A 57,671-nucleotide genomic window follows, 5' to 3' on the forward strand; every position below is an offset into this window, starting at 1 on the left:
CATCTTTGCCGAAAATTTCTTCCCCGACAGATCGGTAACTATCCGCAAAAAACAGGTGCAGGATTTGTATGCTAAAGTAGGAACGATACGTAGCGTGGGCGATCTTATACCTGAAAATCAGCTGCGTGGACACTTCCTGCTCGAAGGCGAAAAGGGGAATATCGACGTGTTTTTCACCCTCACACCCGAAAACCCCGCCCGGATTCAGCAACTTGATTTCCGGGAAGTTCCAAAGTGAAGGCCCCGACAGGCTCCGGCTGTCGGTTTTAACTATTTAGCTAGTCGCTATCGCGATGCCGACAACCGGAGCTTGTCGGGGTCTGAAAGTATGATTTTGAATGAACAAATTTCGCCCGCCAGCGAAGCGGATATACCGGCGTTAAACGTATTGGTTAACAGTGCCTATCGGGGAGAAAGCTCGCAACGGGGCTGGACATCTGAAGGAAGTTTGCTCGGCGGAATACGTACCAGCGAACAGAGTCTGCAGGAAATGCTTCAGAATCCGTCTGCTACGTTGCTTAAGTACGTAGCAGACGGCCAACTGCTTGGATGCGTTTATCTAGAAGAGAAAAATTCCGATTTGTACTTGGGCATGCTGACCGTTTCGCCGGATGCGCAGACCAATGGTATTGGTAAAAAGCTGATGACCGTTGCTGAACAGATCGCCCGAGAAAAGCAGTGTCAGGCGATAGCGATTACGGTTATTTCCGTCCGCCACGAACTGATTGCCTGGTATAAGCGACGCGGTTTTCAAGCCACGGGCGAAACGGCTCCTTTTCCGAACGATGAACGTTTTGGATTGCCAAAACAGCCGCTGGAATTTATTGTCATGAAAAAGGGGTTAAATTAAAATATGACACAGAGATATCTGGAAAACTCGTAAAATCTCTGTATCCCATCAAATTAGTACTCATGAATCAACCATCACGCAGACGTTTTATTAAGAAAAGTGTAGTTGCCGGATTGGGCGCAGGCTTACCTGCCAACGTAGCGGCTAAAGGCGAACTGTTTGTTCACCACGTATTATTTTACCTGAAAAATGCGGGTAATGAGGCCGACAAGGCGAAACTTTTAGAAGGATTGAATAAACTGGCGAAGTGCCCCACCATTAAACTGGTCAATATTGGTACGCCCGCTGCTACCAATCGGGAGGTTATCGAACGTACCTATACGTATTCCTGGCTGTGCTTTTTCGATAGTCCCGCCGATGAGGAAGCGTATCAGAAGCACCCCATTCACGACGATTTTCGTAATAACTACGCCCACCTCTGGGAGAAAGTCGTTATTTATGATTCCATCGGGCCGAAGCGGTAGGTCAATGAATAATAGATAGTGAATAGCGTAAGACATTGGTTGTCAAATAGTATTCACTATCCATTGTCCTTTATTCATTAATTTCCTTGCGTTTCCAAAAATTCCCTAAAGGCTCCTTCCAGCGCCTGCAACGCGTCAGCTAATCCGCTGGTATCATTCACTTTCAGTTTGGCTTCAGCCGTCTTGGCAATATCAGCCACGCGAGCTACGCCAATGGTTCCTGCGCTGCCTTTTAAGGTGTGCAGATGGCTTTTGACAGTTGGAATATCGCCTAAGCTGTAGGCGGATACAGCTCCGTTAACAAGCTCGGTGGCTTCCGTAACGAACTCTTCCATGATGCTGTCGACCAGGTCCTGACCACCAATATCCCGCAGTTGACCCACAATGTCGGCATCGATAATAGGAAGCGCTGGTTCAGGCGCTACCACAATCGGTTTTGGTGCTGATGTCGGTGTTTCGCTCTGTTTCGCCCGACTGGCATCAGTGATTTCTTTCACCTTCGCAATCAGGCTCTGGGCACGTATCGGTTTGGCTATATAATCGTCAAGCCCTTGACTAAGAAAGCGTTCGCGATCTTCCTTCATCGAATAAGCTGTCATGGCAACCACCGTTGGAAGGGCTTTGCCGTATTGGTCACGCAGTCGTCGGGTTGTTTCGACGCCATCCATGTCTGGCATCTGAATGTCCATGAAAATGACGTCGAAAGAAGGTATGGCAGACTCGGCTCTCTGCGCAACCTCTGCAATCGCAGCCGGACCACTGTCAGCCGTAGTGACTACGCAGCCGGATTTGCGCAGGATTTCGCTGGCGACTTTGCGGTTCACGGCATTATCATCGACCAGCAGTACGTTCGGATGATACGTTGAGAAGAAGTTAGCCAGCGCAATTTCAGCGACTTCAGTGGTTTGTTGAGTCGGGCTAATCGAGGTTTCTTTCAGCTCAATAATAAACCAGAACGTACTACCCATACCCACCGTCGACTCTACGCCAACTTCGCCTTTCATCAGGTGAGCCAGCTCTTTGGAAATCGCCAGCCCCAGCCCCGTGCCGCCAAACGACTTCCGCGACGACGTATCAACCTGACTGAAAGAATTGAATAACAGGTTGATATTCTGAGGGGCAATGCCAATACCCGAATCTTTTACCGCCACCCGAATGCGGTTGAATTTGCCCCGTTTACTGATAAGTGTCGCTTCAACCCGAATGGCCCCGTGCTCAGTGAATTTAATGGCATTCGACGTCAGGTTCGACAGAATCTGAAGCAGCCGCGTCTGGTCGGCAATCACAAACGTGGGCAGGTCAGGAGCCAGGTGATACGTTAATTCGTTGTCTTTGGAGTTGGCCTGCTGTCCGAAAAGCGCGATTAGTTTTTCGAAAATCTCCTTAAAGGCAATCGGTGCTTCGTGCAGCACCATCTTACCCGCTTCAATTTTCGACAGATCCAGAATATCGTTCAGAATATTGAGCAGTGTTTCCGACGAACGTTTTACGGTTTTGACGTAACCGCGCTGTTCTTCATCGAGTCTGGTATCGTTCAGCAGGTCAATCATGCCGATGATACCGTTCATAGGCGTCCGAATTTCGTGGCTCATATTGGCCAGAAACTGCTCTTTTACCTTTAACGACCGTTCGGCTTCATCTTTCGCTTTCACCAGTTCGGCCGACTGACGTTTCAACTCAGTTATGTCGCGGGCCAGCACGGCTATCACCGAATCGTTTCCTGGCTCTTCGTTGAGCATCAGCATGTTAAACATGAACTGGCGCTCACTGCCGTCTTTCCGGCGCATACTGGCTTCGAAGTTTCGAAGGCTCCGGTTACGCCCTACCTTGAACATGGCCCGGCGAATGGCACTTTGATCAATGAAATACTGGCTAATGTCCTGTCCAAGCACTTCCTCAGGTGTATAGCCCATCCGTTTGAAAACCGACGGACTGATCATCGTGATACGTCCTTTGCGGTCGACGCGGGCGTAGATATCCTGAAGGTTTTCGAAAATACCCCGGAATTTTTCCTCACTCTGGCGGGTCGCAATTTCGGCACGTCGGCGGTTGGTAATGTTACGTGCAATCCCCGACACTTCCTCAATCACACCACCCGCCAGCATAATTGGGTTCAGGTGAAATTCAAAGAAATTTTCACCCGAGGACGTCATAAAGTTGAGTTCAAAATTCTGCGCAAAACCCCGGAACGCCTGTCGATACCGATCTTCGATTTCCTTCCGATTTTCGTCGCCAACAATACGCCAGCCAAGTTCGGGTGTACTATGTTGGTTAGCGGGAAGTTCATTTAGCGAAAACCCGGCCAGACGAGCGTAGTTTTTATTGAACGAAGTCAGTTGCAGTGCTTTATTAACCGACCAGATCAAATACGTGCTGTTATCGAAAATGGCCTGTAAACGAGCGTTTTGCTTATCCAGACGCGCTTCCGATTGCTTGCGGGCAATTGCCAAAGCCACTTGCCCCGAAATAAATTCGAGCAACTCCAGATCGCGCGGGCCGTAGGTCTGCGCATCAGTGTACGATTTTACACCAATGATACCCGTAATCTCGTCGCCGATACGTAGCGGAGCCGTGAGCATCACTTGAGGCTGCTTCTGGCCGTACAAATCAACCTGCTTCTGATCGGCAAGTTGCCGGATGTCTTTTTCGTACAGAAACAGTGGTTTGTTCGCCAGAATCGTGTATTCGATGATACCATTACCGAGCTTACGTTTAGTAAATCGCATGTTGCTGCCGAAGTATTCATCGACGTAATACGGGAACGATAGGTACGTTTTAGTGGAGTCGTAGAGAGCAATGAAAAAGTTGCGGGCATCGATGATGTTGCCCAGCTCTTCATGAATTTTGTGGTACAATTCGCCGAGGTTGGGCGTGTTGATAGTCCAGTTGGCGATGCTATAATACAGTTTCTGCGATTTTTCGGCGCGAATTTTGCCTGTAGTATCGTGCAGAATGCAGCGGAATGCAGTTGGACGACCATTCTCGAAGCGGCAGTTGACACTACCGGATAGAAAAAGCGTCTTGCCCGACTTACTCCGAAAAACAGTTTCAAAATATGGCAGTTTGTCGCCTTCCTGAATGCGTTTCAGCAGACCTAACGTACTGCTGAGATAATCAGGATGAAGTACGTCGCGCAGATTTAGAACCGAGATTTCGTCGGAATTATAACCCAGTATTTCACGCCAGGCGCGGTTTACGAAGATAAATTTGCCGTCGAGAGTGAGGAGCTGGATCAAATCCGACGTATTGTCGACGAGGTCTTGCAACTGCGCATTTGTGTTCGACAGGGCTGACGCAACGCGCCGTTTGTTCGTTACGTCTTCGCCAATGATGGTGAACGAAGGCGACTGGCCGTCGGTACTGTTAACAATAAATGAGTTGAGCTGAACGCTACGTTGGGCGCCACTCCGGGCCAGCAGCACGATTTCGCGCTGTTCGGGAAAAGTGCCTTTCTGCGACGCTTCCTCGAATTCTGATTCGATACGGGCGCGATCGGCGGGTGGTATGAAAATGTCGAAGAAATTCTGGCCAATAATATCGGCTGGTTGCCAAGCCGTTACGCGGTACGTATACGGGTTTGCATAGGTTAACGTACCATCCTGTTCCACCGTTAGACCAACCAGATTAAGCTGGTCGACGGTTTGGCGAACATCGAAGGTATGTTTGGCGTCGGTTCCGTTCAGGTCGTCGCGTTCGTGGTGGAGCCGTTCAATTTCGGCTACTAATTCATCTTTGGTTTTGGCAGACCAGGGCATGGGTACGTGAGTGATAGACAAATAGCCAGCGTTCAGGCAACGTAGTATTTGCTTAAACAGACTGGTTAAATTTATAAAAATTGCTGGTTTTCGGCAATGACGTTCCAGCGTTACGTCGTCTTACGAATGATGCGCATCAGTCAGTTCACGTTCAGGAATGACAGCTATATAACGGATTATAGTGTGATTCCATTCAGTAAAACAGTGCCTGATTATCGATCTAGACGAATCACTGTATCATAAGTATTGCTTATTTTGCTACGTTTCGGTTCCTGCCCATGTTGCAACGATGTTTTTGTATGGTGTTCCTGCTCGCTATGATGGCTTGCGAACCCTTTGATTTAGAGAAGAAAAAATTCCCGACCTGCGTTGCGCCAAAGGCTGCGATTGGCGTTAGTATCGGGCGTCTCGATGTTACGTTTTTTCTGGAAAATCAGGAAGGTGACATTGGCGTGGCCGGCTGGGACCCCGGCGATGGCAAAGGAAAAGGTCGGGTTGGTACGCGCGTTACATATACGTATGATAAGGCGGGCGAATACACGGTTACGCTTGTACTCGCCAATGAGTGTGATGACAAGTTTACTACAACGCGAAAAATCACCGTACAAAACTGATGTCAGCACTACGTCTATTTCTCACTTTATCACTGGGCCTGTTGCTGATCGGAAGCGCTCAGGCGCAGGACCGTGTACGTAACATTCGGGTGCGTACCGTCGATGCAGAACAAATTGAAGTGCTTTACGATTTGATCGTAGTCCGGCCCGGCGATTCTATTTATCTCGAAATTCGAAGTCGTTTGCGGGGAGCACTACGTATCTCGCCCGAATACGTTCGGGGAGATATTGGTACCCGCGTTACGGTCGGCACCGACCGACGTATCGTCTGGAATGCAGTAGCCAATGGGTATCCGCTCAATGAGGAAATTCGAGCTACAATTCAGGTAAAAACAAACGTCTTTCCGACCGTTACGCAAACTACCCCAGCCACACCGCCTGGCAGTACTGCGCCACCCGTCACTACGCCCCGTTCGGAAACGATTACCCCTAATCCAACTCCAGTCGCGCCTAAAGTCGACGTAGCGACTACCGAAGAACCTAAATCGGATCGGAAACGGAGACGAGAAAAGCCCGTGGCGGTGATAGCCGATACGACCAAGCCGGCACGTATTGAGCCGCCCGCGACGCAACAGGCGACCAACCTGGAAGATACCGTTCCTCGGCGACGAATGCGCTACGTTGGGCCAATGTGGGGCGTGGTGTCGGCGATAGCGCCGGGCATTGGGAATATCTTTGTGCAGTTGCCAAAGCCACGAGTCGGTTTTCGACCCTTGCTGACGGTAGCCTGTTATGGACTAGTAGCTTACGGATTATCGGAGCGGCAAAAATCACAGGATGTCTATAAAGTATACCAGGAACAGAAAAACTTGGCGGCTGGCGAACCTTACTATCAAACCGCTAATGACCACTACCACAAGTATTATCTGGCTACACGGGGAGCTATCATTATGGCCGCTGCCGACGTGATTCTGACCGTGCTACGTGGTGTGCGAAACAGCCATATTCAGAAAGAAGCCGCACGTTATCAAAGTTTTACTGTACAGCCTGGCGTACAGGCCGGGCAACCAACAGCCGTGTTACGTTATTCGTTTTAGAACTATTTTTGCCTGACACGTACCGTCGATACGTAGTAATTTCAGTACAAAATTCGTTAACTAACTAGCCAACCTGAAACCCATGCGTTTACTTTTCACGATTAGCTTTATGCTCCTGCTTGTCGGTAGCATCGTTGCCCAGCCAAACGGGCGACGTAGCAAATCAACCGTGTATTCGGCTTCTGGTGAATGGCAGAAAGTAACCCTTCAGCCTGCATCATCGGGCAACAATTGGTCTCCAGCCCCGGTTAATCCGTCCAATAATTCGCCATCCCAGACCAGTAATCCAGCTAGCCAACCCGCTGAATCTGTGGTTCGAACAGAGCCCAGGCCTGCAACTACTACGTCCAGTTCCGGTTACCGCCCGGCCTTTACGGGCGATTTTGTTACCAATCGAAACGGATGGAAAGCTGGTAACAAGGGCGATTACAATTACCAGATTGGCATGGGCCGCTACAGCATTCGTAAGCGTAGAGCGAATACGCGCCAGGTTGCTTTTAGCTACGTATCATTACCCAACGACATCAGTCTGAACCGCGATGAGGCTTATACCATCAAAGTCGACGTAATGGCCGATTCGGGGCGGGTTCCAACAGGGGGTGTGTTGTTCGGTGTAAAAGACTCGCTGAACTTTTGTGCGTTCACCCTCAATGGCAAAGGAGAAGTCTCCGTTATTCGTGTCACAAACGGAGAGGCATATGGCGATTATATGTCTGGCGATTTTTTTGCTCCCGGCGTTCCTGTTGATAAAAACCGCGATCGGCTAACCATCCGACGTAGTAAGGAGGCTCTTTCGTTTTACGTGAATGAACAGGAAGTACGTGGCAGTCCGTATGCGTTCAAAACATTGCCAGGCAACGGCGTTGGCCTGATTACCGATGCTTCGTGGACTACCTTTCAGAAACTAACGGTGACGGTGGGAGGCACTGCATCGGAAGGGCCAACAACGCCGGTATCGTTGCCGATTACGCGTCCAACCACCAGCCGCCCCGCCAGCCCAACGGTAGCAGCCTCTACCAACGTACCAACAGCGCCGGCTAATCCACCCGTCAAAACTGAAGTAGCCAGCACCTCACCGGCTCCAGTTGCTGAGACCCGACCTGAAACCAACGTAACCAGCCCTTCCAAGGTAACATTTAAGACAACTTTTCTTGAATCGTTTGCCGACAATCAGAATAAATGGCTGGTTGGGCAGACGGGCGGGTACGAATTCGAAGTAGCCAAGGACAGCTATTTCATTCGAAAAACGTCTGCGAGTACTTCGCGGGCGGCTTATGGATACATTAACTTACCGTCAACTATTGATCTAAACAAAGCAGAAACATTCACCGTAACTGTCGATATGACCGTTCCGCCTGGTATTCAGCCCAATGCAGGTTTAGTGATTGGCGTGAATGATGAAGATAACCTCTGCGAATTTAGAGTGGCCGACCGTCAGAAAGTCATCGTGAAATTGCTACGTAATGGCATACCATCGCCTACGTATATGCCAGGTAAACCTACGGTTGCCAGAGTTCCGATTAATCAGGAAACCAACACGTTGATGATTCAGAAGCGGAATAAAAAGCTTTATTTCTTCGTCAATAACCGCGAAGTCGTGAACAGTCCATACGATTTTAAACCCTTTGCTGGCAATAAAATCGGCTTCGTTTCGGCTGCTCAGACCGTAAAATTCCAGAATCTGAAAGTGGTGAAGTAGCGTGGGTTGAAACTGAAGTTGGCAGATATATAGTGCAGGTTCCTACCCGCGTCACTTGACTATTTCCCCCGACCGATTGATAACCACCGTCTCCCCGTTCAAAAATACCTTTGCCTGGTTATCCCGGAAAGGTGTAACGGCTTCATAATCTGGGTTGATGACCCATTCATCGTCCTCATTCACAAACCCCCAACGGCCGTTGCTTCGGGCACGACGCCAGCCACGTTCATCAGCACCCAGTTCTATTTTGTCATAAGGCTTATCCGCAAAAACTTCCTGGTATTTCCCTTGCCGGGCCTTATCTGCCGTGACGGGTTTCTCGTCTGCCACGGTGGTAGGGGAGGAATTTCGGGGCGCTTCCTCAACAACCTTTTCGGTTGATTTTTCAATAGCAGCGGTCGGAGGATTTTTTAAGGCTGGGTCAGGTGTGTCCGTTGCTTCGTCGGTAACCTCTGTTTTTTTTTCTTGTTCCTTGGTGGTTTTGTGACGTGATTTCTTTTCCAAAAATGCACCCGACGTTTGTTCAGATTTCTTTCTTGGTTCGATGGGCGGAGTGTTTGATTCGCTGTTTTTTATGAACCAATAGATAATGGCGAGGAGAGCCAGCGCAAACAAAACGCCATAAACACCACTTCGGTCGGGTTGGATTACTTCGACCCGAACCGTACTTAACGGATTATTATTGGCATCAAAAAGTGTGTAATCTGTACTCTTCGATGGTTTTACCCAACCCCGATTTTTGGGCGACAGACCTTCTCCAAGATCGTCGATGGTAACAGCGAGCAAATTATCTACCTCCCACGATAGCGTCACGGCTTGACCTTTACGTACTCTGGCGGGTGTCGCCGTGAACGACCGCACAACAGGCGGAGTGTCGGGCAAACGCTGGGTTGTCTGCTGTTGCTCAATCTTCTGTTGCTCGATGGCCTCAAAAAACGAGTCCGTTGACGTAGTAACCGGAGCAGGGGTAGGCGCTACAGGCGGTGGCGTAACGACTGGAACACTGGTCGTTTTTGTATCGGGTTCATTTTCAAGTAGCTCATCATACGTATTGGACGCAACAGGCGGAGGGTCGACTGCGGCCGGTGGAGACGTAGTGACTGGGTTGACGGGTTCCGCCGGTTTGACGGGCGGTGGCGCGATACGTTGCAAAACGGTTGGTACCCACCTATTTCTGACAAAATCGGGCGAGAGCTTCAACGACGTAGCGGCATTCACAATCTGAGCCAGATCCTGGTTCACCAGATGGCTACGTGACGGTTCAGCGAGTCGCGCAATACGAGCCTGAATATTTTGAAACAGTAAAGAATTATTCGCCACCTCCTGGCTTATTTCATTGGCGCGCTTGAGGGCGTCGGCCAAGGGGATACCCGCCTGCTGGGCGTCCTGAAGATAGCCATTGGTGCGCCAAACGTCGGGGCCGTCGAGCACAATGGCTTCGCGAAGTCGGTCGATCAGTTCGGTTTCCGTCATAGGTTTTTACTGCTGAATGAGGGGCTGTTACGCAAACGTGTTCGACAAGTAAACATCAAATCTCATTTGAACGTCACAAAATTAGAGTGATAATCTACCCAAATGTAAAAAGGAATCAATTTTTGGCGCTGTAAAGCGGGTTTTCATTGGCTTGCTTTGAGTGGTAGCTGGTCGCACAATTGCGCTTTTGATTACTAACGCTGATTACTTATGAAAACTTTTTTTTACCTCCTTTCAATCCCCTTTTTGTTCGTTCTGATCCCGGCTGATCGATTTGTCGGAGTGAATAGCCTATCGAACGTAGTGAAATCTGATACGGGCTGGAAATTAGTTTGGGCCGATGAGTTCAGTAAGGCAGGCGCTCCTGATCCTCAAAACTGGAAATTTGAGCAGGGGTTTGTCCGGAATCACGAAAATCAGTGGTACCAATCTCAAAATGCCCATTGTGAAAACGGTCTGCTTATTATCGAAGCGAAACAAGAACAGCGGCCTAATCCGACATACCAGTCCAATAGCACCGATTGGAAAACGAATCGGCCAACCATTACGTATACATCGTCGAGTCTGAAAACGAGTGGATTACATCATTGGAAATACGGTCGATTCGATATGCGCGGACGTATCGACACGCGCTCCGGCATGTGGCCGGCATTCTGGACCCTGGGTACAACCGGTGAGTGGCCATCCAACGGCGAAATCGACATTATGGAATTCTACCGGAACATGCTTTTGGCCAACGTAGCGTGGGCAACGGGAACCCGATACAAAGCCGAATGGCGAAGTGTGAAAAAGCAAATTACTACGTTCAATGATGCCGACTGGTCGAAGAAATTCCACCTCTGGCGTATGGACTGGAACGAAAATTATATTCGGCTCTACGTTGATGGAAAGTTGCTAAATGAAGTAGCGTTGAGCGAAACCATCAATCAGGACGGCACGAAACGGAATCCATTTCATCAGCCGCATTATCTGTTGCTCAACCTGGCCATCGGGGGCGACAACGGTGGCGACCCTACCCCAACCAAGTTTCCCGCCCGTTTCGAGGTTGACTACGTTCGGGTGTATCAGCGGTGATGTATTACGTAGCAGTAATCATAGAAAAAGCCGAACAGTACGTCCAGCTTTTCGTGACTGTATTTATGGGATACTACGTTAAGGATTTACGACAATAATTTTGCTCACTCGATTCGAACCGCATTGTAGATAAACAACAGCCATACCGCTAAAAGAAGCAAATAAGCTGATACGTCTCTAATCGAAGGTAACGACGTTACGTCGGTAATCGACCGAAATCTTGCCGAACTTGGAGAGAGCGGACTGTCCCAACAGCAACGGGGCTTTGGCACTGCTCACTACGTTAGCGCTTACGTTTTCGAGTACGCGGTCGCCGATACGTACCGATTTGAGTCGGATGATGGCGCCCGGCGAAATGTCTCCATTGGCGTCCTGAAACTTCGATTTACCGATAATATCATCGTCCGTAATGACACCCTGTTTGAACATAAACTCGGCTTCCGTCGCTGAAATAGAAATCAGGCTGGCGCCGGTGTCTAAGATGAATTTTAAGGGTAAGCCATTGATTTCGACCGGGATTTTATAAACGCCGTTCTCTTTTTCCATCGCCACTTCGGTAGGGCCGTTGCCAATTTGAGTTAGCGTTGGCTTTGGGGTAGCGGTGTCTTTCTGGATGGGTTGCGGGGCGGGCGTCTTAGCCGTGGTGCTACGTTTGTTTCGACGCGGCTGATGACTGCCCGAGCGTGAACAGCCTGAACAACCTGCAACGTAGATCATCGTCCAGATTAACAGCAGGAATACGAAGCACCGACCAATAAATGGGTGAGTAAGTCTGGGTTTCATCAGGTTGGATTCGGGAAACTGGATTCTCGACACGATAATCGAGTACTACGTAGTGTCCCTACCTAATAAACGGAAAAGTTGGCTTGTTACGCATGTCTAACGTTATTTGCTATACACATGCCGGCATTTCTGGATATCACTCGTAACGTATTAATGCCTTTGTTTTTACGCGCCAGGTGCCGTTCTCCAGGGTTGCCTCACCGTCACGGCGCATGGCGATACGTGTGTGGGCCGATGAATAGGGATTTTCGCTTTCGCAGGCGGGTTCAATCATATAATTCCGATACGTTAAAAAACGAGCTACGCGCCCAGGATCGGCTTCAAACCGGAACGTAGCGAGCGTCGGATTATCGGCGTTTACGCTGAACCGATAAGCGGACTCAGGCGCGAGTGTCGGTGATTTCTGTGATACGTCGAACTGGCCGTTCTGGTCGGGGGGAGGGCAATAAAAAACTTCAGAACGGGCGAGCGGTGGCAACGGCTCCAGCGGTGTGAGTGGCGTCATTGGCGTCTGCACCTGAATGGGGCCGGGTTCGCCTACCAGCGCTGATTCAATTGTCGGTTCGCCAGAACGAGGTCTTGGTGTTGGTTTAGATGACGTAGTAGCCTGACGCTTTAATTCCTTTATTGCTTCCAGCGGATTTGACGTACCCAGCTCGCTCATAATAGCGTCGTATGCTCTAACTTTCAACGTATTAGGCTCGTTCTGCGGTTGACGAGGCTCATTGGCAGGCTTGGTCCTTCGGTAAAAATCAACATCGCTGCTCAATTTTTGATTATCGCCAGTAAGTCGTTCAATTTCAGCTTTAGCTCTGCGGTAGAGAGCAAAATAAACACCGGCGGCACCAGCTATAAGCCCTATTAATGCACTAAGTATCATCGTCCAGAGTTGATTGTTCTGTTTTTCTTTCTGCTCACGTTCCAACTGATTCAGCCGAAGTGCGTTCGGATCGATCCCTGTTCCTTCTTCAGCAACCGTTGGCGAATCAGCAGGTGATTCCGTTACAGTAGGTGCTGGTTCTGGAGATGGAGCGGGCGGGAGCAACTGATCGATTTGAGCTAGTATTTGAGCCTGAACTGCTGGCGTTAATGGTTTCCCGTAATTATTGTCCGTTTTGTAACGGGCATAAAATTGTGCCAGTTGTTTCCGAATGGCCGTATTGGCTTCCGCGGGCGACATACTGTTAAATTGCGCGGTATTCTTTAACTCGCTTAACTCCTGCATTTTCGCCCCCACCGCATCCCAGCCGCCAACCGTACGAATAATCGTTTGCGGATCGCAACCATCGCCACAATCACGTAGCATGACATAAATCTCCTGTGCTTTCGGCTGCTGAATACGCGCGAAAACAACCGTTGCTACGTCTTTCGTCAACGTATCGACAGCCGCCTGATTCGCATTCTGGGCTAGCGCAGACGTAGTGAGTAGGCTAAGAATGATAAATAGTCGCATAAAGATTTTGTTGAGACCAAGGGCAAGAGGTATAGTGTTGTAAGGTTATAGAGATGGCTGGTGCGTTCATTAACTTCACAACTCTATAACCTTACAACTCCTTTTATGCCAGCGTATTAGCCAGTTTATTGATAGCCCCAATGAGCGGGTAGAAAAACAGCGTTTCGTCAATTGGTGCTTCCAGTGCGTCGGTCATGCCGCTGTATTCAGCCGCAATATCGCTTTCCCGACGCTGTATCCCATCCATGAGCGACGTATCAAGGTGGGTGCGCAACTCCTGCTGGGCCACTACCAGCGACCGCGCCGATACGTTTAGGTTCCGTACGAAACTAAATTGCTGGTTGAGCGCAAAGAAGAAATCAATAAACGCGTTGGTTTCTTTCAGTAGCGAATCAATTACTTCTCGTTTACGTAAATCGGCATAAGTCAACGTTGGGAATTCGTCGTTGAACGTAGCGGGGAAGACGTAATTAATTGCTTCTGTGTCAACCGGGCGGCTGTTGGTCGGCTGCATCAGTGCACCCTTGCAGGTCACTTCTTTCGGCCCTTTTCGTTCGTAGAAAAGCGTTAGTCCGCTGGCGTCGTAGGTTTGATCGTAAACTTTTTCGAAAATAACCCGCGCCAGTTTACCCAGCATCTGATCATCAGAGCTAATGATCGTCAGCACTTTAGAGCCCGTTCCACTAAAGGTAATGGCACCCGGCAAATTAATGCCTTTGTGCTTCATTAGTTTGGCGATGTGATACAGTAACGCCGTGAAAAACAGGACGAACACCACTTTCAGATCTTCATCTTTCGCCAGCATCCCGTTGAACGACAACATGCTTTTGGCTTTTACATCGTTACTTTTCTCAATCGAAAACCAGAACGCCATGATGTCTTCCGACCGATTTGTGTCTAAAATGCGCCGGTTGTTATCGCTCAGATTGCCAAGACTTTGACTATCCAGCAACGTCTGAATTTTATCGGCGTATTTTCGCACAAATCCGTTGTGGCTGGCCGCTCCGTACTCACTGAATGCATCGCCATAGATGGCATTTCCGGCAAATCGGAACGATGTCAACATCTTTGGCTCGTTACGTTCATAAACCACTACGTCCGACGTACCACCGCCAATATCGACGTTGATAACGGGCCGGGCCGACGCGCTCAACGTCGGATTCTGTTTGTAATAATAGAATGGCGCTACCGATTCCGACACCTCGCGCAGTCGCCCTGCCGACCCGCCAATGTAGCGGTCGTACAGTTCCTGCCAGTCGGAGCGGAGTTGGCTCACCCGACCGGGCGTCATACTGGCGGGGTAGAACCAATAAACCGTCGTCTGGGCCAGATTGCCGCCTTCGGTTAGCACTTTATTTTTAATGAGCATCAGCAATTCTTCCAGAAAAGCCTCCACGCGCCGTTCGGTCTGATCGCTGGTTTTGGCCCATTTCAGGTTGGTGGTGATGCGGTTAGAACCTGCCGGCTGCCGCTCTACGTAGAACGGAATGTTGAAATCGGCCAGTGCCTGTGTTTGCTGGTTGAAACTCAGGTTTAATGGCTCCGCAATGGCCGTTCGCGTCGGGAAATTGTCGGGTTTTCCAGGACCGATGGTTGGCGGTACAAATTCCAGATCGTATAATAAAAACAGCTCGAACAGGGCCGGATTGTACTGCGATGGCGCAACCAGCGTAGCAACCTGTGGCGTTAAATCCGCTACGTCGAAAGGACGGGGAGAACCACCATCAACTTTGTATTCGACGTGTGTATTGGTTGTGCCAAAATCGACCGAAAACTCAAATTGCTTACTGCCGCCGTTGTACTGTTGCCAGCGCGGAATTAGAACGCCATGCATTTCTTTACCGTCGCCCCGAATGTTCGCCTGCAAATAATCGAACTCTTCACGCAGGACGTAGTAAACGCTCGAACCGTCAGTATTTTGCTGACGGACAGTACGTTGATGTTTCGATTCAACTTTAACTTCGGTATTTTCTCTCTGCCCGAAATACGTTAGCTCGTACTGATTTTGACTATCAAAACCCGACTCGATAAGCTGCACCCGGTAATCAGCAGGAACGGTTACTGACCCAGATCGCACAAACGGATAAATGTTGACCGTAAACGAGTTTTCGACAATGATACCTTCGTTGGTCGTTTCGTTCGGCGCTACGTTCGTCGTTGAACTATAGAGTCGTTCGAACGTAACGAATTGGTTTCCAGGCTGACTCGGAGCCGTAACCGGAATGTCGAGCGTTACGTTGATACCACCCGCCTGCGGCACCATCTTCAATCGAACGCGGCCAAGAAGCAAATCATCGACATCGAAGAAATCGAAGAAATCTTTTTTGAGAGGTAGCAAAAAACCTTTGTCGGAAGCGGGGGTTTGTAGATTACCATCGAAGAAACGGCCCCGATCAGTAGGGAATGGGAGCCGGATGAGGTAAGGCTCCAGTAAGTCGCTGACGGTCAGCCACGGATAATTGCCCGGTTGGCCCGGAAGTGGTCGTAGATTGTCGCGCCACGACTCGCGGGCGAAGTACGGAACGGAAGTGTTCGAATTCCACTGCGCCTGCGGTACGTAGGTAAACTGCCGGAAAAAGCGATTTTGCAATGCCATCGGACGCGGCAGATTCGGGTAGAGCCGAGCGTATTTATCCGACTTGATAATGAAATCGCTGACCTGCCCGATAGCGCGCGAATCAGACTTTTTCTTACGGAGTGGAAAGCCCAATACTTCCACAATATCGCCCGGTCCGGTGGTCAATTCCTCAAAATCCTGCTCGAATTTCTCCCGTGTCAGCAGCGGTTGCCCGTTCTGCGATTGTATGTGTTCGTAGAAAAGCGCCGAGTTGGTTTGCTGCAACAACGCCAGATTCCGGTTGAGGTAATCGTCTACTTCGCGGAACCGGTCGCGGAAGTTGGGCATGAACTGTTTGATCGAATACCAGAATTTCTGATACTCAATATCGCGCTGATACAATGCACAAACCGAGTTATCAAACAATCGGTCGTTGCCCATCGATACGTCGACCCAGCTCAGATCATTTCCTGAACTAAAAAACAGGGTTTTAGGCGACGTACCGCCCACCACACGACCGCGATAGCTCAGCACAAACAACCGGTTAATGTCACCAAAATTATATTCGGCGGCATCCTGGTCCAGAAACAGCTTTAGCGCGTCACCGAGCCGTTTGTGCCCCTGGTTCATCGATTGCCGCAACCGATCGAGGTCGGTACGGATATCGAATGGCGTGATGACAATGTATGTTTTGAGCTTATCGAAGTTAAAAAACAACTCGCCCACGTCGAGCGCATCCGATACGATACGTTGGTCGTTCATGGTGCCGCTCAGGTCAGGACGTAGCGCCAGATTCAGGAAGGCCGAACGTACCAGATCCATCCGGGCAAACGGGCTTGGAATGGAGGTTGGCTGTTTCACGGTCTGACCGCCCTGTGGATCGCGAATAGCCGCAATCTGATCGGTTCCGAAGGGCTTACTGACGTACCAGTGCAATCCCGGTACGGGGTTATGTAGGCTGAATGTTGTTGGCATCTTTTCTGTTTCGGGCTCCAGTATTCACGCTACGTTATAAGTAAACATGTAACCTGGAACATTGAACAATTAATAGTCTGTCACTTTAGGCAATTTTTCGCGAACGAATTGATCCGTGCTTTCGGAAAAAAGCTGGATTAATTTGTCGGCTTCGCTACTGTAAGCCTTACCATCGGCGGTTTTGTTAAGGATTTGATCGAAATCGTCGATGATGTCGAGTTTTACGTCTGATTCACCTCCGAAAATTCCACGCTTTTTCGGCTCAAAACCACGTACCGTATGACCAAGATTGGCCGCATCGAGCAAAAACGGTTCGAACGAACGTTTGTTCTCCCGCATCTCGGTCAACCATTGGCGGAAAGCTGCATCGAAATTCTTGACGCTATTGAAAAAGCCTGAATTCAGAAACGATGTTGAAATTTGCGGATTTGCTTTCGACCATTGCACCGTACCGGCGGCCTGCCGAATCCGCTGGCTGAGGTACGTACTGAACAGCGCCATTTTCGATAAGGGTAGGCTAATAAGTTGTTTCGTAGCCCCGGCCAGATTACCCAGTTGAAGGCTGATGCCATCCTGCTCGATTCCGAATTCCTTAAAAACCGGGTTATTCGGACGACCATTCGAAACCGCCAGACTAGCGTCGTCGATGTTCATGAAATCGACAATGGACAGCGCCGACGCCATTTCCACAAAATGCGCTTCGTTCTTCTGACCACCCGCTCCGGGGTCGTATGTATACGCTTTGGTCTGATCGTCGCCGATGTAGTATAACGTATTGACCGACGGGTTCACACCTTTCTGGTAATAATTCAGCGCGGCCTTGGTTTTGGCGATGAACGAAGCCGGGTCAATCAGTTTATTGTCGTTGGTGGTGAGGCTGAAATACGGCATCACCGTTACAGCCCCAATTTTGGCGTCACGCAGGAACGCTGGGTTTGGAATCTGACCAATTGCTTGCGCACCCCGGATGTTCTTGAGCAAAATTGGGAAGCCAGCCGCGCCCGTTCCCCCGAAAATCGAACTGATGATAAAAATGCGGTCGTTGGCGCCGAAGTTTTCCGCAAACGCCTGAAACACATCGGAATACCGAAACTGATTAAGTACCGTACTACCGATGTTCGGATTGCCGACAAAGCCAATGTCCATCTTGGTTTCCAGATTCTCTTCCGAAAACAGTAAACTGGCGAAGGCTTTGGCAGGCGCATCCAGCCCTTCATAGTTGATATAATCACGAAATTTCTCCTGCTGAACGCCCTGTAATTCAAAAACATACGTATCAGCAATAGTCGCGTTGCCACCGATTGATCGATTCAGGGTTTTGATTTCGGTACTAAAAAAACCTGATGTCGGCTTGTTTTGCAGATTAGCGCGAATGTTGCCGTACTCACGTAGTAAATCTTTAGTACGTAATAGGTCGTCATTCGTAGCGTGAGGGTCCAGCACAATCGGAATCACCTCATCAGTATTGTTAAGTTTCACACCAGAGGCCAGCAAAAACGTCAGGGCTTTCAGCACCCGTGAGCCAGTTCCGCCAATGGCAAAGACAAATAGTTTAGCCATAATATTGATTATTAGGCTCAAACAGGCTCTGGCTGTTTGAATCAGCTAGTAGCCGAATAAACAAACAGCCAGAGCCTGTTTGAGCCAGTATTATTTAGAAGGCCACAGGATGGGCCGGTGTTTTGCGTTTTTACTGAAATTTTTCAACACCATCGAGATGATGAAAAAAATAACGACGGTCAGCAGCGCCATTGTAAAAGAATAACTCAAAAAGATACTTACCCCCTGATCAAAGAGATTGCCCTGATCGGGGTCGGCTTCGTCGCGAGGAATTTCCTGACCAGCTTTCTGATAGCACGTAACGAGCGTTATGACGAAAAGCACCAGCGCACTCACACCCATCATCAGCAGCCAGCTTCCCATGCCGCTGAAACTCACTCGGTTAAACGGCCAGATGTAAAAAGCAAACGCCACCACAAACGCAATACCGATGGCCGTCCAGGTCAGGGGCGACAGGAGTTCTTCCTGATACAAATCCTCCAGCAGCGCGCCGTTGACAAACAGGTTGTAAAAATTATAAAGTGATTCTTCCATTGTTTAAAGAGCGAAAGAGTGAATGAGCGAAAGAGCGAAAGAAAACTCGCGCTAGCGTTTCGCTGGATCGCCAGCCGCTCTTTCGCTCATTTACTCTTTCGCTCTTTGGGGTTCTTTCACTCATTCTAAATTGATGGTTAGCGTGAAATATTCGGTTTGGTTGTTGGGATTATAGGCTCGTTCGACGCCCTGAAGCAGGTTCTGGAGACCGAACGTTGAATTTTGATCCGGCGACAAATCGTTGGTTGTGGTCGTATTGGCGATCCAGCGGGGCGGAAACTGACGACGTAGTCGAATGGTGGCGTTACGTTCACCACGAGCCGGTTTTTCAGTCGATAAAAGCAGTTTGTGCGTCGTACCGTTCGCACCTGAATACGTTTGCACGGCCGTAACCTGGAAATTGTCTTTGCCCGAAACAACGTACTGACTAGGGTCGGTTAGCAACGTAGCAGGCAAACGTAGCGCCGACAAATCGACCGCTACCGGAATCGTCAGGCTTTTGTCTGTTACGTCGGGTTGTACATCGGTAAGCGCGTGAACGGCTTTCGAGTGACTGCGGACATCTTCAGCCGAACGCTTGAAACGCCCTTTCCGGGCCGGATCGGTAACTAAAATGCTGTAGAATGGTGTAACCGCTTTGGTATCGCGCCCGAAAAACCACGAATCAGCATAGCCCGGCAATTGATCGAAACGGCGGATGGTCTGGTACGTTTGGTCTTGGTAAAGCCGCTGCATGGTTTCGTTACGTCCGATCAGGCAGAGGTAGTACGGACGTTCGCCGTTGTACGGTTTTTTAGCATTGTTCCAACTGTAATACGTACCGTTAAAATCACTTTTGAGCTTGATAACCAGCATCGAATGCGTATTGGCATAGGGGTTGAAAACGGCGGTAAGCAGCGAACTGGCCGCGTCCAGCGTTTTCTGAGCGCTCATGCCCGTCAGCGTAGGGTCGGAGTAAATCAGGTCGGAAACCAGCACGCTCAAATCGTCGCCCGACGTACTACGTAGTATTTCGGTGAAAATGCCTTCAAAATCGGTGCTGGTCGTTTTGCCTTTGGTTTTCGCGACGGTGAAAATGTCTTTCTGCTTGAAAAACTGCGACATCGACAAACCCAAATCGTTTACTTCCGTATTCACTACGTAGAGTTGCCCTTTGCCGGGATTAATGGCGTCGAACTCCGTCAGTACGTCGTTGAGCGTGCGTTTGAAAGCGCCGTTACCGCCGGGTGTATCGTATGGAAACATACTGGCGCTGGCTTCGAGATACAGTTTCAGACGTAGCGGTTTGGTCGACGTAGCGGCACCGGTCAGGGCGATGGTGGGCGCTTCGCCTTCTTTAGCTAGTTTGCGGTAGTCGATGTGGCGCTTGATGTAGGCCGTCAGTGCTACGTCATCAACCTCACCATCAGCGGTATAGAGTTTGGCCGTCTTTTTCTCGTCGGCTAAGTCTTGCTTTTCTTTTACCAGCAATGCTTTAATCGCTTGGGCCTCGGTTGCGTCGATCTGATTGTCGTTGGTAAGCGCATCGCTGATCTGGCTGTCGAGTTCACCAACCGGACTCGTGCAGGAAGCCAGCCAGTTGGACGACATTATGAGCAGAATGAATAAATAAAAACGGTGTTTCAACATGCAGGTTTACGGGTGATTGGACCAACCAGTTCCGGGCAGCAAATGTACCAAATCGGGTATGGCTTACCCGACCATTCGCTAATTGGACTTAAATATTCTTAAAATTCTATAGAACCTAACGAAGCCGACGCCCATTTTATGTCAATCGGCACCACGAAACGATGAACGGACGTTTACCTTTGTAGGTAAATTAAAGAGCGAAAGAGTGAAAGAGCGAAAGAGCGATTGCCATAGAATAAGCCTTTTAGTAGAGGTTCATCCCATAAGTACATTGTTTCGTTATTTCTTTTTTGCCTTTTTTCTTGGTCTGCCTTTTTTGCTGCAAAACTGTGCGCAGGTTGCCCAACCGCCTGGCGGTAAGAAAGATACGTTGGCCCCTAAACTGGTAAGCAGCATGCCAACCGCCCGCCAACTGAATTACGCTGGAAAAACGGTTGAGCTGGAATTTGACGAATACGTGAATGCCGAAAATCTTCAGCAGAAGATCACGATTACACCTCAGGATAGTAATACGTTCATTGTGAAGTCGTTGCCGAAAGGAATTCGCTTGAATTTTGCTAAGCCGTTTTTGCCCAACACTACGTATACTATCGATTTTGCCGATGGAATTAAGGATATAACAGAACGGAACGTAGCAAAGGATACCAAAGTAGTGTTCAGTACCGGCAACATGATTGACTCGCTGTATCTGAGCGGTAACGTTGTTGACGATGAAAGCCGTCAACCGATCCTGAATTTTGTGATCGGTTTATTTGCGCCGACTGATACGTTGCCCATCAACCGAAAACGACCACAGTATTTTGCCCGAACGGATAGTAATGGAAACTACCGTATCGAAAACGTGAAAGCTGATAATTATAAAGTTTACGGTTTCGACGATAAAGATCTTAATCTAGTGAATAACGCGCCGGAGGAACGGGTAGCGTTTCGCGATACGGTGCTAAACCTGAATCGCAATTACACGGACGTGAATCTTGTGGCGTTCCGGGGTTACGGCAAACCGCGTATCAGCCGACGCGAACGTACCGACGAAACCCTGGGACTTGAACTGAGCAGTGGCATCGCCAAATACCGGCTTCGGTTCGGACGGTTTCCGTTGACTTCTACTACGTCAACAACCGCTACGTCTACCACAGTCACTTCGACTTCTGCTACGTCAACATCTACTACGTCTGCCACGGCTGCTCCCGCTTCAACGACTGCTACGTCGGCTTCTGCTACGTCGACAGCGGTAGCTTCCACAACGGGCGCATCCACGTCGGGTGATACGTTGGTTTCGTTTCTGGAAAACCCCAAAACGATTCGACTATATCGACCCGCCAACCGGGCGGCAGGCGATACGTTATACACGACTATTATAGCCGAGGATTCGGTAGGAAACGTAACGGAACTGCGCGAGCGAATTTACTTTTCTCCGTTGAAAACCAGGGCTAAGAACCGGACGCCACTGAATGTTACGGTAACGCCATCGCCCGGCGAGCCGATCGATAATAACCTGGAATTCACGATGGTTTTCAACAAACCCGTGATACGTTATAGTCTTGACGAAATCGTGATCGGTCCCGATAGTACGAAACCGCTCAAGCTGACTCCCGCCGACATCGTCTGGAGCAATAATTTCTCCCGACTGATGATTAAACAGAAAACAAACCGCGTCGGCGGACCGCTGCGTGATACGTTGCTCTTTCGACTACAAAAAGGCGCTTTTATCAGCGTTCAGGGTGATACGTTGGCGCGGTTTTCGGCGAGGTATCTTATTGCCGATGAGGATAGTTATGGGCTGATTGCCGGTCGCGTGAACACGGCTACGCTGGGTCCGCCCGGTACCAAGTTTATTGTAGAATTGCTGGATGAGAAATACAAAGTGATACGTTCGGCGCTTAATACGACGTCGTATAGTTTCGGGCGGCTCAAACCAGGACTTTACCGCGTCCGGCTGATTGTCGATAGCAATGGCAATGGTAAACGCGATATCGGCAACGTTCAGAAAGGCCGACAGCCCGAACGGATCATTTACACGCCCGGCACCGAAGACGATGGTACTATTCGGGTGAAGCAGAATTTCGAGCTGACCGATATTGACTTCTAAAATCCTAGGTACACCCTGTCTATGTGTTGTCAGTTTTAAGAAATTGACAATATAAAAAGCCCACCAGTTTCCTTATGGTTAGCTTTAGAATTTACGTGATGCTACTTTGGGCAAGTGTGAGCCCTTCATTTGCACAACTGGCGAAGTATAAGGTCTTCTATGGCGTAACCAAACGTCAACCTCAGCAAGTTTTGATGCGGCAATGGGAACAGGCTGGTAAACAATATTTTTTATTGCTGAATCCGCAGACACTCAAAACCAAAATAACCACGCTAAATCCAACTGATTTTACGCCGTTGACCTGGAGTAACGTACTTCGGGTGGTGGGCCAGACGCCGTATGGCCGGGCGATGAAAGCGGAGCAGCAACGGTCGGGCTCGCTTCAGGATGCGGGCCTTGAGCGAGCCGATACCACCGAACGCGGATTTAGCCTGACTATCGATTTATGTCCGTCGACAAAACCCCTCACGCGGTCTGTTTTTGAAGATCTTATCCGGGCTTTTGAACCCGACGAAAAGCCGATTCCTGTAACTATAACCGTTTCGGGTTTATGGCTCAATAGTCATCAGGACGACTTGAGTTATTTAAAAAACCTGGTACGTCGGGGTGATCTGGACGTCACCTGGGTGAACCATTCCTATCATCACCGCTTCGATCCACGACGACCGCTGTCCGTTAATTTTTTGCTCGAAGCGGGTACAAATGTGCCGGATGAAGTGCTGCTGAACGAACAGAATATGATTCGGAATGGCTTGCTTCCGTCTGTGTTTTTTCGTTTCCCCGGACTTGTTTCCGATAAGGCGGTTTTCGATCAGGTGCTGGCGTTTGGTCTGTTGCCTATTGGGAGCGATGCATGGCTTGCCAAGAATCAGGCGCCCAAATCGGGCAGTTTTGTGCTTATCCACGCCAATGGCAATGAACCGCTGGGTATTGCTGATTTTATCAAACTGATTCGCAATCACGACGTTTCGATTCGGAAGAAAACCTGGCTACTCTACGAACTACCGACTAGTGTTGCCCACTCCGAAGAAAAGTAATCTCTCGTTGTTCTCCCGAAATAATTAAAAAAAATCTGCGAATCAACTAAGGGATAAACGGGTTTCTGCGGACTTAGTAATAAACACACTTGTCTGTGCCTGCCGATGGCCGAGAATTTACCCCATAAATTTGACCCTGCTAACCCTTTCCGAAAACCGGATTCGGAACCCCTCCTGGTCGATTCCGAATTTCTGATTCGGCAGGCTTTTGCTGAGGATGCCCGGCGTGGGTACGAACTGCTGTTCCGGCGATACTACCGAAACTTATGCAGTCAGGCGGTGCGGTTTGTGCATTCGCGCACCGTTGCCGAAGATCTGGTTAGCGAAGTGTTTTTCAGCTTCTGGAAAAACCATGTCCATCTGCACATTTCCACTACGTATCAGGCTTACCTGTATGCCGCTGTTCGGAAACGTGCGTATACCCATCTGCGGCAGGAATTTCGGCTGGAATCTATCCCCGCCGAAACTGAAACGGAGCAGGACGACGCCGACGTAGCACTCGACCCGGAACAGTTGCTTCAGTACACCGAACTTTCCCAACGTATCGAAGAAACGGTACGTACCCTGCCGCCCCAGTGCCAGCGCGTATTTGTGATGAGTCGTTTTGAAGGCAAAAAGCATCGCGAGATTGCCGAAGAACTTCAGATTTCACCGAAAACCATTGAAGCGCACCTCAGTCGAGCCCTTTCGCAACTTCGTCAGACGCTTCATTTGGGACTCTTCTGCTGGCTAACGATACTGGTATCTGCTCAACCTTCCACTCCGCCGAGCCTTGTGGTTTCGGCGCAACAAATCGTTATGAAATGCAACCGACAAGCATAAAAGATACGCTGTTCGAGCACTTTGCGGGCCGCTCGACAGTACTTCAACGAACGATGATTGCCGACTGGCTTCGGGAACCCGCTAATCGGACCCAGTATGTTGCCTGGCTCGACGAATGGGAGCAGCAGCACCTGCAATATCTGGCCGACGAAGACACTGCTTTTCAGCGTCTTAACAGCCGGATTGATACGTGGGAAGAAGCGCATCATTACGTAGCAGAAAACGAACGATCAACCGTTGTTCGGCCTCTTGTTTCGCATTTTCGATGGCTGGTGGCGGCTGCTATCCTTCTTTGTTTGCTGGGTGGTTTATACGCCAGCCAAACGTACTGGCTGTACCGAACCATCGAAACGGCTTATGGAGAAACCCGGCCAGTAACCTTGTCGGACGGTTCACAGGTAACGCTCAATGCGCATTCGACGCTACGTGTGCCGCGTTTCGGTTTCGGCGAAAAGACCCGTACCGTCTGGCTGACCGGAGAAGCTGCTTTCACGGTTCAGCATACACTCACCAATCAGCGGTTTGTAGTTCATACCAATCGCGGTGTCGACGTAGTGGTTTTGGGTACTGAATTCAACGTATCAGATCGGCCAGGGGGTACCAAAGTGGTGTTGAGCAAGGGCGCTATTCAGCTTAATTATACGGGAAAAACTAAAGCCGTTCGTCAACTCCGACTAAAACCGGGTGATGCCGTTAGTGTGGATTCGGCTGGTCTGTTGCGGCAAAGTCATACGACGCAGCCTGAGATAAGCACCGCCTGGCGCGAACACCGTTTTGTTTTTAATCACACAACGGTCCGGGAAATTGCCGAACTTCTACGCGATACGTATAATCTGCGTGTTGTGCTCAAAAACAAGGACTTAGCCAGTCGAACTGTAACGGGCTCGTTTGAAGCCCGCAACGCCGATGAATTTCTTCAGGTGGTAGCTGAACTGCTGGAAATCAACTACAAGCAGAAAGAGAACACTGTCACTTTTTTCGAATAACCCACTCACTCTCGAACCCTTTCACTCGTTACGTTTATGCGCTCACGCTTACATACCACTACGTTGCCTGTTCTGCTCGCTGGCGCGTTGCTGGGCGGACTTCAACCCGCCAGTAGCCAGACGCTGGCCATGGTTCGGCAGCAGAACCGGACAACTATTCCGGCCATCACCACGCGCCGACTGGTCGACGTATTGAACGATCTCAAATCGCGGTACCAAACCGACATTTTGTTTGAAGACCGAACCATTGCCAATCTGACCGTTCCGGCCGACGTACTGACGGGTAGTACGTCGCTGGAGAATGCGCTGGGTCGGGTGCTGAGGCCATTTAGCCTGCGTTACAAGCAGGTAAAAACGGGCACGTGGGTGGTTCTGAATAAGAAACCAGCGCACACGACCGACGATGCCAAATTGCCCGCCACGCAACCGACTGAGCAGCGTTCGCCTGATAACAACGCGCTCGATTCGGGCTTAGCCGCGCAGTCTACTACGTCGGTAACGCCTATTCCAGTTGATATTTCAGTGACGGGAACGGTGACTGCCTCTGATAATGGAGGAGCCTTACCCGGCGTCAGCGTTGTGGTGAAAGGAACAAATCGGGGCACCACAACCGATGCAAACGGTCGATACCAACTCAGTATTCCTGAACCGGCAGGTGGTACGTCGTCGCTGGTGCTGGTTTTTTCGTACGTTGGGTACGAAGCTCAGGAGGTTCCGGTGAGCAATCGTTCTGAAATCAATGTGCAGTTGAAAGAGAACAATCAGTCGCTGAACGAGGTGGTGGTTGTGGGCTACGGTACTGTTCGCAAAAGCGACCTGACGGGTTCTGTTACGTCGCTCAAAGCGCAGGATTTAACGCGGGGCACGAACGTGAACCTGCAACAGACGTTACAGGGGCGGTCGCCGGGGGTACAGATTTACCAGAAAAGTGGCGAACCAGGCGCGACGATGAGCGTTCAGATTCGGGGTATTACGTCGATAACGGGCAATAACGACCCGCTCTACGTAGTGGATGGATTACCCGTGAACGATGGAACGGCAATTGGGTCAGCCAGCGCAGGCGGAACGACCAGCAATCCGAATAACCGTACGCCATTGAATAGCCTGAACCCGGCTGATATCGAGTCAATTGAGATTCTGAAAGATGCATCAGCCTCGGCCATTTACGGGTCGCGGGGAGCGAACGGCGTGGTTATCATCACCACGAAAAAAGGGAAAGATGGCAAGCTGAAAGTTGAGTACAACGGTACGTACGGCGTTCAGAAAGTGGCTCATACGCAGCGGTTTATGACGGGTGACGAATACACGAAAGCCATCAACGAGATCATCGATCTGGGTAAGCTGACTACACCTAAAGTAACGGGTACCAACGCTAACACCGATTGGCAAGGGCTGTTGCTACGTGATGCGCCGATTCAGTCGCACGATCTGTCGTTCAGTGGGGCAGGGGGCAACACGAAATACTACATGTCGGTTGGCTACTTTAATCAGGACGGTATCATGCTGAAATCCGGCACGCGCCGATACAACGCCCGTGTGAATATAGAGAACGGCGTTGCCTCGAAATACAACGTGGGCATCAGTTTGACAACGGCCTATACAAGAGACTATTACAACGCTACGGGTGTAGGGCTGAATGACAACGCCAGTGCGCTCTACATGGCGCAGAACTACGACCCAACAGCACCGCCGTACAATGCAGATGGTTCGTTTTACCGCTCTCCGTTAATGGCGCCGATGGATAATCCACTAGCGGTAATTAATGGTCAATACGGCATGGGCGATACGTATCGAACGTTCGGCAATGTGTATGCAGAATACTTTTTTGTGCCTTCGTTGTCGGCCAAAGTTCGGGTGGGCGTCGATTTGAATGATAATCAGCGCTATTTCTGGATCGACCCCACTACGTTGACAGGTTTGTCATATAACGGTTACGCCGATGTGCGCGATGGTAAACGTGGTTACTATCTGGCTGAAGGGACGCTGAACTACAATAAAGAGTTTAAAAACCACCGGATTTCGGCGGTGATTGGTTCTACGTATGAGCGATACACCTCAAGCTCGCTGGTTGCGAATTCCCGCTCGTTTGCGCTGCCAGACCTGACGTTCGATGCGTTGGGTACAGGCGACAATACGTTGAACGGTGTCAGCAGCGGACGGCAGGAGAACAAACTGGTTTCGTTTCTGGGGCGGGTCAACTATGCCTTTATGAGCAAATACCTGATTACTGCGTCGATGCGCGCGGATGGCTCGGCTCGGTTTGGGCCAAACAAACGATTTGGTTATTTTCCATCGGCGGCTGTGGCCTGGCGGATTCACGATGAGGATTTTCTGAAGAACAACCGGGCCATCAGTGAATTGAAACTACGGGCTAGCTACGGCGTAACCGGTAACCAGCCAACCGCCAACTATCTCTATTTCTCTACGTACTCCGCCGGACGTAACGCGGTGTTTAATGGCAATAAAGTCAGCTCGTTACAGCCGTCACGTAGCGCCAATCCGGATCTGCAATGGGAGTCGGCGGTTCAGGCGGATATTGGCGTAGATTTCGGCTTCTTCAACGGTCGTCTGACGGGTAGTCTGGACTATTACAACCGCAAAACATCCAACCTGCTCTATGACATTCCACAACCAGCCAGCACGGGTTTTGGGAGCCGTACGGAGAACGTTGGTAGTATGCGAAATACGGGTTTTGAGTTCGCTTTGAAAGGAGTGGTTGTCGATAATAAAGAGTTTCGGGTTGATGCAGGATTCAATATTACTACGTTGAAAAACAGAGTGTTGAGCCTGGGTAATGTTAGCCAGTCGATTGGCAATGGGCCGGGAAGCATTGGACAGGTAAGCATCCTGAAACCGGGCGAATCCATCGGATCATTCTATGGCTATCTGGTCGATGGGGTTTGGCAAACGGGCGATGATTTCGGGCAGGCGCAAAGTGGCGTTCGGCCCGGCGATTTGAAGTATCGCGATCTGGATGGAAACAAAGTCATCAACGCCAGCGACCGGGTTATTTTGGGGAAATCGCTGCCCGATTTCTACTACGGATTTAATACGAGTGCTTCGTATAAAGGACTTATTCTGGACGTGTTTTTCGAAGGGTCGGGTGGGGCTAAAATGCTGAACAGCAGCCTGGTCGATTCGTATTATCCGGTCGATTACCGACGTAACAAACTGGCCGTTCCCTATCTGAATCGTTGGACACCAACCAACCCGACGAACGACTACCCGTCGTTCCTACCGAATGACGTACAGGGCCAACGTCAGGTGACGAACAAAACAGTGGAAGATGCCTCGTATCTGCGGCTCCAGTCCATTCGCCTGTCGTACAAACTTCCGCTGCCTGCAAACCGCTACGTTAGTGGGGCGTCGGTTTTCGTAAACGGGCAGAACCTCGCTACGTTCACGAAGTATACGGGTAGTGATCCGGCTGCCAACGCGCTCGGCGACAATATATTACGTATCGACTACAATACCTACCCACTTACGCGCACGTTTACCGCCGGTTTGAACTTGCAGTTCTAAGATGTTAACGCGAAATCACTATGAATCTGCCATGAGATCCAGAAGAACTAAATCCAGATCAGGGAGATTGGCAAAACCTTTGTCAGCCGTAAGCAGGGCTAGTCCTGAGTAATAGGCTGTTGCCGCAATCAAAGCATCCGGTATTTTGATTTTATGAGTCTACTTCAGTTCAATAGACTTTGCTTTGATTGCTGGATGTAGATCGATAATAAAACAAGTGTCAAGCAATTGCTGAATAACCTGTTTTTTGTTCTCGGATATGCCTTTTCGGCCTAATAACTCAATTTCAGTGATAAAAGAAACCGCAAATGAAAAGTCCGCAAACAAAGCTGCTTCCGAGCGACCTTCGAGGAGACAAATTAGAAAATTAGTGTCGGCCAGAAAATCAGCTCCATTCATTACGAGCTTCGTTTTGATAGGTCATGCCATCCAGACCACGCTTGAGTTTGCCGACAAATGGTCGAAGACTGCGTTTCGATTGGACCTTTTTGAGCATCTCGTGAAGCGCTTCTGGTTTTGTGCCTTTATGAATTTTGATAACCATAACAGCGTCTGTTTTTACAAAAGTAACCAATATACATCATTTTTTCGATGAAACCGAACCTAAGCCATATCCTGCTTCTTGCTGTCACGCTGGCGCTTTCGTCCTGTGAAGAAGCGCTGCAGGTAACCCCAAAATCTGAGTTTTCGCCGGGTAACGTGCTGACCTCCGAAAGCGGTATCAAATCGCTGTTGTTCTCGGCGTATGCGCAGGAGCAAACCCAGTCGAACTCGCGTTACGTGATTAATGATTCCGAGGTTTGTACCGACATGGGATTCAACACTGGCGGGGCCGAAAATGGGCAGCTTATTACGTTGATCAACTTCACATGGGACCCGTCGACTGGTACGTTCAACGACGATATGTGGGGGCCGAACTACCGGTCGATTCGCGACGCCAACGGGGTGATTGAAAACATCGCCAACGTCACTACGTCGGATGCGAATAAAAAGCTCTACAAAGCTGAGGCACGAGTACTTCGGGCACAGGCGTATGCGAATCTGTATAATTTCTTTGGCCCCGTTCCGCTACGTACCTCGACGACGCAGCCCGCCGATCTGGCCCGCGCGACCGACGATGCGATGAAAACGTTCATTGAAACGGAGCTCACGCAGGCTATTCCTGATTTGCCCGATCCCGGTAAAGAAGAAGCCTATGGCCGATTAAACAAGGGCAATGCGAACGGTATTCTGGCCAAATTTTTCCTGAATACCAAGCAGTGGCAGAAAGCCGCCGATGCTGCCAAAGCGGTCATGGATTTCAATTACTACTCGCTGAACCCCAATTTTGTAAGCCTGTTTCGGGTTGAAAATGAGGGAATTAGTAATAAAGAAATGATGCTGGTATTGCAGTGTCGCACAGAAGATCCATTCGGCAACTGGTATCAGGCTGGTGCTTTGCCACCGGCTTATAAAAGTAGTCCGCAATTCCCAAACTACGTCTATAAATCGACCATGTCGAACTTCGCGACCCAGTATCGGCTACGTACTGCGTTCACGAGCTCATATGCGGCCGCTGATAAACGGCTTCAACTAATCTGCACCAGTTATGTGAATAATAGCGATCAGGTTGTCGATTTATCGACCGGTGACAATGCCCGTAGCTTCAAATACTGGGACAACAATACTGTCGGTAACAACAGCGGCACCGACGTCCCCATACTACGTTACGCTGACATGCTCTTAGCCCGCGCCGAAGCCCTGAACGAATTGAATGGGCCTACTACAGAAGCCTTTACATTGATCAATCAGGTACGTACCCGCGCCGGTATCCCCAACCTGACTGCCACGGATACGCCAACTAAGGAAGCATTTCGCACGGCCATTTTCCGGGAGCGGGGCTGGGAATTTGTCGCAGAAGGCAAACGTCGGGAGGACTTGATACGTCAGGGAACATTTATTTCGCTGGCACAGGCACGCGGCATCACCAACGCTAAACCCGAACGGACTTTATTCCCGATTCCGCAGGTCGAAATCGACGCAAACAAGCTTTGTGTTCAGAATCCGGGTTACTAGACGTAGCATGGTCGACTGGCCACACTACGTCTAGGCATGATGAATATTCGGCAATGTTTGCCTTTTTATGGTATTCATCAATTTGGCGAGTTCATTATGAAAAAACTGGTTGTTCTTTTTGGGAGTCTGTTGGTGGGTCTGCTAGGACAGGCGCAGCAAAAGCCGAACGCGGCCCGACCGAACGCGGCCCGACCCAATATCATCCTGATTATGGCCGATGATATGGGCTATTCGGATTTGGGGTGCTATGGCTCAGAAATTCCGACGCCCAATCTCGACAAATTGGCTCGTCAGGGCGTACGATTTACCCAGTTTTATAATACGGCTCGCTGCTGTCCGACCCGCGCCAGTTTGATGACCGGCTTGTTTCAGCATCAGGCCGGTATCGGCCACATGACGAAAGAGCCTGCCAACCGGATAGACTACGATTACGGCGTGTATGGCTACCGGGGCGAAATCAACCGGAACTGCGTTACGTTGGCTGAGGTGCTGAAGTCGACGGGATATCATACCTATATGGCTGGCAAATGGCATCTGGGCCACGCTTCAGCCGACGTTCGACCCCATCAGCGCGGCTTCGATCGATTCTATGGTTTATTGGCCGGGGCCAGCAGTTATTTAGATCCTGTTCAGCCGCGTGGTATCTGGGTTGACGATGCGCCAGTCGAGCGTGTAACACAACCGTTTTATACGACCGACGCCTTCACGGATAACGCTGTTACGTTCCTGAAAGAACAAAAAGACAACGATCCGTTTTTCCTGTATCTAGCCTTCACGTCTCCGCACTGGCCATTGCACGCGCTGGAAAAAGATATCGAACGATTCAAGGGGAAATACCGGCAGGGATGGGACGCGCTACGTGAACAGCGGTTCCGCAGACAGGTAAAAGAAGGGATTGTCTCGGAAAAATGGGGATTATCGGCACGACCGGAAATTTACCCCGCCTGGGCCAGCCAAGACACGGCAAAACAGCGCGACATGGATTACCGAATGGCCGTTTATGCTGCTCAGGTTTCGCGGATGGATCAGAACATCGGCAAACTGGTTGATTATCTGACGAAATCTGGCAAATTCGATAATACGTTGCTGGTCTTTCTATCTGATAACGGAGCTTGTCAGGAAGGCGGAATTCTGGGCGGTGGACAACTAACCGACATCAACGATCCAGCTAAAGGAGGAGCGATTTCGTACGGTGCCGTATGGGCCAATGCGTCCAATACGCCTTTCAAAGGATTCAAGCACGTATCGTATGAAGGTGGAATTGCTACGCCGTTGATCATTCATTATCCGAAAGGGATGACCGGTCAGAAAGGGCGGATTTCAAACGCACCGGGCTACCTGATCGACATCATGCCTACGTTCATCGAAGCCAGTGGTGCTACGTATCCAGCCGAATCAAAGGGACAGAAAATTCATCCGCTGGAAGGCAAAAGTCTGCTGCCGGTATTAGCAAAAGGAACACGCCAGCAGCCTGAATATATGTACTGGGAACACGAAAATATGCGCGCCATTCGAACCGAAAACTGGAAAGCGGTTGGGGTGATTGGCAAACCCTGGGAACTCTACAACCTGGAAACCGACCGTGTCGAACAACACAACGTAGCGAACGAACATGCTGACCTGGTTAACAAACTTGACCAGCAATGGAATACATGGGCCAATTCGCACTACGTCTTCCCGAAAGGCACCATGAAGGCTGACTTCTCAAAAGAATGGAATTTCTTTAAAACGACTGATTAACTTCTGCTTTACAGATTTCTAGTTATGAATAGATTACTCGCAATTGCCCTGTTATTGATTGCCACATCAAGCCTGAAGGCCCAAAGCAAACGTTGGACCACCGAAAAAGCCAATGAATGGTACAAAAAACAGGGATGGGTTCGGGGATGCAATTTTCAGCCAAGTACAGCCATCAACCAGCTGGAAATGTTCCAGGCTGCTACGTTCGACCCGCAAACGATTGATAAAGAACTGGGTTGGGCCGAAAATCTAGGACTAAATGCCATGCGGGTATACCTTCACCACGTAGCGTGGACGTCCGATCAGGCAGGTTTCAAAAAGCGGCTGGATCAGTATCTGCAAATTTCCAATAAGCATGGTATCAAAACGATTCTGGTGTTTTTCGACGACTGCTGGAACGACGAATACCATCCCGGTAAGCAACCCGACCCCAAACCGGGCGTGCATAATAGCGGCTGGGTACGTGATCCCGGCAAGATGATTTTTACGCACGCCGACAGCCTGCCGATGCTGGAACGCTACGTTAAAGACGTGATGACTACGTTCAAAGATGACCAGCGAATTCTCCTTTGGGATCTTTACAACGAGCCGGGTAATAACAAATTATTGAACACAAGTCTTCCGTTGCTGAAGGCCGTTTTTGGCTGGGCGCGTGATGTCAATCCGTCACAACCGATCAGTGCCGGACTATGGAACTGGAATTCAGGCTTCGAGGATCTAAACAAGGTGCAGCTCGAAAACTCGGACGTCATCACGTATCATCACTACAAATACATCGACCAGCATAAGAACACAATCGCCGAATTACGAAAAGAAAATCGCCCGCTGATTTGTACGGAATACATGGCTCGTCGGAATGGAAGTCTGTTTCTGAACATCATGCCGTTGCTGAAACAGGAAAATATTGGGGCTATCAATTGGGGTTTTGTGTCGGGTAAAACCAACACGATTTTCGCCTGGGATACGCCGATTCCGAGTGGTAAAGAACCCGAACTCTGGTTCCACGACATTTTCCGAAAAGATGGTACGCCGTTCAGTGAAATCGAAATAAGGACGATTAAATCGCTGACTGGTAAGAAGTAAAAATACCCCATCCTCTACCCTTGAAATAAGGGGTTGGGATGGGGTAAAACCACTAATTGTTTGTGTTATGAAAAAAGCATTTCTTCTCTCCGGATTGTCCCTTGCTGCCACTTTTGCGGTATTGACGTTCAGCGGATTTGGTAAAAAAGATACAACTGCTTCGTCACCAAAGGCATCCCGAAAACCGAACATCGTTCTTATTATGGCCGACGACATGGGGTACTCGGATTTAGGCTGTTACGGAGGTGAAATTCGCACGCCGAACATTGATTATCTGGCGAATAACGGCATCCGCTACACGCAGTTTTACAACACCTCGCGCTGCTGCCCAACGCGGGCTAGTCTGCTGACGGGCTTGTACAATCATCAGGCGGGCATTGGTAAAATGACCGATCTGGAAGATCAGCCGGGTTATCAGGGGCACATCACTAACAATGCTGTTACGTTGGCCGAAGTGTTAAAAACGGCTGGTTATAATACAGCCATGTCAGGAAAGTGGCACGTATCGAATACAACGGTTCAGAAAGATCCAAAAGAACAACTGACCTGGTTGAATCACCAGAAAGATTACGGCGATTTTGCCCCGCTCGACCAATATCCCACCAATCGCGGTTTCGACAAATACTTCGGAAATATCTGGGGTGTCGTGGATTTCTTCGATCCGTTCAGTCTGGTGAGTGGTACGAAGCCCATCACGAACGTACCGAAAAATTACTACCATACCGATGCCATCAACGACACGGCAGTGGCTTATATTCAATCATTTGCGAAGTCGCCGGCCCCGTTCTTCCTCTACGTAGCGGAAACCGCTCCGCACTGGCCACTGCATGCGTTGCCCGAGGATATTGCCAAATACAAAGACACATACAAAAGCGGCTGGGATGCCATTCGACGGGCGCGTTACCAGAAAATGGTGAAAATGGGACTGATCGACCCAGCTAAAACCAAACTTTCGGAACGCTTCAAATCAGAGCAGAACTGGGAGTCGAATCCGGATAAAGATTGGGATGCGCACGCAATGGCCGTCCATGCCGCCATGATCGACCGAATGGACCAAGGTATTGGACGTATCATCAAAACCCTCCGTGAATCGGGACAACTCGACAATACATTGATTCTCTTTCTGTCGGACAACGGTGCCAGCTCCGAAAATTGTGCTGCTTACGGCCCCGGCTTCGACCGACCCAGCGAAACCCGTGATGGACGTAGCATTAAATATGACGTAAAGAAAGAGGTAATGCCCGGCCCTCAAACGACGTATTCATCCATCGGTCAGCGCTGGGCGAACGTAGCAAACACGCCGTATACGTATTGGAAAGCTGAATCGTATGAAGGCGGTGTACGTACTCCACTGGTCGCTTTCTGGCCGGCTGGTATTAAGGCGAAAAAAGGTAGTTATAGCGCACAGGTGGGCCATGTCATGGATTTCATGCGAACATTCCTCGACGTAACGGGCGCTACGTATCCGACTACGTTCAAAGGACACAGCATTACCCCAACGCCCGGCGTCAGTCTGGTTTCTTCGTTTCAGGGAAAACAGATTACGGGCCACGAAACGCTGTTCAATGAGCATTTTGGCGCTCGTTACGCCCGTTCCGGCGACTGGAAACTGGTGTCGGCCAGCCGCGATACCACGTGGCAATTGTTTAATCTGGCTATCGATAAGTCTGAAACGAAGGACGTAGCGGCCCAAAATCCCGACAAAGTTCGGCAGTTGACCGATCTCTGGAAACAATGGGCCAGCGCGCATAATGTATTCCCAAAGCCAGGCAAGAAAAAGTAGGGTAGGAGGTTTAAGTAATCAGTAAACACGGCTACCTAATCTCTTACTATTTTCTAGTAGAATCGAAAACGACTTATCCATGACGATTACTTTCCGAATACCTTTACTTGCTACGTTGCTACTACCCACGTTTGTAGTCAGCAGTTTAGCGCAGACAACTGCTACGTCTGTAACGGCCACGGCACCACGTACTGCCGCCATTATGAGTCGTTGGGAGAAGCAGGTTACACCCGAAAACGCCTGGCGCGAATACCCGCGTCCACAAATGGTACGTCAGAAATGGCAAAACCTCAACGGCATGTGGGAATACGCCATTACGTCTCGAACGGCTCCCATGCCGACGAGTTTTTCGGGCCAGATTCTGGTGCCTTTTGCCGTTGAATCGACGCTCTCCAAAGTGACGAAATCGCTCATGCCTGACCAGCGGCTGTGGTATCGCCGGAACGTAACGGTTCCCCGCGACTGGAACGGCCAGCGGGTTCTATTACACTTCGGCGCAGTCGATTACGAATGCAGTCTGTGGGTGAATGGCGGATTGGTTGGCTCGCACACGGGCGGCTCTGATGCATTCACGTTCGACGTAACGGATTACCTGAAAGATGGTCAAAATCAACTGGTTCTGGGCGTAACGGACCCGACTTCTACGGGCGAACAACCGCGTGGAAAACAGTTGCTTAGCCCACGAGGCATCTGGTATACACCCGTCTCAGGCATCTGGCAAACGGTCTGGATGGAGCCGGTTCCGAAGCCGCGCTATATCGAAGAAGTACGCATAACCCCGCAGGTCGATTCAGGACGTATTAAAGTGGAAGCCTTACTTGATCAGTCGGTTACAGACCCAACAACGGCTATCCGGATAACGGCGCTGGATGGCAATCAGACCATTTCGACCGCTCTGGTACGTTCGGGACGAGTGGCATATCTGAACGTAGCGACGCCGAAACTATGGACGCCCGACAGCCCATTTTTGTACAACATACGTACCGAACTGGTCACGGTAAAAGACCCCTTTGAAGGCACGCCAAACAACCGTCGCCCCCGACGTAACGATGCGGAGCAAACGGCCTACGCCAGCGCAACCGTAACCGGCAATTCACTCGACGTAGTGACGGGTTATTTTGCCATGCGTAAAATTGCCATTGGACCGGGGCCCGTGGCGAATCAGCCGGTGTTGTTGCTGAACAACAAATTTGTGTTTCAGAATGGGCCGCTTGATCAGGGTTGGTGGCCGGCCGGTTTGCTGACGCCCCCGTCGGAGGAAGCGATGGCGTTCGAGATTGATTTTCTGAAGAAATCGGGTTTCAATATGCTACGTAAGCACATCAAAATCGAGCCCGAACGGTACTATTATCTCTGCGATAAACTCGGAATTATGATCTGGCAGGACATGCCGTCGGGTTTCCTGGAAGGGCAGAACGAAAATCCGGGCGATCAGGCGGAGCCAATACGTCGGTCGAAGGGGAAAGAGCAGTTTGAACTTGAACTGCGCCGGATGATGAATCAACTGCACAATCACCCGAGCATCGTTACGTGGGTCGTGCATAACGAGGGTTGGGGTCAGTATGAAAATAAACGTCTGGCTGACTGGGTTAAGGCGATGGACCCAAGTCGGGTCATCAACGGCGTCAGTGGCTGGAACGACCGCAACTCCGGCGATTTCTACGATATTCATACCTACGAAGAAGAACCGCGTCCTGCCGCTGCCAAGTCAGACCGGGTAATTGTAATCGGAGAATTTGGCGGAATTGGTTGGCCGATTCAGGGGCATCTCTGGAATCCTGAAATGCGAAACTGGGGCTACCAGACGTATCAATCAGCTGACGAAGTGCTGAAAGCATATCAGAAAAAATACGCCAAAATTGTGGAGTATTATCAAAAGAACGCCCTTTCTGCCGCCGTTTATACGCAGACAACCGACGTAGAAGGAGAGGTCAACGGCCTGCTCACCTACGACCGTGAAGTGATCAAAATTCCTATCGAAACGCTGAATAAGATTCACGCGCCACTTTTTAAATAAAGAGCGAAAGAGTGAATGAGTGAAAGAGCGAATACCATTCGGCAGGCGCTCTTTCACTCATTCACTCTTTCGCTCTTTAAACTTTCGTACCTTCGCGCTGCCATCATTGACAAACGTTTATGCAGCAGACCATCCGGCGCGAAGATGCTCTTGATTACCACGCTAAAGGGCGTCCGGGTAAACTTGAAGTTATCCCAAGTAAAGAATACAACACCCAGCGCGACCTCTCGCTGGCCTACTCACCGGGCGTAGCCGAACCCTGTCTGGCTATCGAAGCCAACCCCGACGATGCTTTCAAATACACCACCAAAGGCAATCTGGTAGCGGTTATCAGCAACGGCACCGCCGTGCTTGGTCTGGGCGATATTGGCGCAACGGCGAGCAAGCCGGTCATGGAAGGGAAAGGGCTGCTGTTCAAGATTTACGCCGATATTGATGTATTTGATATTGAACTGAATACCAAGAATATCGACGAGTTCGTCCGTACCGTAAAGATCATGGAGCCGACCTTCGGGGGCGTTAACCTCGAAGATATTAAAGCGCCCGAATGTTTCGAGATTGAGGAACGACTCAAGCACGAAATGAACATTCCGGTCATGCACGACGATCAGCACGGTACCGCTATCGTGAGCGGAGCCGCTTTGTTGAATGCACTTGAACTCGTTGGTAAACAGATTGATACGGTTAAGTTCGTTATTCTGGGTGCCGGGGCCGCGGCCATTTCCTGTGCACGTCAGTACGTAGCGTTAGGCGCGAAACAGGAAAACATGGTAATGTTCGATGTGAACGGACCGCTCACCGTCGACCGTACTGACCTGAGCGACATTACCAAACCCTTTGCAACGACACGTAACATCCGTTCGCTGGCCGATGCCTTTGATGGGGCTGACGTATTTGTGGGTTTGTCGAAGGGAAACATTGTCAGTCAGGCGCTTATCAAATCGATGGCGAAAGATGCCATTGTGTTTGCCATGGCGAACCCGAATCCCGAAATCAGCTACGACGATGCCATGGCCGCCCGCCCCGACATCATCATGGCGACGGGCCGTTCCGACTATCCGAATCAGGTGAACAACGTATTGGGTTTCCCGTACATTTTCCGGGGAGCACTCGACGTTCGGGCCACTGAAATCAACGAAGCCATGAAGCTGGCCGCTACGTATGCGCTGGCTGAACTGGCGAAAAAACCGGTTCCCGATCTGGTTAATCTGGCCTACGGCGAATCGAATATGCTTTTCGGGCGAACCTATATCTTGCCCAAACCTGTCGACCCGCGCCTGTTGTCGACTGTTGCGCCTGCCGTAGCGAAGGCTGCCATTGAATCGGGTATGGCGCGACTGCCGATTACTGACTGGGACGCTTACGAGCAGCAATTGGCCCGCCGACTGGGGCAGGACAACCAGATTTCGCGGGTGATTCTCACTAAAGCGAAGGCTAGTCCCAAGCGGGTTGTTTTTGCCGATGCTGAAAACCTGAAAGTGTTGAAAGCCGCTCAACAGGTTCGGGATGAGGGAATTGCGTATCCTATTTTGCTCGGCGAAACGGCTAAAATTCAGGAGCTTATTCGCGAAAACAGCCTTGATTTAGGTAACGTTCCTATTCTTGATCCGCGTTCACCAGAGCAGGAAGCTTTAGTTCAACGCTTTGGCGACGTTTATTTTGAGAAACGGAAACGTAAAGGCGTCAATCCGGCCGAAGCCCATAAACTCATGAACGTCCGCAACTATTTCGGCGCCATGATGGTCGAAACGGGTGAAGCGGATGCCTTAATTTCAGGTCTGACACGGAGCTACCCGGACACCATTCGGCCCGCGTTGCAGATTATCGGTAAGGAACAGGGCGTGCAGAAAGTGGCGGGTATGTATATTCTGCTCACCAAACGCGGCCCGTTGTTTTTCTCGGATACGACGGTCAATTTCAACCCAAGCGCTGAAGAAATCGTTGAGATCACCGAGCTGACGGCACGTACCGTAGAACGATTCAACATCAAACCGCGTATCGCGCTTGTTACGTATTCAAACTTCGGAAGTGCCCAGGGCGAGGATGCTGGAAAGATGAACCGGGCCGTTGAAATCCTGCACAAGAAACATCCAGACATGATTGTGGATGGCGAAATTCAGGCTCACCTGGCGTTCAACACGGAATTGCTTCAGCAAAATCACCCGTTCAGTAAACTGGTCGATGAGGGCGCTAATACGCTCATCTTTCCCAATCTGTCGGCGGCAAATATTGCCTATAACCTGATGAGTGAAGCGGCTGGTTTCGACGCCATCGGCCCCATTCTACTAGGTATCCGCAAGCCGGTGTACGTCCTCCAGCTCGGTTCCTCCGAACGCGAAATTGTCAATATGGTGGCCATTGCGGTGGTCGAAGCACAGGGGAAATGAGTTATAAAGTTGTAGGGTTATAAAGTTGGCTGAAGCGTCCTGAGCTCTATTACCTTACAACTCTACAACCTTATAACTCTACAACATTACAACTTTACAACTTGAGTACATGTCACGTATTTTAACCGGTATTCAGTCGAGCGGGCGACCGCATTTGGGTAATATTCTGGGGGCGATCAAACCCGCTATTGAATTGTCGAAACAACCTGATAACGAGTCGTTTCTGTTTATAGCTGATCTGCATTCGCTCACCACTATTAAAGACGGTACGTTACGTCGGGAATACACGCGGGCAGTGGCTGCTACGTGGCTGGCGTTTGGGCTGGATACCCAGAAAAATACGTTCTGGCGGCAGTCGCGGGTGGCTGAGCATACCGAACTATGCTGGCATCTGACATGCTTTACCCCCATTCCGATGCTCAATAACGCTACGTCGTACAAGGAAAAAGCGGACCGGGCGGGGGCGAGCGTCAACAGTGGATTATTTGTCTATCCTGTATTACAAGCGGCTGATATTCTGCTGTATGATGCCAATATTATACCTGTTGGAAAAGACCAGCGGCAGCACATCGAAATGACCCGCGACATTGCTAGTACTTTCAACCGGGAATATAATGATGATGTATTTGTGCTTCCTGAGGCACGTATCGACGAACGGCTGATGACCATTCCAGGCATCGACGGAGCCAAAATGAGCAAATCGTATAACAATTACATCGACATTTTCCTGCCTGAAAACGAACTGTGGAAGGTCGTTAAAAAAATCAAATCAGATTCAACACCTCTCGAAGACCCCAAAAATCCTGATACAGATATTACGTTTCAGTTGTATTCGTTGTTGGCGTCGGACGAGCAGGTAGCCGAAATGCGCCGGTTGTATGAAGCCGGAAATTATGGCTATGGCATGGCGAAGAAAGCTTTCTACGAGGTGATCTTGAGTCAGTTTGCTACTGAACGCGAGCGTTTTAACTATTTCATGAATAACAACGATGCGCTGGAAGCTGAACTCCAGGCCGGCGAAGAAAAAGCACGAGCCATTGCCGGACGTACCATTCAGCGAGTTCGTGAAAAACTGGGATTTAACTAGAAATTAGCTGAAACCTACCGTTTAGTCATTTGATTTGGTTGATGTTATTTATGGAACTTACTTGTTGGTTATTAATCGCCGAAACCGGTGACTAATCCACCAACCCGTCCCATGAATACAAAATCCACTACAACCAGCCCCTGTGGCGTTCACCTGAATCAGCGAGAACGTCATTTTATCCAGTTAGCTTGCTCTGAACTGACTTACGTTCAGATTGCAGACAGAATGTGTGTAAGTCCACGTACCGTCGACGGCTACCGGGAAGCACTTTTTGATCGATTAGCCGTTAAGAGCCGCGTTGGTCTGGCTCTTTGGGCCGTGAAATCAGGATTGGTTTCCCTATAAACGTAGTGCTGCCCGAACAAAAGTTTGATTACGTGCTCCCGTGGCCTGGCTGCGGGAGCACGTAGCGTTTTACACGTACTGATACGGTAACGTAGCGTTCAAATCCGCTTTTATTCACATTTGGTATCTTACTATTCCTTATTTCAGTCTTTCCATGAAAAAAACGTTGTTTATAGTCCTTGCTACGTTGTTAATGAGTTCGGTAGTATTTGCACAGAAAGCCGCCGATCGTCAGGAGTGGGTATCGTTGTTCAATGGGAAAGATTTGAGCGGTTGGGATATTAAAATTGCTGGATTACCCTTAAATAATAACTACAAGAATACGTTTCGCGTTGAAGATGGCGTCTTACGTATCGCTTACGATCAGTATAAAACATTTGAAGGTAAATACGGTCACATTTACTACAAAAAGCCGTTTTCGTATTACCGGATTCGGTATACATATCGTTTTCTAGGAAATCAGACACCCGGAGGAGATAGCTGGAACGTCAGAAACAGCGGTATCATGGTGCATTCGCAGTCGGCGGCAAGTTTGTCGTTGGATCAAACGTTTCCGGTTTCGCTGGAAATGCAACTGCTGGGCGGATTGGGTAAAGGCCCACGCGCTACCGGGAATCTTTGTACGCCCGGCACGCAGGTATACATGAACGGTAAACTTCGTCCCGAACACTGCACCGATTCGGATTCAAAAACGTACGACGGCGATCAATGGGTTGAAGCTGAGGCTATTGTGTTAGGCGACTCAATCATTCACCATGTCATCAACGGCGATACGGTACTGACCTATGAAAAACCGCAGGTAGGAGGGGGCTTTGTCAGCCGCGAAAGCGATTGGAACTCTGGCCATTTCAGTACCGAAGCCGCCAATTACTGGATTAGCCGGGCAAACACACCATTGAAGGAAGGATATATTGCGCTACAGGCCGAAAGTCATCCCATTGATTTTAAGCAGATTGAAATTCTGGAGCTGAAAGGATGCACTGATCCGAAAGCATCGAATTATAAATCCTACTACGTTAAATCGGACAACACCACATGTCAGTACAAGAAGAAATAAGCAGTACTACGTCACGCGGGTTTAACAGTCTGAATCGAATCGATACTATTGACATCACGCGCGGTCTGGTCATGATTATCATGGCGTTAGACCACGTTCGTGACCTGCTGCATATATCGGCCTTAACCCAGGATCCCACCAATCTGGCAAACACCACGCCCGCCATTTTCATGACGCGTTGGGTTACGCATTTATGCGCCCCAACGTTTGTCTTTCTGTCGGGGACGTCGGCCTATTTGTCGCTCAGGAAACGTAACGACGAGTCGGCCAGGCGGTTTTTGCGTAAACGTGGCGTTGTGCTGTTAGTGCTTGAGCTGACGATTATCAACTTCGCCTTCTGGTTCGATATTCAGTTCCACTCGCTGATGTTACAGGTTATTTATGCCATTGGGGGCGGATTAATTATACTGTCATTTCTGGCGAAATTGCCCATTAGAACTATTGGTCTGATTGGGTTAATTATCGTATTCGTACACAACCTGTTGCAGTTTATACCGACGTTTTCCAACCCCGCAGCCCGACTAACGTGGGCATTATTTTTCCGAACCGATTTCTTTCCAGTAGGGAATAGATTTGCCTTATTGGTGGGTTATCCGCTGATTCCGTGGTTGGGAATTATGCTGGTTGGATATGCGGTTGGGTCGTTGATGGAGAGGCCATTGGCACTACGTAGACCTTTGTTGCTACGTATTGGGCTGGGATCGCTGGCTTTGTTTCTGGTGCTGCGTTTCCTCAATATATATGGTGATCCGGCTCCCTGGAGCGCTCAGAAAGATGGTTTGTTTACGTTTTTGTCGTTCATTCGGGTAACGAAATACCCACCCTCGCTGCAATACGATTTGGTGATGCTGGGGTTCATGTTTCTGGTTTTGTGGGCAGCCGATGGTGCCAGTAATGCGTTTACGCGCTGGCTGACTGTTTACGGAAAAGTGCCGATGTTTTACTACGTTATTCACTGGTATCTCGTTCATCTGTCGATGATTGGCATGAGCTTGCTCCAGGGTTATTCACTGGCCGATATTCCTAGTGGACCAATGAATTTTGGGCGACCCGATGGCGCGGGTATATTGCTCGGGCTGGTATACGTAGTGTGGGTCGGGCTGGTGCTGGTGTTGTATCCTTTGTGTCGATGGTACGGGCCTTACAAAGCGGCTCATCCAGAGATAAAATGGCTTCGCTACGTCTGAACAGATTAGCAGAAAAGACGTTTCTTAGGAATGAAAGCTATCGTTCTGATAATCATTTTCAGTTTATTAGTTGGCTATATTTCCGTTGCGTTGTACACTAACGATTGGAAAATATATCAATGGAATGGCGACCAATCGGAGGCTGGTAAGTTTATAGGCGGGACTGTGTTGGTGATCTTGTTCATTATTTTTCGTAAACAAGTGGACAAGATCTGGCCCGACAAAAAGGAGTAACAAGCGTTTTTGCTTCTTTTTAGGGAAATATTCTTTTCGCACACCGGGTCAGATCGGCCCGGTTAGAAACCTGAAATTTCTTGAACAGATTAGCCTCGTGACCACCTACAGTACGAGTTGAAAGATGTATCAACTTGGCGATTTCAGTAGTCGTATAACCCCGAGCGATTAGATTCAGGATTGATTTTTCGCGTTCTGTTAGCTCCATTGTCCGTTGAACGTAGTGGTTTATAAACTATGCTTTTCCTGAAACTGACCGGGAATATTAAGGTTTGCGACAAAGAAAAATCATAAACAGTTTTAACGTATATAGAACAAGGAGGCCGGATGAATGAACGAGTCAGCTAATTCGTTCATTCATCCGGCCTCCTTGTTCTATGAAACGGCGGCAATGTAACGGTCTTATCTACCGAATTGAGTCGCCGATGCGTTTAGCCCGTTTGGTTTGCTTCAGAACAAACGGTACACAAATATCGGCTGGACAACCGCAAACCGTCGGCTGAAGTAATACGGTTACATCTGTGTAACAGCCCGCCTGATTAAACACCCTGACTGTATACGCCTGTGCCGATATAGGATTGGCCAGATTACTGACAAGTACGCCATTGGTTGGAATCGGTTGTGGCGCACCCGACAATGAACTGGTGAAACTACTGCCCAGCGAATACTGATACGTGTAGCTGGCCTGAAAATCGCTCAGTACGATTCGACCATTTGGCTGCGTAACGTTGCCTACACACGTAGCAGGAAGGGCTGCCGCCCGATAATGAGGGATGGAGTCCTCTTCAATAATGAACGGACAGCAACTGAAATCCGGACACTGACCATTCTGATTGTTGACGGCCAGCGTATAAGCGCCAGTCGACGTAACGCTCAGTACGTTAGTGGTAGCACCCGGAATGGGTTGCCCATCTTTATACCACTGATAATGACTACGTCCAAGTGGGGCAGTGAGTCGGTATTCGAATACTTCATCGGCGCAGACACGGGCCGGTATTGAGGTGCAAACCGCTGCTGTGTCGCCGGGTATCGAGGACGTATTATGCAGAATTCCCGTACTATCGGCAATGCCCTGCAGGATGAGCGACAAGCTCTGCCCCGCTCCAATGGATGCGATTGTCCAGATACTCACTGGACTGCCCGGAGAGAACGTAGTACTGGCGGGGGCACTGGCGGAATTTGCTACGTATCGAAGCCCAACACTCATCGAATCCTTAACCACTACGTTACTGGCGGCCGTATTGCCTGTGTTCGTCAGTACGACGGTATAAGATAGCAGCTCCCCAACGCGGGCTTTGGATTTGTTGACGAATTTTTCGAGTTCAAGCGTGGCGGTTGTACAGGAAGCCGGTGCCGAATACGTAGCAGTCGTACCACCGCAACCGGGTAAGTTAACCATTACGTTATGACTGGCTCCATCGGCGGGCAGATTCGTCAAAACCGCGGTATAGCTACTCACGCCCGTGGCCAACGTAGTAGTCAGGTTTACGCTTTGTGCCCCCTGCGCAATCGTCAATATGCCAGCTACTGAATTTTGTAAAGTTACTACAGCCGTGGCGGAATACGTATTCGTTGCTGAATTACACGATCCTGACCTAACAATGGCCGACAGACTGCAAATAGGCGCCACAGAACAGGATAATGGCGCAGTATACGTAGCAGAAGCTGTCGTGGAAGCGTACGTAACAGTTACGGTATGCGAGCCGGTTCCGCTCGCCAAACCACTCAGCGAATAGGCGACCGACGTAGCGCCATCACCCACTAACACGGTAGTTGATACGGCACCATCCTGAATAGTAGCCACACCGGCAACGGCGTTGGTCAGACTCAGCGTACCCATAACGGCATAGTTATTCGTAGCCGTTTTACATACTCCTGGGTTGGCTGTTACGGCGGCCCCTATTGTACACGAAGCCGGAGCGCTGTATGTAGCAGATGTCGTTTTAGAAGCGTACGTAACGATAACAGTATGGGAGCCGGTTCCACTCACCAAACCGGTTAGCAAGTACGTAACAGACGTAGCACTGGCGCCTACCGATACGGTCGTAGACAGCGCCCCGTCCTGGATGGTAGCCACTCCCGCAACAGCGTTATTTAGACTGATTGTGCCGGTGAGGGTGTAGCCGTTGGTAGCGCTCTGACAAAGCCCTGGAGTAGCCGTAACAGACACTCCGACTGTACACGAAGCTGGCGCTGAATACGTAGTGCTTACTGTTGAGCAACCTGGTAAACTGGCCAGTACGGTATGGCTGGATCCATCCGAAATCAGATTGTTGAAGACAGCTGTGTAGGTAGCGCTGCTAACCGAGGTAGTCACGAATGTTGCACTCTGTCCGCCGTTAGTGATGGTTAACGTACCGGCGGTCGGGTTGGTCAATTGCACAACCGCCGTGGCGGAATACGTATTGGTAGCTGTAGAACAGTTGCCCGCCATGGCCGCAGCCGATAAGGAACAAATAGGAGCCACTGAGCAGGAGGCCGGCGCCGTGTATGTGGTGCTTACTGTTGAGCACCCGGGCAGACTGGCGATGACCGTATGGGGGCTTCCGTTAGCGACAAGGCTGTTGAACGTAGCGGTGTATGAACCCAGACTAGCGGAAGTAGTTGCAAAGGTGAGGCTTTGCGCACCATCGGTTACGGTCAGTATGCCATTAGAAACGTTTGTCACATTCACAACGACTGTGTTGGAGAACGTATTGGTCGCGGGGTTACATTGACCCGCTATCGCCGATACCGTCAACGAACAGGGCGCTACCGAGCAGGAAGTTGGCGCTGCATACGTAGCACTGGCGGTTTTAGAAGCATACGTAACGGTGACGGTGTGGGAGCCGGTTCCACTCACCAAACCAGTTAGTGAGTACGTAACAGACGTAGCACTGGCCCCTACAGAAACGGTCGTAGATAGCGTCCCATCCTGAATAGTAGCCGTACCAGCAATCGCGTTGGTCAGACTGATCATGCCCGTGAGGGTGTAACCATTAGTGGCCGTTTGGCAAAGCCCTGGGGTAGCCGTAATTCCCACTCCGACAGAGCAGGAAGGCGGGGCTGCGTACGTAGCGCTGGCCGGTGTGGTGGACGTGCCGGAATAGCTGGCTGTAACCGTATGCGTTCCTGTTCCCGAGACCAACCCGCTCAGTGAATACGTAACGGAAGTTGTGCTGGCTGCTACTGCCAACGTAGTACTGACGACACCGTCGGTAAGGGTAACTGTGCCGTCCGGAACATTCGTAAAACTAACTGTCCCCGTCACTGCGTAGCTGTTGGTTGCAGGATCACAGGTGCCTGCTGTGGCTGTTATAGCTAAAGCCGCCGAACTGTATGCGGCATCGAAGGAAAAATTATTTTGACCGCTTTGCCCTAGTGTAAACGTGATCAGACCTGTGCTGTTGGGATCCGAATCGATGTTATCGGCATTGGTTCCGGTGGCCGCATTGGGCTTTGTGCTCAGCGTCAGGGTGCTGTAGCTGGTCGGAAACGATAGCGAATAGGATCCGCCAGCGGTGAGTCCGGTTAAGCTGTACACAAAACCGACGGCGGACGTACCACTGGCATTCGAAAAATAATATTCACCATTAGCGTTGGTCGTTACGCTGACAGGCGTTGTCAGACCAGTGCCGCTCAGAGTAACCCGTACACCGGCCAGTGGCGTCTCGGTGGGGTCCTGTACGCCATTGTTGTTCCTGTCCATCCATACTCGATTGCCGATTTGAATGGGGGCAGGATTACAGACGAGTTCCAGATCACCTAATCCATTTGCTTTTCCGTATCCAAGGGCATTGTCGGTATAGAGCACTATCCCGGCATCCGGATTGGTGGTGGTTCCGGTAGGGTTGCCATCTTTTGCACCTGTAGCGTTAATTAGCCGTTTAATGCCGCCCGTATTGAATATCTCCGTTGGGTCAACGGCGGTCATGGCCACTTTGGCACTACCGCTTAATTGAGCTATACCCGCCTGTGAACTCAGTCCGTGATTGCCGCCGTCTTGTACGCGATCTCCCCAATAGTATTTTCCCGTACCCGGTCCGGCTACGGTCGATTGGGTTGCGGAGGCCGACGTTACCGTGCCGCAAAGCGCTCCGTTACTTTCAATTGTCCATTGCGTGTCGGTCGCGTTGCATTTGCGGGCTCGCAGAATTTCGCCCGGACTAATGGCGCTAATTAAGTCCGTATCCGTAGTAAATGGTTTGTAGTTCTTATACCCGATCTGATCGCCGAACCGGTCGCGCATGCCAATCAGCATATCGCCCGTACCAGACTCAAATTCAATATCGGTGAACCACGCCTGTGGATAGCTAACCACGCCTTCATTTCGATCGACCTGATAGATGGATGTCCAGGGGCGCCAGAATTCGGCGCGTGCCTGTGTGGCTGTAGTAGCCGGGGTTTTATCGGCATTGGTAGCGGCTTTCTGATAAGTCAGCGGAAACGAAAGTACCGTACTGAACGTAGAAGGTGCGGCTGGGTCAACGGCATAAACGGTTGCGCTCAGGCCATTGGTCGGCCCATACGCTGCTACGCTTGTTCCCAAATCTTCCCGTGTGCAAACAACGCCTATGTAGATTTTTCCCCGGTAATATTTGACGGCAAAAGGCCGGTAGCTACCGTTAACTACCGTTCCGCTGGTCACGCAACCCGGATTAGGAATCAATACGCCAGTAGCCGCTTTTGTCGCTACGTCAATCGTATAAAGATTTCGATTTTTCAGGTTAACAACGTAGAGCGTTTTCCCGTCATCCGAAATATCCATGCCCCCCAGACTGGTTTTACCCACTGCATCAAAAGCTGCATTGTCATGACTGGCTAAACCGGGGGAAGTCGTTGGCAGGTCATTGCCGTGGGCTTCCGTGGTAGACGTAACGGCAGTGCCGCCGACAGAGCTAAAGTTAAAAAACAACGTAGTATGGCCACTGGTAGCCGATGAAGGAGACGTAACATAAATGGCGTTTGGTCCACCGGCCGAAAACCCTACATGGCGCTTGGTAAAGGCTGCGGTGAACAGCTGTTTACTATCCTTGTTATAAGCAACGCCCCAAGCCGACCCAATTTCCCCAATTGAGGCATAATAGGTCATTGTTTTGGTATCATCTTCAACCGTATAAGGCGTACCAACCAGGGCCACCTGACTTGTAATGGCCGATGATCCGTTTGCTGCATTACCTGCTATAAAACAGGTAGTTATCATTTGTGGAGATAAGGATTGACAATAATCGGCGGGGTAATTTAGACCAAAGTTTACGTTTGTGCTACCACCATTTACGAATTGAACCGATGTAGCGCTACCACTTCCACGAAATGATTCATAATCTCCGGTTGAGAAGCCCGAAAACTCCACTCGGTAGGCGTTCGAATTTCCTACGGCCAGGCTGTAACTCCCCAGATTCGCGGCAAGGGTACTGCTGACGGTTGATCCTACAGCCACTCCGTTGGCATTGTAAGCCGTAACCGTGATGCCACCAATGCCAGGTTCCCCATAAGAATAAGAAGCTGGATTGGTAATCGCTTCATAAACGCCGTTGCTATTAAAATCGCGAAAGACAGTACCTCGAATCGACTGCCCCAAACCGGCTGTCGCTGTTACCAGACTGACTACAAAGAAAAACAGAAATAAAAGGGAACGTTTGGAAGTGGGTATAAGCATACACTTGAAGGATAACGTATTGGTTTTGGTAATACGCCTTTCCTTTTCAAAAAGAATGCCTTCCTGGAAGAAATGACTAAAAATGAATATAAAAACAATGTATAATTAAGTTTATTAAACTGTAGCTTTAAAAAATATTATATATAGTAACTTATATGTTTACTTGACAATTATTGTACCAAAAATATATACTATAAAATCAATTTTTGATACTTAATAGTATGTCCAAATGAGGATGTATGTATAATCTGAAAATCGTCAGCATGGTAATTTTTGAGCGTATTCTAGTTTAGGGAAATAGAAAATTTACTCTTTGTTAAAAGTATTCTTCGTATAAATATCTGGTTTTCAATATATTGATAGTGGATCTCGTCTTGGCAAAACAGGGGATTTCTGCTGAAAAATCTGAATACGTCCCCATCTGAGAGTCAAAATACGGAAGGAGCCTTGCTACGTCGGTATGACGAAAATCATGTACGCATACCCCATCAGTATGACAAAAATCATGTAGCCCTGATTCTCGTTCATCCAAGGGCCATTCTGATGCTTATAAAGCTAGGTAATAGTGTGTTTTTGACCGGTTTATGGAAACCTTAACCTTTCACTCAATGATTCGCCTAATCTGCTTAAAAACCCTATATCTTTTGACATCATATCCAAACCTACCTTCCTGCTATGAATTACTACGTCGACGGCCTGATCGTGTCTGGCGATCCGACTGCGTTATTGGCCGAAGCTACGCTCGAAACAACAGCCAACCCTGAATCGCTGATGACAGATACGGACTGGGATAAGGCCCACCGTGCCCGACGGCTTCCCAATGTTACGTTTGCTGAACCTGATGCCGATAACGTGTATGTGTTTGACAACCCGGCTTACAACGCCGAGCTACTCAATCTCGAATCCGACGACGCTGAAGGTGAAGTTTGCCGCCAGAACAACGACTACGACAATTTCTGGTCGTTCCCGCAGCAGAACGGATACCCCCACAAACAAATCTGGCACCTCGGCACCGATTATGGCCAGCTGAAAGCCGCCCGCGATAGTATTCCTTACGTACCGGGGCGCGTTGTGCGTATCGCCCATCTGGATACCGGCTACGACCCCGACCACGCTACGTTTCCTGATAGCCTTATTCGCCACGATCTTGAACGGAATTTTATTGACGACGAAGACCCCACGAGTGCTGTCGACATACGCTCCGACGGTTTTGGGCAAATGCCCGGACATGGCACCGGTACGTTAAGTATTCTGGCGGGAAAGCATATCAAAATCGATGATTACGGATTCGATGATTCCATCGGATTGGCGAACCAGATCCAGATTGTACCGATACGTATCGCCAAGAGTGTCGTGCTGTTTCGGTCGCGGAATTTTGTGCAGGCGCTCGACTACGTCATTTCACTTTACGATAACCCCGAGACGCGTTGCCACGTAGTAACCATGAGTATGGGCGGACTGGCTTCCCGCGCCTGGGCCGACGTAGTAAACCGGGCCTACGAAAAAGGTATCTTCTTAGTATCAGCGGCTGGCAACAACTTCGGACGATTGTCGCCCCGAACACTGGTTTACCCAGCCCGTTTTGGGCGGGTGGTGGCTGCCTGTGGTGTTACGTTCGACGGCTCGCCTTACTACCATCCGAATGCCCCACTGAAGGTCATGCAGGGTAATTTTGGTCCGCGCCGGCACATGAATTCGGCCATTGCGGCTTTCACGCCCAACATACCTTGGGCCAAAATCGGCTGCGGCAACGTAGTGAGTTTGGCGGGTGCCGGTACGTCGTCGGCGACGCCACAGGTGGCTGCTGCGGCTGCGCTCTACTGCCTGCGTTACCACGACGAACTGGCCGCCATGCCCCACGGCTGGCAACGCGTAGAAGCCATTCGTCACGCCTTGTTTACGTCGGCCCGACCTGTTATCGCTCCTGGTTTCGACGACGACGTAACGCTTTATTTTGGCACTGGCGTATTGAGAGCTGCTGACGCGCTGGAGGTGATTCCTAACGTAACACACCTGCAACAGACGCCCGCCGATACCGTGTCGTTTCCGTTGCTACGTCTGCTGGTGGGCTACGTAACGCTGGAGGTGATTCCAATGCCTGACGATGAGGAAGAACGGAAGATGTTCGAAACTGAAATTCAGCAGCTTATTCAGCAATCGGCACGCTTGCAGCAACTGCTCGATAACGAAGAAAAACAACCCGATGAACTGAGCCACGACGAGCAGCGAGAATTTCTGAACACTATTTTGGCAATGCCCGAAGTCTCTGAACGGCTGAAGAATTTTATCCGCTCCGTAAATCCGTAACCTGATGACACCTTTCCGCGCCCCTGCCCAATCGTTCAGTGAGGCTTACGAAGCTGCCCGGTTGATTGAAACGCTGGATAATTACGTAGTAGCCGATCGAATTGACAACGTAGCACCAGAGGGGAAATAGCGTTGAACAACCCGATCTTTTACACACCTAAATCTCCCTGCCAATGAACTGGAACAATGATCTCACTACGTTGAATTACCGACTGGCCGAACTGTATCCGACGACAAATAGTGCCACCGCCGTAGCTAAAAAAGCTGATTTTAAAACCATTCAGATTGATTTCGACGGAAACTCGGCCGTGCGCTGGTTCAACATTCTCGATTATGCCACCAAAGCCAACGACTGGAGCCGGGTTATTCGATTGCTGGAAGTTGTTACGTCGCCCGACGAGCTCGGTTCTGACGATGACGTGATAAAGGGTATTCTCGACAATTTTCGAACGGGGCAGTTTTCCATTGCCGCTCCAAAACCCATTGCACCCAATCCCGACAAAGCCGACGAAGAAAAGGGGCTGGAGAAACTGATGGGACCAAAGAGTAATCTGATGCCCATCAGCTTTCTGGAGTTGGGACTGCTACGTGCCCGCGCCGTGGTACGTATCGTAACACCGCGTGGCCTGGGCAGCGGTTTTATGATTCCCAACGGATTGGTGGTCACGAATAACCACGTAATCGGCAGTATGGATGCCGCACGGCAGGCCAAAGTGCAGTTCAATTTCCAGAAAACGCTGGACGGCCTCGACGAACCATTTGAAGAGTTTCCGCTCGACCCCGATACGTTCTTTGTGACCAGCACTGACAAACCTGCTACTACGTCCTTCGACTACACCGTCGTGAAAGTGAAAGGCGACGTATCGAAGTTTGGTACGCTCCCGCTGGGCAGTACGCCCATTGCCAAAAACGATTTTGTCAATATCATACAGCACCCGGCGGGCGGCCCCAAACAGATTGCGCTGTATAACAACGTAGTGACGGGCGTTGACAATTCGGTGGTGCAGTATCTGACCGATACGTTGCCCGGTTCGTCAGGATCGCCGGTATTTAACTCGGTCTGGGAAGTGGTGGCCCTGCACCATGCGGGTGGTAATCTGGTCGATCCGGAGTCGAAAAAGACCGTATTCCGGAACGAAGGTATTCCGATTCAGCGCGTTCGTGAAGCCATTCCGTAGCCTGTTTACGGGTTCATAAAAAAGCCAATGCCATGCCACTGACCCTGCGTGAACGGTTTAGTTTGAAAGTCTCGCTGGCGAATCGCTACGATCAGCCGGGCGATGTAAAACGTATTGCCAAAGCATCGGGTATCGGCAATCTGATCAATATAAGTCTGGACGGTACGGCACTTGACCGCTGGGAGGCCATTATTCAGGCCGCCGAAGTACAGAACCGACTGGTGGGACTGGTGCAGACCGTACTCAACGAGAATGCCGATGATACCGACTGTCGGGCTTGGCTCGATGAATTGACCAACGGAGTGCCTACCCGGGTTCAGAAACTGGCCCGATCCATTGCCGATGGGCAGTGTGTGCTGTTTCTGGGACCGGGAACGCTGCTTTGCAACGTACAAAATCCGTTTACACCCGAAGATGAGTCGCTGAAACTGACCGTTTTTAGTCATGCCTTTGCGCGCTCGCTGGCGAAGGAGTTATACGATAATAACGTCTATTACGACAGTCGGGCGGAGACAAACCTGGCTTACATTGCCCAGCGGTATAACGACCTCCGACTGCCAGGAACAGACAAATTTGTGCGCGATATCATTGGGATTCAGGGTAAACTGGCGCAGTCGTTTTACAAGAGCAGCGAGCCTAACACGCGTCTGCACGAGCTGGTGGCTAAACTGCCATTCAGGGTCGTTATCAATACCAATCCCGACGGCGAACTCGCTGCCGTTCTCAATGAACAGCCTTTACCGGCCCCAAATAATCCCGGCAAAAGTATACCGCGTTGTGTTCATCGCTATTACAACATAACCAATGCCGATGGGATGGCTCGCAGCAATCCGAACCCGCTCGAACCGGGTCAGACCCTGCTGTATAATATCTTTGGCTGGTTTGAGGATCGGCCATCTATGATTCTGACCGAGAGTCAGTTGCTTGATTTTACCAATCGGGTACTAAACAAAGATCCCGCCCTTGACCCGCAGGTGATTAATGAATTCACCGTAACCGATGCCAACCCAAAATCGTACCTGTTTCTGGGGTTTGATTTCGATCAGTGGTACGTGAAAATCATGTTTCAGACGGTACTGAAGCTCATCAAACAGAAAGATCGGGCGTTCTCGATATTTCCGAAGGGGGTTGCCTATAACCAGTTTAACCGGGAATTCTTCGAGGAAGAATTTAAGTGCTATTTCATCGATGAAGACCTGACCAAAACCAATCCCGACGGATTTCTGGAGCAACTGATTATTGCTTATACCGAGCTGGTTCCTGCGCCATGAACAACACCTCCGCACTCCGCGACCGCTATCCGGGTCTGAACTCGTTTCGTGCTGAAGAAGAAACTATTTTCTTCGGGCGTCAGCGCGAAACCTCCGAACTGCTCCAGATGGTGCGGGCCGAGCAGGCGGTGGTGCTGTTTTCGAAGTCGGGACTGGGCAAAAGCTCGCTGCTGAATGCGGGGCTGGTTCCCGCTATGAGGCTGCTGAACTTCCATCCGATCCGGGTGCGGTTTCAGCAGGAAAAAGCAACTACCGGCGATACGTCCGTACCAACTACGCCCGTTGCGGTTATGTTGAACAGTTTAAACGGCGAGTTTCAGGAAGCCTACACCCGACTTGGGCAGACTCCTCCGCAACCCACCATATTGTTCGACGCCAATTTGCCCCGGCTGTGGGAACAGATCAAGGCCCGCCCATTTCCGAATAATCAGGTGCCGGTCTTTCTGTTTGATCAGTTCGAGGAGTTTTTCGCTTACCCGCAGGAGCAGCAGAAAGATTTTGCCTCGCAACTGGCCGAACTGCTGCACGATCAGGCGCCCGCGCGGGTCATCAACTGGCTGCTCGATCTGGACAACCGCACGCCGGAAACCATCGCCTGGAGCCAGCAGCCGCCTATCAAATGCGTATTTGCCATCCGCGCCGACCGGCTGGCCGACATGCACAGTCTGAAACTCTACATCTCGCTCATTCTGCGCAATCGGTACGAACTGTCGCCGTTGCAGCAGGAAGCCGCCCGCGATGCGATGAGTCGGCCCGCTGGTCTGCCGCAGCCCACGGGCCCGTTTGCCACGCCCTCGTTTACGTATCACCCGCCGACGCTGGAGATGATTCTGGACGAACTGAGCAATGAAGATTGCGAAATTGAAGGGGCACAGCTTCAGATTGTGTGTCAGTACGTTGAAGATCGACTCAAAGAAGAATTTCGGGACGTAGTAGATCAACAGGTGGTTTCGGGACGGCGCGAGGTGATGCGTATTCTGGATAAGTTTTACCGGACGCAACTGCACAGTATCGGCGACGTAGCCGACATTGAAGCCGCCAGCAACGTACTGGAGAATGAACTGGTGGAGGGCGGTCGGCGCGTAGGGTTGTCGGAACCAAAGATGATGCGGCTGCTCGGCACTACGTTCACCGACGATCACAAACGTGAGATAATACGTCACTTGCAGGACGCCCGGCTCATTCGTTCCGAAACCACGCACCTCGGCGCTACGTATGAGCTGACGCACGATACGCTTATCGACCCCGTCAGTAAAGCCCGTCGTGTTCGCGAAGCTTGGCAGAAACGACGTACCGACCGCGAAGACGTGCAGCGAAAAGACCGCGCGTTGAAGGAGCAGGCCGAAAAACTTCGGCAGGAAACCGAAGCCAAAGAGCGGGCGTTACGTGCCGAAGCGATTGCGTACAAGGCCAAAGAGGAAGCCGAAAAGCTCGAAAAAGAGAAAGATGCGCAATTGCAGGAAAAATTGAAGTTGCAGGTTGAGCGCGAACAGCTGTTGGACGAAGCACAACGTGGCCAGGATCGGTACAAGCGCCTGACGTACTTATTTTTGCTGATCTCGCTCGGGGTATTGGCTCTGCTGGTGTACGGTCTTCAGCAACGTATTGAGAATCAACGTATCCTGAAAAGCCTGATTAAGCTGAGAGCCGTGCCGGAATATGAGCAGGGCCGTCACGCAATCGCTTACCGATTATGGGAAACCATCGACAACACCGAAGAGTACCGGTTTGCGCCCTACGCGGGAAAAGATGTACAGATCGATACCAATCAGCACTACGTAGCGTCGTTGTCGCCAGATGAAACGCTCTCTGTGTGGAAACGCCGGGTGAACGCTCCCGATTCGCTGGTGTATCAGACCCGAGCTGCGTTGTTTTTGTTGGCCGGATCGTCGCTGGGGGTGTACCGTAGTGATACGTCCCAGCCGGGGTATATGTTCCAGATAATCAACCTTAAAACCGGTAAAAACGCGTTGTTGTATGATCTGCCCGTTCGGAATACGTTGTCGGCAAAGTTTTCGGGCGATGGCCGCTACGTTATCATCACGGATCGTTACAGCCAGCCGCACTTGTTCGCCCTGGCGGGCCAGCCTCAGGATGAGGTATGCGTTTTTAACGAAACGCTCATGGCTGCGCCCCGTAGTACGTTGTCGTCTCCGAATACGATGGCTACGTTTAGTCCACAGAATCACTACGTTATTGTTAATGGCGACGGACGTAGCTGGGTATTTGATTTACTACGTTCGACGCTGGTAACAAGCCTGAAACAGCTGGCCAGTTTTAAATTTTCTGACGATGATAAACAGCTGTCACTGCTGACCGAAACCGGGCACGTATCGTTGCTGGATTTACAGACCGGCAACCAGCGGCCGGTTGGCGTTATACCCGAAGTTTTTGAGTATGCTGGCCCGGTTCTATTTGCCCCAAACGGGAAGTACCTGCTGATAGGTACTACGTATAGGCAGTCCGACAGTATAGCCACTCAGCAAATAAACTTATTTGACCTGCAACGAGGTATCCGCCAGCTTTCGGTGAAAAATGTGGATGAGTTCTGGCCATTTGAATCGGTAGGGCAGCTTATCTACACCAGCAGACAGAACCCCAATCAGCCGGTCAGATATGCGCTGCCAAACAAACGGCTCGACGGGTTTCCTGCTACGTTCAAGGTGGTTAAATCGGGTCATACGCACGTATTGCTACGTATCGGCAACCAGCCCGAACTGCGCGATCTGCGTCTGAATACCCCTTTTGTAGGCGCGCTGCCTGACCTGACGAAAAACCCTAGCCTGGCCTTTTACGCCCCCGATGGACGCACAGATACGCACCTCATTGCGCTTTACACCGATTATGTGCAGATCATCGATTTAGCGACTGGACAAGAAGAACAGATTAAACGTAGTAACCGACCATTCGGCGCTGTTACGTTGGCGGGCAATCTGCTCCGAGTCCGGCTCGGCGACCGTCATCTCGACCCCGATCAGCGGCAAAATCGGCAATACTGGGCTTTTTTTATCAACAACAAACAAAATCAGCCTGACTATCTCCGGCGCTACGTATACCCCGAACTGACTGCTCAGCAACGTAACACATTTGGCTTGCCGAAATGAGTGATGACTATACTTCTGCTTAACAGCTTATTATTGGACACTCATCGCTCGTCTTTCCTTAAATCCTGTTTGAAAATGTAAGACAGACTCCTATGCCAACCATCAACTTTCTCGGTTATTCGGATCAATTTCTGGGTGCGGGACGTACAGTGCCGCTGCCCAAACTATCGCCTACGCAATTGGCTGATCTTGCGCCCGTTAAAGGCACCAGCGACAACATTGCCCACTATGCCAACTACAGCGTAGCCGTCAGTCGCTCGCGGGGATTTCCGTTTTTCGCGGCTT

At 50.2% G+C, this 57,671-nt stretch carries 41 protein-coding genes (2 of these 41 running past the window's edge); 28 read left to right on the forward strand and 13 right to left on the reverse strand.

Features of this window, described 5'->3' with window-relative positions; translation table 11 throughout:
• From ACYVF1_RS08550 to ACYVF1_RS08560, 3 genes are all read left to right on the forward strand, one after another.
• On the forward strand, positions 1-238 hold the final stretch of the coding sequence (locus ACYVF1_RS08550) for a serine hydrolase domain-containing protein (protein ID WP_461077560.1). It extends 1,319 nt beyond the left edge of the window; the window shows 238 of its 1,557 coding nt (coding positions 1,320-1,557); its start codon lies beyond the left edge, outside the window; the stop codon is at positions 236-238.
• A gap of 90 nt (positions 239-328) precedes the next feature.
• Positions 329-850: a GNAT family N-acetyltransferase gene (locus tag ACYVF1_RS08555; protein ID WP_461077562.1), complete on the forward strand. Its 522-nt coding sequence runs from the start codon at positions 329-331 to the stop codon at positions 848-850.
• A 62-nt stretch (positions 851-912) separates the two neighbouring features.
• Positions 913-1,314 carry a Dabb family protein gene (locus ACYVF1_RS08560; protein WP_461077564.1) on the forward strand — a complete coding sequence of 134 codons (402 nt, stop codon included), beginning with the start codon at positions 913-915 and terminating at the stop codon, positions 1,312-1,314.
• 77 nt (positions 1,315-1,391) lie between these two features.
• Here ACYVF1_RS08560 and ACYVF1_RS08565 read toward each other — a convergent pair whose 3' ends face one another.
• On the reverse strand, positions 1,392-5,069 hold the full coding sequence (locus ACYVF1_RS08565; RefSeq protein WP_461077566.1) for a PAS domain S-box protein: 3,678 nt from the start codon (positions 5,067-5,069) through the stop codon (positions 1,392-1,394).
• 299 nt (positions 5,070-5,368) lie between these two features.
• On the opposite strand from ACYVF1_RS08565, the gene ACYVF1_RS08570 reads away from it, so the two are divergent.
• From ACYVF1_RS08570 to ACYVF1_RS08580, 3 genes are all read left to right on the forward strand, one after another.
• Positions 5,369-5,683 (forward strand): PKD domain-containing protein, encoded by a 315-nt coding sequence (locus tag ACYVF1_RS08570; protein ID WP_461077568.1) that lies wholly within the window; start codon positions 5,369-5,371, stop codon positions 5,681-5,683.
• A complete protein-coding gene (locus tag ACYVF1_RS08575) occupies positions 5,683-6,720 on the forward strand; it encodes a hypothetical protein (protein ID WP_461077570.1) in 1,038 nt (345 codons plus the stop codon). Before ACYVF1_RS08570 ends, ACYVF1_RS08575 begins: the two co-directional genes overlap by 1 nt.
• 82 nt (positions 6,721-6,802) lie before the next feature.
• Complete coding sequence (locus ACYVF1_RS08580; RefSeq protein ID WP_461077572.1) at positions 6,803-8,419, forward strand: hypothetical protein; 1,617 nt, start codon at positions 6,803-6,805, stop codon at positions 8,417-8,419.
• A gap of 51 nt (positions 8,420-8,470) precedes the next feature.
• On the opposite strand, the gene ACYVF1_RS08585 is transcribed toward ACYVF1_RS08580, so the two are convergent.
• On the reverse strand, positions 8,471-9,892 hold the full coding sequence (locus ACYVF1_RS08585; protein ID WP_461077574.1) for a WG repeat-containing protein: 1,422 nt from the start codon (positions 9,890-9,892) through the stop codon (positions 8,471-8,473).
• Between the two features lie 210 nt (positions 9,893-10,102).
• Between ACYVF1_RS08585 and ACYVF1_RS08590 the strand changes: the two genes are divergently transcribed.
• The gene (locus ACYVF1_RS08590; protein ID WP_461077576.1) at positions 10,103-10,966 is read left to right on the forward strand and encodes a glycoside hydrolase family 16 protein; all 864 of its coding nucleotides are present in this window, start codon (positions 10,103-10,105) and stop codon (positions 10,964-10,966) included.
• Positions 10,967-11,143: 177 nt separating this feature from the next.
• On the opposite strand, the gene ACYVF1_RS08595 is transcribed toward ACYVF1_RS08590, so the two are convergent.
• The 6 genes from ACYVF1_RS08595 to ACYVF1_RS08620 form a co-directional block, all read right to left on the reverse strand.
• Entirely contained in the window at positions 11,144-11,749 is a 606-nt protein-coding gene (locus ACYVF1_RS08595; RefSeq protein WP_461077578.1) for a retropepsin-like aspartic protease family protein, read from the reverse strand.
• Positions 11,750-11,885: 136 nt separating this feature from the next.
• Positions 11,886-13,202: a hypothetical protein gene (locus ACYVF1_RS08600; RefSeq protein ID WP_461077580.1), complete on the reverse strand. Its 1,317-nt coding sequence runs from the start codon at positions 13,200-13,202 to the stop codon at positions 11,886-11,888.
• Between the two features lie 103 nt (positions 13,203-13,305).
• Positions 13,306-16,734: a hypothetical protein gene (locus ACYVF1_RS08605; protein ID WP_461077582.1), complete on the reverse strand. Its 3,429-nt coding sequence runs from the start codon at positions 16,732-16,734 to the stop codon at positions 13,306-13,308.
• Between the two features lie 69 nt (positions 16,735-16,803).
• Positions 16,804-18,294, reverse strand: a complete 1,491-nt coding sequence (locus ACYVF1_RS08610; RefSeq protein ID WP_461077584.1) for a hypothetical protein — start codon at positions 18,292-18,294, stop codon at positions 16,804-16,806.
• A 90-nt stretch (positions 18,295-18,384) separates the two neighbouring features.
• On the reverse strand, positions 18,385-18,828 hold the full coding sequence (locus ACYVF1_RS08615) for a hypothetical protein (protein WP_461077586.1): 444 nt from the start codon (positions 18,826-18,828) through the stop codon (positions 18,385-18,387).
• Positions 18,829-18,948: 120 nt separating this feature from the next.
• The gene (locus ACYVF1_RS08620; protein ID WP_461077588.1) at positions 18,949-20,457 is read right to left on the reverse strand and encodes a tellurite resistance TerB family protein; all 1,509 of its coding nucleotides are present in this window, start codon (positions 20,455-20,457) and stop codon (positions 18,949-18,951) included.
• Positions 20,458-20,728: 271 nt separating this feature from the next.
• Here ACYVF1_RS08620 and ACYVF1_RS08625 point away from each other — a divergent pair, with 271 nt between their 5' ends.
• The 5 genes from ACYVF1_RS08625 to ACYVF1_RS08645 all read left to right on the forward strand — a co-directional run bounded on the left by ACYVF1_RS08625 (position 20,729) and on the right by ACYVF1_RS08645 (position 28,913).
• Positions 20,729-22,546 carry an Ig-like domain-containing domain gene (locus tag ACYVF1_RS08625; RefSeq protein ID WP_461077590.1) on the forward strand — a complete coding sequence of 606 codons (1,818 nt, stop codon included), beginning with the start codon at positions 20,729-20,731 and terminating at the stop codon, positions 22,544-22,546.
• Positions 22,547-22,662: 116 nt separating this feature from the next.
• On the forward strand, positions 22,663-23,583 hold the full coding sequence (locus ACYVF1_RS08630; RefSeq protein ID WP_461077592.1) for a polysaccharide deacetylase family protein: 921 nt from the start codon (positions 22,663-22,665) through the stop codon (positions 23,581-23,583).
• Between the two features lie 105 nt (positions 23,584-23,688).
• The gene (locus tag ACYVF1_RS08635) at positions 23,689-24,405 is read left to right on the forward strand and encodes an RNA polymerase sigma-70 factor (RefSeq protein WP_461077594.1); all 717 of its coding nucleotides are present in this window, start codon (positions 23,689-23,691) and stop codon (positions 24,403-24,405) included.
• Positions 24,387-25,391, forward strand: coding sequence for a FecR family protein (locus tag ACYVF1_RS08640; RefSeq protein WP_461077596.1), 1,005 nt, complete (start codon positions 24,387-24,389; stop codon positions 25,389-25,391). The genes ACYVF1_RS08635 and ACYVF1_RS08640 overlap by 19 nt, the downstream gene beginning before the upstream one ends.
• A gap of 36 nt (positions 25,392-25,427) precedes the next feature.
• The gene (locus ACYVF1_RS08645; RefSeq protein ID WP_461077598.1) at positions 25,428-28,913 is read left to right on the forward strand and encodes a SusC/RagA family TonB-linked outer membrane protein; all 3,486 of its coding nucleotides are present in this window, start codon (positions 25,428-25,430) and stop codon (positions 28,911-28,913) included.
• 18 nt (positions 28,914-28,931) lie between these two features.
• On the opposite strand, the gene ACYVF1_RS08650 is transcribed toward ACYVF1_RS08645, so the two are convergent.
• From ACYVF1_RS08650 to ACYVF1_RS08660, 3 genes are read right to left on the reverse strand one after another with little or no spacing between them, the layout of a single operon-like run.
• Positions 28,932-29,063, reverse strand: coding sequence for a PIN domain-containing protein (locus ACYVF1_RS08650; protein WP_461077841.1), 132 nt, complete (start codon positions 29,061-29,063; stop codon positions 28,932-28,934).
• Between the two features lie 9 nt (positions 29,064-29,072).
• Positions 29,073-29,312 (reverse strand): PIN domain-containing protein, encoded by a 240-nt coding sequence (locus ACYVF1_RS08655; protein WP_461077600.1) that lies wholly within the window; start codon positions 29,310-29,312, stop codon positions 29,073-29,075.
• Complete coding sequence (locus tag ACYVF1_RS08660) at positions 29,299-29,457, reverse strand: hypothetical protein (RefSeq protein ID WP_461077602.1); 159 nt, start codon at positions 29,455-29,457, stop codon at positions 29,299-29,301. The genes ACYVF1_RS08655 and ACYVF1_RS08660 overlap by 14 nt, the downstream gene beginning before the upstream one ends.
• 47 nt (positions 29,458-29,504) lie before the next feature.
• Between ACYVF1_RS08660 and ACYVF1_RS08665 the strand changes: the two genes are divergently transcribed.
• From ACYVF1_RS08665 to ACYVF1_RS08710, 10 genes are all read left to right on the forward strand, one after another.
• The gene (locus ACYVF1_RS08665) at positions 29,505-30,968 is read left to right on the forward strand and encodes a RagB/SusD family nutrient uptake outer membrane protein (RefSeq protein WP_461077604.1); all 1,464 of its coding nucleotides are present in this window, start codon (positions 29,505-29,507) and stop codon (positions 30,966-30,968) included.
• 96 nt (positions 30,969-31,064) lie between these two features.
• The gene (locus ACYVF1_RS08670) at positions 31,065-32,708 is read left to right on the forward strand and encodes an arylsulfatase (protein WP_461077606.1); all 1,644 of its coding nucleotides are present in this window, start codon (positions 31,065-31,067) and stop codon (positions 32,706-32,708) included.
• A gap of 24 nt (positions 32,709-32,732) precedes the next feature.
• Positions 32,733-33,791 carry a glycoside hydrolase family 2 TIM barrel-domain containing protein gene (locus ACYVF1_RS08675; protein WP_461077608.1) on the forward strand — a complete coding sequence of 353 codons (1,059 nt, stop codon included), beginning with the start codon at positions 32,733-32,735 and terminating at the stop codon, positions 33,789-33,791.
• Between the two features lie 67 nt (positions 33,792-33,858).
• On the forward strand, positions 33,859-35,574 hold the full coding sequence (locus ACYVF1_RS08680) for an arylsulfatase (RefSeq protein ID WP_461077610.1): 1,716 nt from the start codon (positions 33,859-33,861) through the stop codon (positions 35,572-35,574).
• 79 nt (positions 35,575-35,653) lie between these two features.
• On the forward strand, positions 35,654-37,591 hold the full coding sequence (locus tag ACYVF1_RS08685) for a glycoside hydrolase family 2 protein (RefSeq protein WP_461077612.1): 1,938 nt from the start codon (positions 35,654-35,656) through the stop codon (positions 37,589-37,591).
• A gap of 119 nt (positions 37,592-37,710) precedes the next feature.
• Entirely contained in the window at positions 37,711-39,978 is a 2,268-nt protein-coding gene (locus tag ACYVF1_RS08690; protein WP_461077614.1) for an NADP-dependent malic enzyme, read from the forward strand.
• Between the two features lie 109 nt (positions 39,979-40,087).
• Entirely contained in the window at positions 40,088-41,065 is a 978-nt protein-coding gene (trpS, locus tag ACYVF1_RS08695) for a tryptophan--tRNA ligase (RefSeq protein ID WP_461077616.1), read from the forward strand.
• 111 nt (positions 41,066-41,176) lie between these two features.
• Complete coding sequence (locus tag ACYVF1_RS08700) at positions 41,177-41,410, forward strand: response regulator transcription factor (protein ID WP_461077618.1); 234 nt, start codon at positions 41,177-41,179, stop codon at positions 41,408-41,410.
• 154 nt (positions 41,411-41,564) lie between these two features.
• Positions 41,565-42,467: a 3-keto-disaccharide hydrolase gene (locus ACYVF1_RS08705; protein WP_461077620.1), complete on the forward strand. Its 903-nt coding sequence runs from the start codon at positions 41,565-41,567 to the stop codon at positions 42,465-42,467.
• The gene (locus tag ACYVF1_RS08710; RefSeq protein WP_461077622.1) at positions 42,446-43,654 is read left to right on the forward strand and encodes a DUF1624 domain-containing protein; all 1,209 of its coding nucleotides are present in this window, start codon (positions 42,446-42,448) and stop codon (positions 43,652-43,654) included. The genes ACYVF1_RS08705 and ACYVF1_RS08710 overlap by 22 nt, the downstream gene beginning before the upstream one ends.
• A 253-nt stretch (positions 43,655-43,907) precedes the next feature.
• On the opposite strand, the gene ACYVF1_RS08715 is transcribed toward ACYVF1_RS08710, so the two are convergent.
• A complete protein-coding gene (locus ACYVF1_RS08715) occupies positions 43,908-44,096 on the reverse strand; it encodes a response regulator transcription factor (RefSeq protein ID WP_461077624.1) in 189 nt (62 codons plus the stop codon).
• A 198-nt stretch (positions 44,097-44,294) separates the two neighbouring features.
• Positions 44,295-49,526 (reverse strand): SdrD B-like domain-containing protein, encoded by a 5,232-nt coding sequence (locus ACYVF1_RS08720; RefSeq protein ID WP_461077626.1) that lies wholly within the window; start codon positions 49,524-49,526, stop codon positions 44,295-44,297.
• A gap of 675 nt (positions 49,527-50,201) precedes the next feature.
• Between ACYVF1_RS08720 and ACYVF1_RS08725 the strand changes: the two genes are divergently transcribed.
• The 6 genes from ACYVF1_RS08725 to ACYVF1_RS08750 form a co-directional block, all read left to right on the forward strand.
• Positions 50,202-51,833 (forward strand): S8/S53 family peptidase, encoded by a 1,632-nt coding sequence (locus tag ACYVF1_RS08725; RefSeq protein WP_461077628.1) that lies wholly within the window; start codon positions 50,202-50,204, stop codon positions 51,831-51,833.
• A gap of 4 nt (positions 51,834-51,837) precedes the next feature.
• Positions 51,838-51,963: a hypothetical protein gene (locus ACYVF1_RS08730; RefSeq protein WP_461077630.1), complete on the forward strand. Its 126-nt coding sequence runs from the start codon at positions 51,838-51,840 to the stop codon at positions 51,961-51,963.
• A 43-nt stretch (positions 51,964-52,006) separates the two neighbouring features.
• On the forward strand, positions 52,007-53,011 hold the full coding sequence (locus ACYVF1_RS08735; protein WP_461077632.1) for a trypsin-like serine peptidase: 1,005 nt from the start codon (positions 52,007-52,009) through the stop codon (positions 53,009-53,011).
• 32 nt (positions 53,012-53,043) lie between these two features.
• Entirely contained in the window at positions 53,044-54,282 is a 1,239-nt protein-coding gene (locus ACYVF1_RS08740) for an SIR2 family protein (RefSeq protein WP_461077634.1), read from the forward strand.
• Positions 54,279-57,386, forward strand: coding sequence for a WD40 repeat domain-containing protein (locus ACYVF1_RS08745; RefSeq protein ID WP_461077636.1), 3,108 nt, complete (start codon positions 54,279-54,281; stop codon positions 57,384-57,386). The genes ACYVF1_RS08740 and ACYVF1_RS08745 overlap by 4 nt, the downstream gene beginning before the upstream one ends.
• 92 nt (positions 57,387-57,478) lie before the next feature.
• Positions 57,479-57,671, forward strand: the start of a protein-coding gene (locus tag ACYVF1_RS08750) for a DNA/RNA non-specific endonuclease (protein ID WP_461077638.1). The gene runs 761 nt beyond the window's last position; the window shows 193 of its 954 coding nt (coding positions 1-193); it begins with the start codon at positions 57,479-57,481; the stop codon falls past the right edge of the window.

This window comes from Spirosoma flavus (assembly GCF_054778555.1).

Excerpts from the sequence above, each read along its gene's own strand:
- ACYVF1_RS08725 (WP_461077628.1), top strand. The coding sequence starts at position 50,202 with ATGAATTACTACGTCGACGGCCTGATCGTGTCTGGCGATCCGACTGCG.
- ACYVF1_RS08690 (WP_461077614.1), top strand. The coding sequence starts at position 37,711 with ATGCAGCAGACCATCCGGCGCGAAGATGCTCTTGATTACCACGCTAAA.
- ACYVF1_RS08610 (WP_461077584.1), bottom strand. The coding sequence starts at position 18,294 with ATGGCTAAACTATTTGTCTTTGCCATTGGCGGAACTGGCTCACGGGTG.
- ACYVF1_RS08580 (WP_461077572.1), top strand. The coding sequence starts at position 6,803 with ATGCGTTTACTTTTCACGATTAGCTTTATGCTCCTGCTTGTCGGTAGC.
- ACYVF1_RS08570 (WP_461077568.1), top strand. The coding sequence starts at position 5,369 with ATGGTGTTCCTGCTCGCTATGATGGCTTGCGAACCCTTTGATTTAGAG.
- ACYVF1_RS08730 (WP_461077630.1), top strand. The coding sequence starts at position 51,838 with ATGACACCTTTCCGCGCCCCTGCCCAATCGTTCAGTGAGGCTTACGAA.
- ACYVF1_RS08600 (WP_461077580.1), bottom strand. The coding sequence starts at position 13,202 with ATGCGACTATTTATCATTCTTAGCCTACTCACTACGTCTGCGCTAGCC.
- ACYVF1_RS08605 (WP_461077582.1), bottom strand. The coding sequence starts at position 16,734 with ATGCCAACAACATTCAGCCTACATAACCCCGTACCGGGATTGCACTGG.
- ACYVF1_RS08635 (WP_461077594.1), top strand. The coding sequence starts at position 23,689 with ATGGCCGAGAATTTACCCCATAAATTTGACCCTGCTAACCCTTTCCGA.
- ACYVF1_RS08575 (WP_461077570.1), top strand. The coding sequence starts at position 5,683 with ATGTCAGCACTACGTCTATTTCTCACTTTATCACTGGGCCTGTTGCTG.
- ACYVF1_RS08685 (WP_461077612.1), top strand. The coding sequence starts at position 35,654 with ATGACGATTACTTTCCGAATACCTTTACTTGCTACGTTGCTACTACCC.
- ACYVF1_RS08640 (WP_461077596.1), top strand. The coding sequence starts at position 24,387 with ATGCAACCGACAAGCATAAAAGATACGCTGTTCGAGCACTTTGCGGGC.
- ACYVF1_RS08620 (WP_461077588.1), bottom strand. The coding sequence starts at position 20,457 with ATGTTGAAACACCGTTTTTATTTATTCATTCTGCTCATAATGTCGTCC.
- ACYVF1_RS08680 (WP_461077610.1), top strand. The coding sequence starts at position 33,859 with ATGAAAAAAGCATTTCTTCTCTCCGGATTGTCCCTTGCTGCCACTTTT.
- ACYVF1_RS08715 (WP_461077624.1), bottom strand. The coding sequence starts at position 44,096 with ATGGAGCTAACAGAACGCGAAAAATCAATCCTGAATCTAATCGCTCGG.
- ACYVF1_RS08745 (WP_461077636.1), top strand. The coding sequence starts at position 54,279 with ATGAACAACACCTCCGCACTCCGCGACCGCTATCCGGGTCTGAACTCG.
- ACYVF1_RS08585 (WP_461077574.1), bottom strand. The coding sequence starts at position 9,892 with ATGACGGAAACCGAACTGATCGACCGACTTCGCGAAGCCATTGTGCTC.
- ACYVF1_RS08735 (WP_461077632.1), top strand. The coding sequence starts at position 52,007 with ATGAACTGGAACAATGATCTCACTACGTTGAATTACCGACTGGCCGAA.
- ACYVF1_RS08645 (WP_461077598.1), top strand. The coding sequence starts at position 25,428 with ATGCGCTCACGCTTACATACCACTACGTTGCCTGTTCTGCTCGCTGGC.
- ACYVF1_RS08560 (WP_461077564.1), top strand. The coding sequence starts at position 913 with ATGAATCAACCATCACGCAGACGTTTTATTAAGAAAAGTGTAGTTGCC.
- ACYVF1_RS08660 (WP_461077602.1), bottom strand. The coding sequence starts at position 29,457 with ATGGTTATCAAAATTCATAAAGGCACAAAACCAGAAGCGCTTCACGAG.
- ACYVF1_RS08590 (WP_461077576.1), top strand. The coding sequence starts at position 10,103 with ATGAAAACTTTTTTTTACCTCCTTTCAATCCCCTTTTTGTTCGTTCTG.
- ACYVF1_RS08710 (WP_461077622.1), top strand. The coding sequence starts at position 42,446 with ATGTCAGTACAAGAAGAAATAAGCAGTACTACGTCACGCGGGTTTAAC.
- ACYVF1_RS08615 (WP_461077586.1), bottom strand. The coding sequence starts at position 18,828 with ATGGAAGAATCACTTTATAATTTTTACAACCTGTTTGTCAACGGCGCG.
- ACYVF1_RS08720 (WP_461077626.1), bottom strand. The coding sequence starts at position 49,526 with ATGCTTATACCCACTTCCAAACGTTCCCTTTTATTTCTGTTTTTCTTT.
- ACYVF1_RS08670 (WP_461077606.1), top strand. The coding sequence starts at position 31,065 with ATGAAAAAACTGGTTGTTCTTTTTGGGAGTCTGTTGGTGGGTCTGCTA.
- ACYVF1_RS08665 (WP_461077604.1), top strand. The coding sequence starts at position 29,505 with ATGAAACCGAACCTAAGCCATATCCTGCTTCTTGCTGTCACGCTGGCG.
- trpS (WP_461077616.1), top strand. The coding sequence starts at position 40,088 with ATGTCACGTATTTTAACCGGTATTCAGTCGAGCGGGCGACCGCATTTG.
- ACYVF1_RS08675 (WP_461077608.1), top strand. The coding sequence starts at position 32,733 with ATGAATAGATTACTCGCAATTGCCCTGTTATTGATTGCCACATCAAGC.
- ACYVF1_RS08655 (WP_461077600.1), bottom strand. The coding sequence starts at position 29,312 with ATGAATGGAGCTGATTTTCTGGCCGACACTAATTTTCTAATTTGTCTC.
- ACYVF1_RS08740 (WP_461077634.1), top strand. The coding sequence starts at position 53,044 with ATGCCACTGACCCTGCGTGAACGGTTTAGTTTGAAAGTCTCGCTGGCG.
- ACYVF1_RS08595 (WP_461077578.1), bottom strand. The coding sequence starts at position 11,749 with ATGAAACCCAGACTTACTCACCCATTTATTGGTCGGTGCTTCGTATTC.
- ACYVF1_RS08700 (WP_461077618.1), top strand. The coding sequence starts at position 41,177 with ATGAATACAAAATCCACTACAACCAGCCCCTGTGGCGTTCACCTGAAT.
- ACYVF1_RS08555 (WP_461077562.1), top strand. The coding sequence starts at position 329 with ATGATTTTGAATGAACAAATTTCGCCCGCCAGCGAAGCGGATATACCG.
- ACYVF1_RS08705 (WP_461077620.1), top strand. The coding sequence starts at position 41,565 with ATGAAAAAAACGTTGTTTATAGTCCTTGCTACGTTGTTAATGAGTTCG.
- ACYVF1_RS08565 (WP_461077566.1), bottom strand. The coding sequence starts at position 5,069 with ATGCCCTGGTCTGCCAAAACCAAAGATGAATTAGTAGCCGAAATTGAA.